Genomic DNA, 57,671 nt, shown 5'->3' with positions numbered 1-57,671 from the left:
ATATTTGTGGTGCTGGCCTTATTGTTCACACAGACTTCTCTTAAGGTTTCCGAGGATTATCACAACGAGATCACCCAGGGACTTAACCGGAATGTCGCAAAGTATATTGTGGAAGAGGTTCAGGGACTTTATAATGGAGATTCGGTAGTTGCTGCGAAAATGGGGGACCTCATGCATCATATCATGGCTACCAATCCCGCCACAGAAGTCTACCTGCTGGATCTGGAAGGCAATATCTTAAAGCACGTGGCGATGGACAAGGAGGTGAAAGCTTCTAAAATAGATCTTGAGCCAATTCAGCAATTCATTGCGGCAGATGGGGAAACCTATATAAAGGGTGATGACCCAAAGTTACCCGGTGAGAAGAAAATATTTTCGGCAGCGCCCTATACTTATGAAGGAGAGAAAGTAGGATATATCTATACCATCGTTGGCGGCAACGATTATGATAGCCTGCTGGATAAACACCAGGGGAGTTACATAAGGAAATTAAGCGTTCGTAATATGTTGTATGGTTTGCTGGCGGCTCTAATTATTTCACTGCTGGCAATTTATTTCCTTACCCGTAATTTTAATAAGATCACCACGGCCTTTAAATCTTTCCAGAACGGAAATCATGATGCGAGGATAAAGGGTGTGAAAAGCGGCGAGATGGGGATGCTTGCACGGACGTTTAATGAAATGGCCGGCACTATTCAGAATAATATCATCAAACTGCAAAGCGTGGATCAGCTTCGTAAAGAGCTGGTGGCAAATATCTCCCATGATCTTCGCACTCCGGTAGCTTCGATAAGAGGTTTCGTAGAAACCCTGATGATCAAAAAGGACGAATTATCTGAAGCAGATAAGGAAAGATATATGCAAATCGTTTTGAAGGATTCAGACCGGTTAAAGAAACTTGTGGATGATCTTTTTGAACTAAGTAAACTGGAAGCCAAACAAAGGGAATTAAATGCCGAACCAATTCAGATGGCCGAGATCATACAGGATACAGCCGATAAATATCGTATCCTCGCCAAGGAAAAAGGAATCAGCATCAATACGATTTACTCTAAAGACCTTCCCCTGGTGTACGGGGACATTGCGCTTATAGATCGGGCTTTGCAGAATATCATCGATAACGCGATCGCGCATTGTGAAAATGGAGATGTAGTTACCCTTGACCTTTCCAGGAATGAAGATGAAGTGAAAATCACCGTGGCAGATACCGGTTCAGGAATCTCTGCGGATGAGCTACCCCATATCTTCGACCGGTATAGAAAAGGTAAATTCCTTACAGATTCTGAAAAAGGCAGCGGCCTGGGTCTTGCCATCGTTAAGAAAATAATGGAGTTGCATAAAGTGAAGATTCATGTGAACAGTGTTATAAATAAAGGAACGCAATTCTTTTTCAGTTTGCCTACCCAAAATAAATACAGTTCAATTTAAGATCAGTATTGAGCGGCCGGTTCCTTTTCCACGGTCTTGCCTTTTTCAAAGTAAAGCCTGATTTCTTCAGAGATCAGATATAAACAAGGCACGATAACCAGAATGATCGAAGTCGCAAATACGATCCCAAATCCAAGTGAAATAGCCATGGGAATCAGGTAATAAGCCTGGCTGGAAGTTTCCAGAATTATAGGGGTTAATCCACCAAAAGTAGTTAAGGTAGTAAGCATAATTGGCCTGAAACGTCTGATACCTGCCTCGTGTATGGAATCGTAGATCGAATTGGATTCACGTTTTTTATTCGCATAATCTATCATGATAAGGGAATCGTTTACCACCACCCCTGAAAGTGCGATCACTCCCATCAAACTCACCAGGGAAAGATCATAACCCAGTAAAATATGACCAATCACGGCACCCACGATACCAAAAGGAATAGCCATAAGCACTATTAGCGGTTGAGTATAGCTGTTAAAGGCAATGGCCAGTAAGGCGTAAATTAAGAGCAAAGCAATACTGAAACCGCTCCAGAGCGAAGAAGTAGATTCCCTCATGTCTGCCTGGCTACCTTCAAAGCTCCAGGTAATCCCTGGAAAATCTGCGCGTAATTGCGGTAACACTTCCTCTTCTATAGATGCCAGTACCTGGGAAACCGTGTTCGCCGGCTCTACATCCATTCCCACGGTAACTACCCGGCTACCGTCTCTGCGGTTAATATTAGTGAAAGCTTCCCGCTGTTCAACATCAACCACATCAAGCAAGGGAACTTCTACTCCCGCCGGGGTACGCACCAGAAAGTTTTCCAGGTTTTGAATATCCCGGCGTTCTTCCAAAGGTAATTTCACCCTGACTTCGATTTCGTTGGTTCCCCTGAGCTGCCTCATGGCCAGGGCCCCGTAGAAAGCATCTCTAACCTGCCGGCCAACTTCAGAAGAAGTAAGTCCCAGGTTACGACCTTCTGGCTTTAATTTGAAATCATACTGCATCTTGCCCTTGTTGTAATTATCATTTACATCACGGGTATTACTAAATGATTTCACTCTTTGCAGAAAAGCCTGGCTGGCTCTTTCCAGGACATCAATATTGGGATGGCTTAGGTCTACACTAATTGCCTGCTGGTAACCACCGGGACCTCTTTCAGCCTCAAAGGTGATCTGGTCTACACCTTCTATATCCCCAATATTATCGCGCCATAAGGCGATCACTTCTCGAGCGGTCATCTCTCTTTGGTCTGGCGGGCGCATCACGATCTCGACATCGATGAAATTCTGTCCCCGTACATTGGTTTTTATTCCTTCAGCAACTTCATATAAATTATGCTTTTCGAACATCTGCCGGGTAGACTCAGTAATCTCTTCGGCAACCTTGGCAGCCTGCAGGGGAGTAGTGCCCACGGGCAGGGAAACCCCGGCTTCGATCTCATCTGCAGCGACCTCTGGCATCAGGATCATTCCCATATGATCGCTGTAGCCATAGGCTCCTACCATCAATAAAAGAGCAATGGCAGCAGTTAAGGTGATATATCTGAATTCAAGACATTTATCCAGCAACGGCCGGTAATATTTATCTATAAGCCGATCGAAACCACGGGCAAATTTTTCCTGCCAGTCTTCAAATTTCCTTATAAAGCCCTTCTTTTTTTTAATTGAAAGATGGGCCAGGTGAGAGGGTAAAATGAATAAAGCTTCAAGCAGTGAAATTGCTAGGATCACGATTACCACCACTGGTAGTGGCCACCAGAATTTACCGGTCTCTCCCGGCATAAATAGTAAGGGCACAAAGGCAATGATCGTGGTAATTATACTGAAGATAACCGGCCTTGAAACATCTTTGGTTCCTTTGATCGCGGCATTTATGGCGCTCATCCCTTTCTGGCGATATTCGTAAACATTCTCACCAACCACGATGGCATCGTCCACCACGATCCCCAATACGATTAGAAATCCGAACATAGAGATCATATTGATGCTTACACCCACAAGCGGTAAAAACAGCATTCCGCCAATAAAGGAAATCGCCATACCCATCATCACCCAGAAGGCAAGCCTGTATTCGAGGAAAAGGGTAAGAATCACCATGACGATGATGATGGCAAGCACCCCATTTTCTGTAAGCAGTGATAATCTTTCACGATAATCTTCGGCTCGATTGCTATCAATTCTATATTCAATTCCTGGTGGAAGTTGAAAATCGTCCAGGATCTCGTTAGTAATCTCTGAAATTTCTAAGGGAGACTGGTCACCAACCCTATAGATACTAAGGCTTACCGCAGGCTGCTGATTGAACTGCCCATGAAAACCGGTTTCTTCAAAGCCATCTGTAATTTTTGCGATGTCTGCGAGAGTCACTTTTGCGCCGGAAGGGGAGGAGACAATGGTTATACTTCCGAATTCTTCCGCCCACTGCTTGCGCTCTTTCATTCTAAGAAGGATCTCGCCAGATTCGGTTTCCACAGCACCTGCGGGGACATCCTGGCTAGATGTTTCAATAATATCGGCGACCTGGCCTAAAGTGAGATTGTATTCACGGAGCTTATTCCGGGGGATTTCGATATGGGTCATGTAATCTGGAACATTACCCAGTTCTACCTGAGTGATATTTGGATTGCTAAGAAGCCTATTCCTGAGTCTTTCTGCCAGCTGTCTTAGGGTCCAGATATCGGTATTTCCAAAGAGGCTTATCTCCAGTACATCCCTTTGCCTGGTTTGCAGATTTACCTGGGGTTCTTCAATATCGTCGGGAAAGGTTCTAATTCGGCTAACAGCCTGGTCAATTTCCTGAAAGCTTTTCATCCGGTTGGCCCCGGCAATAAGTTCTATGGTAACATTTCCCGAACCTTCATTGGCCGTGGAAACGATCTCTTTGATTCCCTGTATGCCGCGCACCGCTTCTTCCACGGGAAGGATGATACCCTGTTCCACTTCGGCAGGAGCTGCCCCGGGATAAGTGACATTAACTTCAACATAATCCAGCTGAAATTCCGGAAAGACCTCTTTCTGGATCTTGAACATGGTATAGATTCCTCCGCCCAGTAAAACCAGCATTAATAGGTTTGCGGCAATAGAATTCCTTGCCATATATCCTATGACTCCCTCACGCCTCGCTTTTTTTTCTCCTTTCCCGCTCATAAACCTAATTCATCATTTCATTATTTTCACCTGAAGTGCTATCCTTTGCAGTTCTTAGCTTAATACCGTTCGAGACCGTACTAAGATTTGTAACCACTATTGAATCTCCATCTTCAAGCCCGCTGCTGATATAAGCATATTTAGAATCGGTAAGCAGGATCTCTACTTCTCTGATCTGTAATTCTCCATCCTGCATAACCCAAACCGTATTGTTACTTCTAATTAGGTCACGGTTGAGCCTTACGAAACCCTTAATTTCTTCTGCCTGCATATGAGCTTCAACAAAGGAACCTATCATAAGTTCAGGTTTATCTTTTTCTGAATTCCTACCCAGAGGATCTGGAACTCTAACCAACACCCTGGCCAGCCTTGTTTGATCATCCAGCGCACCAACCTGTTTATATAAATAACCTTCACGGAATTCATCTTTATTCCAGGCTGAAGTGCTCATGATCTTCACTGGTGATCCCTTTTCTGAATCGGAACTGGGAAAATGCAGCCATTTGATCTTATTTACCGGAACCGTAAGATCGATCCAGTAAAAATCTGTGCCTACCAGCCGGCCAAGATCATCTCCCGGGCTAACTTGCGAGCCTATGGTCACGTTCTGGCTAAGGATATGCGCATCGAATGGAGCTTTGATTGTGGTCCTGGAAAGATTCAATTGCGCCTGCTGCACTGATGCCCTGGCCGATTTTAGATTTGCTTCTACAGAATTAAGCTGAGGTTTTCTTAGTACCAGTGACTTTTGACTTTTTGAAAGCGAGTCTATACCTAAGAGCTCCAAGTCCTGTTCTGCCACTTCCTGTCGTCCCATTTCCACATCCAGATCGGTTTCGGCCTGCTGAAGCTCGCTTTTTCTTAATTCCAGGGTATTCCGGTAGTCTGAAGGGTCTATCTGCAGCAGCACTTCTCCTTTTTTTACAAAACCGCCGGGAGTGAAAGAGTCATCGCGCCGTATTACCTGCCCGCCTACCAAGGGGCTCAGCATGACATCTTCTACCGGTCTTACCGTTCCCGTTGCAACAATGATCGGGTTAAAATCACCTTTTTCTGCAGGTTCTACTTTAACGAGCATAGCCATTTGCTTGGTCGCTCCTTCACTTTGTGCCGTAGGTTCGGTGAGAAAGATAAATGCCGTGATCACTACCGCTATCAGCAATATGACTCCGCAAATGATCAATATTCTTTTTTTACTCATATTATTCTTCCAGGTATTTTACTTCTTCCATTTCAACTTCCCTTTCTGTTTCAAAACTTCCAGCGAGGGCGCGGTAAAGACCGATTCTTATTTCTAGCAATTGTTGTTCGGCATTGATGAGGTCCCTTTGTAATTGCTGTTCCTGTCCCAAGGCTAGGAGTACATCCAGATAATCGGTTAAACCGTTTAGAAAAGACAGTTTTAGTTGTTTGTTCGTTTTGGCAGAAAGGTCCAGTTGTTTTTCCAGGTTGGTAATTCTTTCTTTTTGCTTCAGTTCTCTTATGATTGCGTCTTCAACCTCCCTGAAAGCAATTAACACGGTTTGCCCGTATTCATATAATCGTTGATTTTTTAGAGCCTCCGTTCGATCTACTTCGGCATTAAGTCTGCCGCCATAAATTAGGGGAGCCACAATATTCCCCGCCAGGGTATAGGCCCAATCTTTAAATAAAGCATTGAAATCGTTGGAACGTGCCTGTGCGCTAAGGTCAAGAGAAATACTTGGGTATTTATTCCTGATAGCGACAGCCATATCCCGGTCTGCAGCCAGGACCAGGCTATAGGCTCTTTTAAGATCTGGTCTCCGCCTCGTCAACTCAAGTGGCAGGCCGGTTTCAGGCAATTTCGGAAGTTCCGGGAATCCTGCGACAGGTATTTCAGCAAGATTTTGGGGCGGAGTTCCTAATAAAACTGCCAGCTGATTCTCAATTAGCTGAACCTGTGTTTCAAAAGTGATCTGTTGATTTCGGGTAGATTCCAGCAGGTTTTCCTGTCTTAGAATATCTACAGCCCTGATCTGTCCGCTGGCGTACCGCGCCCTTATCAGTTTTAAAATATTCTCATTGGTTTGAACCTGTTCTTCAATAAGAGCCAGTTCCTTTTGGGCAGAAACAAGCCGATACCAGTTAATAGCCGTTTCTGCGGAAATTGTCATTGCGGCTGCCTGGTAATCGAAATAATTGGCCTGGGCCCGGAATTCTTCGGCTTCGATACCAGAACGTATTCTTCCCCAAAGATCTATTTCGTAGGCTGCCGAAACTCCTACTCTCGAATTTTCACCACCGGCGAAATCAGGTTCAGGACGACTTATCCCTGTTCTGGCTTCAGCCTGGATATCGGGAAATAAAAAAGAACGCTGACTCTTAACGCTGGCGATAGATGCCTGGAATTGCTCCCAGGAACCTGCCAGCTCAAGATTTGAAGTTAGTGCCGTGTCTATAAGTCGGTTCAATATCGGGTCCTCGAACGAGGTCCACCATTTTTCTTGGATTCCTACACTTCCTTCAGCAGCAAAACTTTTTGGATCTTGAATAGGCGCCTCAACCTCCTGCATTTTTGGAGCGCAGGAAATAATTATCATAAGCATGGCCAAAAAGGCAATCTTCGTAAAACTCCGAAGAAAAGGAATTGGCATATTTGATATAGAATTCAGTATGGTCTGGTTGTTTTAAATTCAATAATTCCTGGGAATCCCTGGATAAGCACTTAATTCAAAGTAGCTTATACCATGCGCAAAAGGCTTAATTCTAAAGTTACAGATTTTTTTTAAAGACAGGTTTCAGGACAGGATTAGCCACAAGCTTTTATTAATTAATTAACAAAGGTTGAGGTGCTTATACTTGATTTTCGCGGATTAAAGGTAATTCTGGAAGCAAAATGTACGAAAGACTTTTTACTCTGTTCGCGTTTTTTCTTTATTTGGGGTATGCGCATGCACAGGATGAAAAATACCAACAGCTTATGGAACAGGACTGGGCGAACCTAAAAAAGTACCGCAAGGCCAACGAGAAGATCATCGCAAAAGGCGATTTTCCAGGAGTCATTTTCATGGGAAATTCCATTACCGAGGGCTGGAGTAGCTTACGATCGGAGTTTTTCAGCAAGCATGATTTCCTGGGACGGGGGATCGGCGGGCAAACCACACCTCAAATGTTACTTAGATTTATAGCAGATGTAATAGACCTGAAACCCCAGGCGGTGGTGATCCTTGCCGGAACCAATGATATTGCTGGAAATACTGGATATTCTTCTGAAAAAATGATCACAGATAATATTACGGCTATGGCCCAGCTAGCTGAACAGAACAGGATCAGGGTGATCCTGGCCTCTGTTTTACCCGTCCACGAATATCCCTGGAATCCCGGCATCGATCCTGTAAAAAAGATCGCGGCTTTGAACAAGTGGATAAAAGATCACACTGAAGCCAATGAATATATCTATCAGGATTTCTATTCCGTAATGGCTGACTCCAGGAAAGGCCTGCCGAAAAAATATGCCGAAGATGGAGTGCATCCAACCACACTGGGTTATCAGGTGATGGAGCCTTTGGCCCTGAAGGCAATTTCGAAAGTCCTGGATAAATAAAACCTGGCCAATCGAAAAATTGACCAGGAATTTTTACTTAAATAATTGTGGGGTCAAGCATGAGGACGTACCTCGAAAACTATTGGTAAGGTATAGATCACACCTACAGGCCTGTTGCGTTGATAACCCGGCGTCATTTGCGGAAGGGATCTCACCACTCTAATGGCTTCTGCCTCAAAATCCTTGTGCGGAGCACGGGCCTTTATATCTGAAATATAGCCGTTAGGGTCTATCCTGAAAACTACCACGATCCTGTGAATTCCTTCCAGACCAAGCTCTGCACCCAGGTTATTATTGAACTCTTTTTTAACGAAATCCTGTATCCTGTCTGACATACATCTCTTTCTGGATGCATTATCATTCTGGTTTTCGCAACCGGGGTAAATGGGCACCCTTTCAATAAGTACGAAGGGAACATCCTCGATGGTCTCTTCAATTTCCTGTTCGATAACTTCAGCTACTTCAACCACTTTTTCCATTTTTTCATTGATGCTGGTTTCTGTAGACTGAATCTCATCCTCCTCGATCTCCAGATCGTCCTCAACCAATTCTATTACTTCCGGAACTGCTGGTGGGGGTGGAGGAGGTGGTAAATTCATTTTAATTTCGGTGATAGGGATATCTTCAGTCATTTCCATATTTATCTGTACTGTTTGATCTGCATAATCCTTAGCAGGTTTAAAGGACCATTCAATACCAGTATATGTTATGCCCAAAGTGATAATCAAACCTATCTGGAAGAAGATCATTTTGTATCTGTTCAGATCTGCTCCGGGATTTTTCTTGCTGGTCATGATTGAAAAATTTTAGAAATACTAATCCTTTATGCTTACTTAAAGTTAGACAGATACATATCTAAAATCCATGATGAAAGTCATATATACCAGTATTTAATTAAAAGTGCAGACTAATAGCTAAGCCCTTGGTATCTTTGATGAATTGAAGGAACACCCGAAAAAATAAAAGCCGGAAGATCGGTTCCGGCTTTTACTATTGGTTAGGTGGAATATAGGCCAAAATCAGGAAATATCTATTTGCTTCCTTTGGGATTTCAAAGCTTTTTCATCTTTCATAAGCTTCAATTTTAATACCCCATTTTTATACTTGGCCTGTACATCTTTAGAGATGTCTACACTTTTTGGTAATTGCAGGGTTCGGTTAAAGCTGGAATAGCTGAATTCCCTCCTGGTGTAATCATCCTCATCTTCCATATCTTCCATGCTTTTCTCAGCAGAAACATATAGTATATCGTCCTCGATGCTCACTTCAAAGTCTTCCTTAGAGAAACCGGGAACAGCGAATTCGATCTCAAAATCGTCTTCATGTTCTTTAACGTTCATCGCCGGTAATTTCGCTTTGGAAGTAAAGAATTCATCATCAAAAAGATCATCCAAGCCGAATGATTTAGTAAGACCGCCATCCATCCATGGAAATCTTTGTTTTGGAGATTTAACTAATAGTGACATGACTTTAAAATTTTAAGGTTATACTCAAATTTGTCCTTGAAATTAACTCATAAAAAGCTTAAAAAACATGATCAAAATCAGGTTTTAAATCATTTGTAGTGAGTATTTTGTAGGGTGTTTTTCCGGGGTAGAGGGCGAATTTTTATTGTCCCTAATTTCCCAAGACGAGGCGTTAAAAATTAAAGCTATGAGCTATTATTTTCATAAAACAATTCCCGGTGATTTCGCGGCAGTGGTGCAAAAGTTGAAGAAGGAACTGGAAAAAGAAGGTTTTGGAGTACTTACTGAGATCAATATTGATGAGACCTTCAAAAAGAAACTGGATATAGATTTCAGGCGATATCAGATCCTTGGGGCCTGCAATCCGCCATTTGCCTATAAGGCTTTAAGTGCCGAAGATAAAATAGGCACGATGTTACCCTGTAATGTCATCGTCCAGGAAACGCGCGAAGGAGAAGTGGAGGTGGCGGCAGTTAATCCTGTGGCTTCCATGCAGGCCGTAGAAAACGAAAAGTTGAACGACATCGCTATGGAAGTTTCCAAAAGGCTACTAAGGGTGGTGGAAAAGGTTTGAAAATTTTCATTCAAACTTCTTTTAAATCTCCAATTTTAAGAGCTTATCGATTTTAATTGAAATAAGAACGGAATCAGTTTCTATACTCTTAATTAAAAAATTTATTAAGAATGCAAACTTTTATGTTTTTTTATATGAATAATTGCTTAAAAATATTAATTTGTGTTTAAAATTTTCAGAAATAAGAAAATAAAAGTCGAATTATGCCGAAAACCTCTATTCTCTTCAACCTAAAGGATTTCCCTTCCTTTACTAAATCAGTTAGCTCAGTAGTTTATTTACTTAATATTAGAAAAAATAATTTTCGCCCTGAAAAAGTCTATGTGAAAAACTCTTCCCGTTTAACCTTTAAATAGTTCATCCATGTCCTTTCAAATTATAGAACAAGCAACAAAATATGACGTCTGTATAGTTGGTTCAGGAGCGGGGGGTGGAATGGCCGCAAAGATTTTATCCGAAAAAGGTTTTAAAATAGCTTTAGTGGAGGCGGGTCCCGATTTTGATCCGGCTAACCCTGAGCAACGTACTCAGTTAAGATGGCCTTACGAATCGCCTAGAAGGGGAGCAGGTACTCAAAGGCCTTTTGGAGATTTCGATATGGCTTACGGTGGCTGGAATATAGACGGAGAACCCTATACCAGGGAAAGTGGGACAAATTTTGACTGGTTTCGTTCCAGAATGGTAGGTGGGAGAACCAATCACTGGGGAAGGATCTCCCTTAGGTTCGGACCACTCGACTTTAAAAGGAAAGACTATGACGGCAAGGGAGATAACTGGCCCATTGGCTATGAGGATGTAAGACCCTATTATGATAAAGTAGATAAATTAATAGGTGTTTTTGGTACAAAAGAAAATATACCTAATGAGCCAGACGGCTATTTTCTGCCTCCTCCCAAACCAAGGTTGCATGAAATGTACTTTAAGAAAGGAGCCGAAAAAGCAGGAATTCCGATGATCCCTTCAAGGCTATCTATTTTAACTAAACGAGTGAATAAAAAACGGCAGGCATGTTTCTACTGTAATCAATGTGCGAGATCCTGTACGGTCTATGGAGATTTCTCCTCTTCCTCTGTCCTGGTAAAACCCGCCAAAGATTCCGGGAATGTCGACCTGTTCGTAAATGCCATGGTGAGAGAGGTGACCACAGATAAAAATGGTAATGCCACGGGCGTACATTATATAGACAAAACAAATCTGAAGGATTACAAGATCAAGGCCAGGGTAGTTATCCTGGCAGCCAGTGCCTGCAGCTCTGCCCGAATCCTGCTGAATTCCAAATCTTCAGTCCATCCCAACGGGCTGGCTAATTCAAGTGATGTGGTTGGCCGGTATTTACATGATTCAACAGGTTCATCCAGAATGGCCTTTCTTCCTTCCTTAATGGATAGGAAGCGTTACAATGAAGATGGTGTAGGAGGAATGCACCTTTATACACCCTGGTGGTTAAATGACCAAAAGAATCTTGGATTTACCCGTGGGTACCACATTGAGTACTGGGGAGGAATGGGTATGCCTTCCTATGGATTTGGTTTTAATATGGAAGCTCTTAATGGATCTGTGCCCGGAAGAAACCGAGAAAAGAAGAAAGCCGGAGGTTACGGCCTGAGTTTTATGGATGATGTTAAAAGATTTTATGGTTCTACCTTAGGCATGTCTGGGAGAGGTGAAAGCATTCCCAGAAGAGATAACCGCTGTAGCATTGATGATAATACCCTCGATAAATATGGAATCCCAGTTTTAAAGTTCAATTATGAGTGGAGTGACGAGGAAGTAAAACAAGCTGCACATATGCAGGATACTTTTGAAGAGATCATAGATTCCATGGGAGGGGTAGCCCTGGGTGAAAAACCGGGAAAAGATTCCAATTACGGTCTGGAAAACCCGGGACGAATCATACATGAGGTTGGAACCACCAGGATGGGGAACGATGCTAAAAGTTCGGTTTTAAATAAATACAATCAGGCTCACGATGTTCCAAATCTTTTCGTGATGGATGGAGGGGCATTTGTTTCACAGGCTGATAAAAACCCTACCTGGACGATCCTTGCCCTTGCCTGGAGGGCTTCAGATTACCTGGCTGATGAATTAAAAAAAGGCAGAATATAAAATTTTACTGAAAATGAATAGAAGAGATTCTCTTAAAAGCTTATTTGTAGGTGGCCTGGGCTCGAGCCTATTACTATCCTGCAAACTGGATGAGGCCTCTGAAGTTGCAGAATTAACCGAAATTCGGGAAAAAGAATTTGATTATGGCCGTACTCCCGAAGAAAAGGAGCATGATGAAGAGCTCATGTCTAAAGACTTTTATACCGAAGAGGAAATGGCCGCCATTCTAGTTTTGAGTGATATAATTATTCCCGGAGAGGGGGATTACCCTCCTGTATCGAAGACCGAGGGTTACCCAGAATTTATTGAGTTTATAACCAAGGATATTCCAAGCCACAAGATCCCTATGCGTGGAGGGCTAAGATGGCTGGAGAACGAATCTTATAAAAGAAATGATAAGAAATTCGTTGATCTTAGTGATGAGCAAAGGTTAGCGATCATAGAAGATATAGCCTATCCAGAGGAGGTTAAACCGGAATTTTCACAAGGAGCCGTTTTCTTCAGCAGGATGAGAAATCTCGCTGCTACCGGTTATTTTACGAGCAAGCAGGGTATAGATTATCTAGGCTACATGGGGAACCGCCCTAATGCCTGGGATGGCGTACCTCAGGATGTTCTAAAGAAACATGGCCTTGAATATGATGAAAAGATTCTAACCCAATCTTTAAAACCTGAAGAAAGGAACGATATCCAGGACTGGTCTAATTACGTGCTTTAGATCTAATTGTTCACCGGGCTAATCATGATATGTGCCCTGTGGGTACCAGGATCCATAAGCCAGGGCATTCCCGGATGGTCCGGTTTTAAAGGTAAGCCGGTAGACTCTGCCGTGGCATAGGGAATATAGACCACATACCTGAATTTCCCTTCTTTTAGTTCCCCGGTTTGGCGGTTATAGTTTTCTTCAGAACCCGAAAAAACATAGAGGGTAGAAGGAGTATCAGGCATTTCTAATTTACCAGATTCCACTTCCTGTTTTCTTATTTCCCTTTTTTCCATTTCAGACTTTCCCTGGGCTTTAAGTTCTCTTCCGCGGGCCATAAAGGGTTCCAGTTTTTTTGCATAACAGGCCACCTGGATACCTTCAAATTCAGGATCGTCGGCAATACAGATCAAATTATTGCTGCCCTCTCTTAGCACGGTGATTTTCCCTTTCTCATCGTAGCCATAAACCATGGCCCCGGCCCTTTGTTCTTCTGGAGCGGCCAATAAGGCGGTCTGTATCTGTACATCGGGTGAAACCTTCTGAGCCTGACCACTAACAGATATTACCAGTAATCCTATTATTAGAAAAATTGAAGATCGCATGATGCTAGATTTTTATGGTTGATGTTTAAAGATAATAAACTTAGAGGTCTAAATGAATTTCATCGTTAATGGCGGGGATATTTATATTCCATTGAAATTCAGATTCGAGCTTTACCCGGAAAGCATCGGTCACATGTTTTTCACCGTGAATTAGAAAAACCTGCTCAGGCACGTTCTTGATATGACGGCACCAGTCCAGCAGTTCTGCCTGGTCTGCATGAGCCGACAGGCTTTCTAGCTTCGCTATATTCGCTTTTACGGGAAAATACTTTCCTTCTATTTTGATCTCGTAAGCTCCCTCTTCTAATTGTCGACCACGGGTACCTTCGGCCTGGTAACCGGTAAGCAACAGATTGGTGGAGGGTTCATCTATAAATTGTTTCAAATAAGTGAGGATACGGCCACCGGTAAGCATTCCGCTACCTGCGATCACGATCCTCGGGATATTCTTGTCTATGATCTCCCAGGTTCTGCGATAGGAGGAAACCAGTTCAAACTGATTCTTTATAGCCTCGAATTCATAGGCAGGGACCTTATGGTAGCCAGGATATCTTGAAAACAGGTTAGTGGCATCGATGCCCATAGGGCTGTCAATGAAGACCGGGAGGTGAGGAACTTTATTCTTCTTGAAAAGATTCCACAACAGATAGATCAGTAACTGTAACCTTTCCACCGCAAAAGAGGCGATCAACAAAATACCATTTTGTTCTATGCTCTTCTTTATTAGACCGGTCAGGATAGTTTCTACATCCTCTTCAGGATGTAACCTATCCCCGTAGGTGCTTTCCAGGAATAGATAATCGGCCCACCTGGGTTCTTCGGGTTTATCCAGTAAAAGATCTTCAGACCTGCCAAGGTCACCAGAGAACAGCAATATCTTTTCTTCTATCTCCAGTTCTATGAAGCAGGCACCAAGGATATGCCCGGCCTTATGGTGCCGGCAGCGCACATTTTCAGCCAGCTCTATCCACTCCCCAGGTTCTATATGCCTGAAAAGCCCAAGAGTTTCTTCGACCTCTTCCAGGCTGTAATTGGGTTCTGCGGGGTGATGCTTACTGTATTTTTCTTCATTCGCCCTTTCCGCTTCCTCTTCCTGGATCTTGGCGGTATCTTTCAGGATGATCTCGGCAATAGCCAGGCTTGGCGAGGTTCCCAGGATCTCTCCTGCAAATCCCTGTTGTCGTAATTTAGGAAGATAACCCGTGTGATCAAGATGCCCGTGAGTAAGGAGCACGTAATCAAGTTCGGCTACCGGAATGGGAAGATCCTCCCAATTAAGCAGCCTTAGTTCCTTTAAGCCCTGGAACATTCCGCAGTCTACAAGTAGTTTTACAGATTGGTATTCGATATAGAACTTAGAACCTGTTGCCGTCCCGGCAGCTCCGAGGAATTTTATTTTTACTTTATTTCTCATGATCCATCTTATTAGTGCACAGGATCTCGAACTCGGCCAGGATCCTTTGTTTCCTGTTTTCTGAAATTCCCTGGTGGTCCAGGTAAAAGGAACTTTTAACCAATTCCTTTCCCGTAATTATTTCACGTTCCAGTAAGAACTGCTTTTCTGATTCTGAAAGCAGGGTAGAAACGGTAATAGGGTAGATACCCGCTTCATCTATCAGTTTTTTAAGGCAGTTGTTTTCTGGGTAATCCCAACTAAGCAACTTGAGTCCGGCGCATTTCCCGTAAGTTATAGCATCTCCGGTAAACTTGGTATTGGTGACCACCCAGCCTTGTCCAGACACTTTCTTTTTTTCGAAGGCATAAATATCCCGGAACCTGGAATCTATATATAGCGGGATCTTGACGTCACAATTGCGGCCTTCCTCGTTGTGGAATTTACATTCAATTAAATGCCTTTCAGAATCTTTATAGGCGATTAGATCGACTTCGTGGGTCACACATTTGCCCTGCATGACCTCATTTAGCTGGGTTCTATATCCTAATTCTTTTAGTAGCCGGGAAATGAATTTTTCAAATATAAAGCCTGAAGGCCCGAGCTCATATAGCGCCTTCTTCAGTTTATAACGAGAGGCATAAGCACCCTTAAAGTTCTTGAGCAAGGCAAAGGCCCGGTTATAGATCTCCCTGGTAGAAATCCCCTGGTAAAGCTCATCCCTTATTTCGTTGATGACAGATGCGACCATTTTATCTGTAGCCCCGCTTTTTTTCAAGGATCTCCTTAGCTTAGAAATGGAAAACTTAGTTCTGTTTCCTGAAGATTTTACGATATCTGGTTGCATCTATAATAAGATTAAGTTTTCACTTAGGCAGGTTTGCCAAAGAGCCTTTTGACTTCTGGTTTGTTTAGTTCGATAATCGTGAAAATACCAAGGATGATTCCCAGAATGCCGGTTAGGCAATTCAGGATCGCCATCACAAACACGAAATCGTAGTTCTTTTTTTCTCCCAGGTATTTAGCGGTCAAGAGGGTAAGTATGCCCAGCGCCAGGAGAAAAAGGAATACCATGATTCCTATTAAGATTATAAATATGCCGGCAACATGAGATCCATTTCCATTAAAATCTTCCTTTTGGGAAATGAAAACCCCCAGGAAAATATATATTATTGGCAATATTGAAAATGCCAGGGTGATCACTCCTTTGATGATATAGAGGATCCTGAAAATTCCCAGGTTATGATCTTCTGTTGAATTCATTAGCTATGATTTAAGTTTCAGTATTTTCGTCAAAGCTTACCATCCAGTTGATCCCGAATTGGTCGGTGAGCATTCCAAAGTAAGAACCCCAGAAGGTCTTTTCCATAGGCATGCTAACCCTTCCGTCCATGGATAATTGCCTGAAAATCCTTTCCGCTTCGGCCATTGTTCCTGTTTGAACCGAAATGGAGAAATTGTTTCCCTGCTTGAAGTCTTTTGTCCATTCACCACCGGTATCGCTTCCCATAAGCACCGTTTCTTTACTTATAGGAAGGGAAATATGCATGATCCTTTCTTTTTCTTCCTCCTTGATCGGCGGCATCCCTTCCTGCGGCGGCATTTCTTCGAAGGTACTGGCCTGGGAGAACTCACCTCCGAATACCGACCTGTAGAAATCGAAGGCCTCTCGGCAATTGCCGTTGAAGGTGAGATACACATTTATACTTGTATCCCTTTTAAACGTATTGATTTTTTACTTGATTTTATTGAATTCACCACGAGATTAAGCTGATCAAAGGGACATGGTGCATTGGGGAAGACTTAATAAATTTAAGCAATTATTCCCAAAATACTGCTTTAAATGAAGTACTGAGCCAACGATTCCAGAATTTAATAGGTTTTTAAAAAACTGAAAATCAAATATTTGTCCTGAATTTAATATCTTTATGTATAAGTGTAAAAAACCAGGAAATTATGAGACGTGTACTTTGTTTGATTTTAATGTCATTGCTATGCAGCGTAGGTTTTTCTCAGGAAACCTACTTAATTTTTGAATTTATGAAAGTGGACAATAGTCAGGAAGCTTTCTATACTGAGACCGAAGATTTTTGGGAAAAGATCCATGAGCAGCGCGTTGCCAGCGGAGATATAGTGGGTTGGGACCTTTGGCAGTTGCTTCCAGGGGGAGAAGACCAGGGCTACCAATATTTAACGGTGACCATTTTCAACGACCCGGTCAAGATGATGAATGCCGGTGCGGGGATCATGGAAAGCGCCAGGATGGCCTATCCAGACCTGAGCGATGAGGAGCTGACGAACCGGGTCAATCTTGCCGGTGGGTCTCGTGATCTTGCGGTGAGGCTTTACCTGAAAGTGGTAGACCAGGCCAATGAAGATTATGAGATGAAACCAGGTATGATAGCCTCCTTTGACCTTATGAAAGCCAAAGAAGGGAGGTACGAGGACTATGAATATGCCGAATCTGAAACCTTTAAGCCATACCACCAAAGTATCGTAGAATCTGGTGAAAAAGGAGACTGGCAGTTGATCAGGGTGCTTATGCCACAGGGAAGTGAAGTTTACGCAACCCATATCACCGTTAATATGTTCGATAACTGGGCCCAATATCTCAATTCCATGGAGTTTGATGGTGGAATGACCCCAGATTTGCAGCAGAAAATGAATGACGGGATCAACACAAGAGATCTAAAGTGGATCTATATGGGTACATTATTAAAAGCCGTTAGGAAATAAAATTAATATAAAATAAGAACCGGCCTTAAGTTTTACTTAAGGCCGGTTTTTTTTTGGATTAGATCAGGCGATCCTTTTTTGCTTTTGATGCCTGATGGCATCTTTCACCGTACGGAAGATCTCCTTTTTAATAGCCTGGTACTTACTGTCAAATTCGTGCATTTTGATCAAGAGCTTTCTATGCTCATGCTTATAATTCCACTCGTTCTCGTAAGGCGCCTGCTTTATGAACAAAGCTTTCACCCCATTCTTGTGAATTTCGATTTTATCGAGAAGGGCCGAAACTTCTGTTTTAAGTTCAGAAAGTTTTTCCAGGTATTTTTCTGCCTGCATGCTAAGATGCGACTCTACAATGGGGAAAATATTCTTGTTTAAAAGATCTTTCAGGAAATCGAGTTCTTTAAGAATGAAGTTCAACCTCGAATACCAGATCGTAGAATACTTATTCATTATCTCAGGACCTTCCCATCCATAGGCACTAGAAACTTTAGTTTTCATGATGTTTGTTTATGGTTAAGGATAAATATTATTGAATTTGCCTAGAAGACATTTTCCTGATGAATCCAGCCAGATTAACCGGCAGGTAGGCTCCCTCTATTTAAGAAATAGAATCTTTATAAGAACGTATAAGTTATGAATTTATTAAGAGAAATATCCTGATAATCGTCAGTTAAGATGAAGAAATTGAGAGAATTACGAGGTTTTTAATTTTTAGATTTAAAATTGATTTTTTTTCAGTTAAAATTCTGGAAATTAGGAATTTTAAAAATCTACCCTGAAAATGAGGATGAAAATAATTGCCTCTATTTACTCCGTCTTATAATTTTAACCTGAACCCATACACTTGTAGCTGCTGTTGCATGAAATCCAGCGGTTGGGACCTTTTAAAACCAAGTTTTTCATACATTTTCCAGGCGAGCTTCATGAATTCTGTAGAATGAATGATAAGCTCCTTGTTGCCATCTGTTCTGGCTTTTTTGATGCAGGCCAGGCTAAGAGCCTTGCCAACGCCATTACCCCTGTAAATAGGATCTACGGCAAGCAAGCGAAAACCTGAAGCATTCTTTTGTTCCGTGGCGATCCCTCCGGAACCATAATATGCCATATCACTGAAGTAGACAACGGCTCCCATGATTGAATTTTCCGGGTTAAGGGCTACCAGTAGCTGGGTATGCGGTTTTTTAGTGACCTCGCCTATATTGAGCAGCAATTCATAATAATCTGGTTGCTCTTCCTTGGATGGAAAACCTTCCAAATTTGAATATACCTTAACCAGTAATTCCCCCACTTCTCTAAATTCATCTGTCTGAGCCTGCCTGATCTTTATTTCCTTATTTGGTTGCGAGTCCCTGGTCATTGCTTATTTTTATTAAGTATCAGTTACTTAGTTGAAGAATCGATTAAGGCCCTTAGTTAGAAGAGCAAAAGTTATAAGATTTCAGATTTAAAATAAAAATATCTCTAATTAAAAAATATGTGAACTTTTCATCTAAAAATCTGGTTCTTCAAAACTAAATTTTTTTGAAAATGTCGTAAATTACTGGTTATCAATTGTGTGACTATGCCGGCAATTAGACATCCCGTAATCACCTATTCTGGAATTGGCCAGAAAGTGGAATATGATGACCCGGATTCTACATTACTGGATTGCTCCATAGCCAACCAGATCCCTCATCTGCATGAATGTGGAGGTAACGGCCGATGTTCCACCTGCAGGATCAGGGTGCTTGAGGGAGCTTCCAATCTTTCCCACCGAACCCAGAAAGAACAGCAAATGGCCGAATTCAGGCGCTGGGACCCGTCAGTCAGACTGGCCTGCCAGTGTTTCGCCAAGGGAGATGTCACCATTGAAAGGCTGGTCTGGACCAGTTCAGAGATCAATAAATTGCAATTGGAAACAGTACCAGATGGTGTAGCCGAAGAGAGGGCCATTGCTATTTTGTTTTGTGACATCAGGAATTTTACCAAAATGGCCGTGGAGAACAATACCTTCGATATGGCTCATGTTCTTAACCGTTTCTATACGATCATTGGTGATCCCATTTTGTTGAATAATGGAGTTATCTACCAGTATATTGGCGATGAGATCGTAGGCCTCTTCGGAATTTCCGGCGGAACCCGAGAAAAGAATTGTCGCGATGCCGCCAGGGCAGCATTGGGGATGTACTACGCTATTGAACAGTTAAACCATATGGAGCTGGTAGATTTTGACCTGGAGATAAAGACAGGGATAGGGATCAATTTTGGGCGTGCATTTATTGGTCACCTGGGCCATCCCAAGCATAAACAACTTGCAGTGGTGGGCGATCCCATCAATACGGCCAGCCGTATTCAAAACTTTAATAAAGAGGTAAATTCAAGAATTTTGATTTCTCAATCGGTTTATAAAAGCGTACCGGAAGGAACTTTTAAGATAGGCAACGAATACAAAACTCGTTTTGCCGGGCATGAGCATGAAAGCCAGCTATATGAGCTTAAGGGATTTCAGGAAATGGATATACAGCTTGAGTTACAGCATTCTCTAGACTATATATTTTCTAATAAAGAAAGGTTCGCCGATAAATTCTACCAACGAGTTTTTGAAAAAGCTCCGGAGGTGAGGGCCCTATTCAAAAAAAATATGAAAGACCAGGGCAGGTTGCTAACCCATATGCTTGGCGGAATCGTATATTCCATGAGCCGGCCTGAACACCTGGAAAGCGGCCTTGCTTTCCTGGGAAAGAGTCATGCCCGTTATGGAGTGACCAGGGAGCACTATCCCGTTGTACTTAGTTCTATGATGGAAACGATCGAAGAGGAGCTCGGGGACCATAGCAGGCCATACCTGCTCAAGGCCTGGAACCAGGTGCTGATCTACGTGACCGATGAAATGAAGAAATATGCCAGCTGATCTTTAATCAGAATTCTTACCAAAGGTAATGATGAAGCCGTCCGGATCTTCAATGTCAAAATCCTTCATTTTATAATCCCTGGATTCTATATCGTTCACAATATGAACATTCTGCGCCTTAAATTCCTTATAAACCTTATCTACATCGTTCACAAAAACATACAATGCCCGGTGATATTTTGAAGCCCGGCCACCATCTGACCTTTTAGTTAGATGAATTCCCACACCACCTCGTTTTACCACCGCATAGTAACGGGGCTCACCCCATTCAAAGGTGTTTTCAAAACCTAGTTTGTTGGTATAAAAATCTATGGAATCGTCCAGGTTGCTTACCGGGAAGATTACGGCGGAGTGAGAAAAGTTACTGGTATCTGGCATAGTTTAAAATTTTTTATCAGGGCCTTCATGGTGTTGCATGAATGTCCCAATCGTTTTAATATTTACGATAAAATGAATCCTGGTTTAGTCCTGAGTATCCAAAGGTTGTATTAGGAAAGAATCGGCTTCAATTAAATAGATACTTCAAAGATCTGCTGTCCTGGCGTTGCAATTTTCAACAATTGTAAATATATGTAAAAAACTGAAAATCAAATGTTTCTGAATAGTTTAAATCAAGGTTAAAATTTAAATAAGAAGGCATTTTGTAGTATTTACATGAGGTTATAATACTTAGGTAAGGTTCTATGGATGGATTTCTGAAGGCATACGGAATCTAATTACCATGGAAGAAAGGATGGTGATTAGGCCAATGCTTAAGATCGCATATTCAATTCCAAAAAGATCGGCGATGATTCCAGATAGAATTGCCCCGATAGCGTAACCAAGGTCCCGCCATAACCTGAAAACTCCAATGCTTTCAGCACGTTGGGTAGGATTGGTCGCCTCGGCGATCGCTGAAAGAAAGGTAGGGTATACCAGGGCCGTACCCAGGCCGAGAATGGCTGCAATAACGATAAGTTCAAAATAGCCGGTCAAGTATGGAATAAGTAAGATGGCTACCCCCTGTAATAACATTCCAAAGAAGAGCATTTTTTTTTTCGAATATATATCGGCCATTTTTCCTGTAAACAACTGGCCGATTCCCCAAACTGCAGGATAGATTGCCGCAATGATGCCGATTTCCTTTGAGTTATAATTCAGGGAAACCAGGAGAATTGGCAGCAAGCCCCATATCATCCCGTCGTTAAGATTATTTACCAGGCCTGCCTGGGTCACCGAACTTAAAGTTTTGTCCTTTAAAGTAGTTTCTGTAAATACATTATTCAGTTGCCCGCTGGTAGAATCTCCCTGTTCCTTATTTACAAAGGCACGGGTGTCTTTCACAAATAAAATTGATAGCAGAAGACCCAAGGTTGAAATGCCTATTCCCAGGTAAAAAGGGTAGGGGCTTATTCCATAGTTCTGGGCGATCACGCCAGAGAAATATGCTACTATCCCTACAGAGAGATAACCTGCAAATTCATTTATCCCCATGGCGAAGCCACGATCCTTTTCACCTACCAGGTCTATCTTCATAACCACTGTACTGCTCCAGGCCAACCCCTGATTGATTCCCAGTAGAACGTTGGCAAAAACCACCCAGTTCCATGAGCTAGCGTTCATAAGGATGAAGGGGATAGGAATGGCAAATAACCAGCCAATTGTAAGCAGGTTCTTCCTGCCAAAGTTGTTGGCGAGCCTGCCCGCGAAATAATTGGAAACCGCCTTGGTTACCCCGAAGGCAACGATAAAGGAAAGAACAGCTGTTTTAGAAGCGATGCCAAATTCTAGCTCGGCAAATTTCGGAAATATGGTCCTTTCTAATCCTACCATCCCGCCCACAAAGGCATTTACGATCACGAGAATCGTGAACTGTAACCAGTTTTCTTTAAGGCCCAGCCTTATTTTTTCAGACATGCTAAACTTTTACCCGGCAATACCGATATTAACAAATTGTTCAAACGCAAGCAAAGTTAGGGATATTCAGCAGCAGGAAAAGATTTTTAATAAAAAGGAAATTGCTTATCACATTTATATAAACAAATCTTGCGGAAGCTTCTTTGTATTTTGAGAATTAGATTTTTGATAGAGATCTTCAGTAATACTTTTTCGAACTGAAGTTTTGGGGTTTGCTAAGGATAAAATGGAAGAAAATCAGTTCAGGCTTACCGCTTTTCGAAAGAGGTGATCGGCATCTATCCTCAAGCCAAGCGTGAGGACATCTGTGGTTTCTATGCCAATTGAATTCTCTCCATTTCCTAAACGATATTCCGCATAGACCAGTGAAAATCTATTAGGACGATATTCCATACCCAGGATATAATCGCGGGTGGAGAAATCTTCATTCACCGGTAACTCGTTATTTACCCTTTCCAGCTCATCCAGGTCTGGGATATAATGATTGTAACCCGCCAGGACAGCGAAACTGTCCCATTTATAACGCCCGAAAAATTCGAAACCGTAAGCATCAAAAATAACTGTAGGAGGAATTCCTTCAATAACCGAGAACAGGTCTAGGCCATTGGTCAGGTCTCCATTTGTGTGCTTGCTGTACACAGCGCTCAATAATACTTTCTGATTATCATACATCATCCCGGCATTAAAATAGTTGGGATCATCATCCAGGCCAAGTATTCCTGCATCATCGATCAGGAAATCATCGATATAACTGAAATTAACAGCCGCACCAGCTTTGAGCACTTCATTTATCTGCCATTGAAGGCTTCCACCGAAACCATCTATAAAATTATCGTTATTGGCATTTTTTGCCTGTAACTGGAGACCAATGATCAGCGGGCCAATTTCATTCCTGTAAATTAAGGATTGATCGGCTCGACCTGTACCAATACTACCACCATCGGTTCCCGCAACAAAAGTAGAGGAAGCCTGGGCACCAAAGACATTGAAATTATCGGTATAGGAAGAGACATCGTAGTATACACTCCACTGTTTACCAATACTTATCCTGCCATATTTACCAAAGCTGAACCCCAGATACCCCAGCCTGGAATTAAAGACCTGGGAGGCCTGCTCATTCAGGGTAATAATAAATCCGCTGGCAGTATTTCCATCAGCATTGAACTGGGAATTACTTTTAAAGAGGCTCATCCCAAGTTCCACACCAATAAAAAACTCGTAATCCTTTTTCTTGATACCCATTTGGAAGCCTATCCTCGAAGCGTTTTCCTGGAATTCAATCTCACTATCATAGATGGCATAATGACCGCGGAAACTTCCGTAAGGTTTCACACTTATTTCAAGACTGTCTTTTCCAAAATTTTCCTGAGCAGAAATATTCAGAGAGATCAGAAGAACTGAAAGCAAGAGGAGAACACTTAAGTATTGCTTCATATTTTTTTAGTCTAATGGAAAAAAAGGAGTTGTAAACATCTTAAAATTAGATGATTAAAAATTCAGGACCAAGGAAAAAAATGAATTTCAGCCTATCTTTTGAAATCAGAATGAATTGAAGGAGGATGATAGCAATTTTTTAAAACCGGAGCTTAGCTAAGAGAACAATAACAAAGAATTGTCGTCCGGTTGAAAAAAACCAGGTATGGAAATCCCGAAAAAAGATCCAGTTCGATTATCTAAGATCCAGATCTAAGATGCTTCCGGTTAAAGTATAAGATGGTACCCAGCACTAAAAGAAGAATGATCTTACCAGTAAGGAATCCATAGCCATATTGGGTTAGGTCCTGAATGCCAGTGAAGAGTATAGCGATAATCTGGATGACTAAAAATAATGATATTGCCAGGCCGATATATAATAGAATTCTTTTCATGAAGATTAAATTAAGAAAGAAACCAACATAATGCTGGTTTCTTTCTAATTTTTAGTTCAGTTATTTTGTAACCGTCGTCTTAGTAGGAGTGTAAATACCACCGGTTATCGCAGCGATTAGACCATTAAGGAAGGAATGCCTGGTATGAACAGTATAATTTGCTGCCCCTCCGGCCATACTTTTAGCGTCTGATACACCTACAGGTACTAACCCGGCAATAACATAGTGATTCCATTTACTGGTTTCATCATTTCCCTGAGCTCCGCTACCTACTACGGTGGTGTAAGAATAACAGGAGGTCAACAGCATTGATGAAGCGAATAAAACGAACAATAATTTCATCGATTTTTTAATCATCACCTTTAATTTTTTGGTTAAACATAATTTAAGAATACATAAATATAAGTTTTTCTTTTATATACAACCCACTGGTTTAAAGTAAGTTGTAGGAATATTTTTGGTTTTTTATAATATCAATTCTGTTTTCAGAATAACCAAGTCAATACTCAAACATGTATTATAGCTTGTGTCTATACTGTTATTATCAGGGTAAAATCAGTTTTACCTGGTTTAATGATTGCAAAAAATAACGGTCCTAATTGTCAAAATTTCTTTTCCTTTTGCTTGCTACTATCGATTGAAACATGGATCTGCCTCCAGGAAAATAGTCAACAGTCTTCTACTTAGGTCTGTTAGTTTCATCTATGATCGCGTCTGCTTCGATCTCGATCAGCCATTCCGAATTCACGAAACTGCTAACCTGCATGATGGTATCCACAGGCTTTATTTTCTGAAAATATTCGGCTCTTACTTCGGCGGCAGCTTTCCAGTCATCGATATTGGTAAGAAGCATCCGCGTTCTTACCACGTGCTCCAAGCCAGAACCTGCTTGTTCCAGGGCTTCTTTAATGATCTCTATACATTTTCTTGTTTGAAGCCTTATATCACCGATACCCGAGGTTTTACCATTTCTGTCTACCGGAGCGGTTCCCCCAATGCTTATATACTGGCCTACCTTTACGGCCCGGCTAAAACCGATGATATCTTCTAGTGGATTTCCGTTTGAAATTAACTCTCTTTTCATGATTCTGTGGATAAGGATGAATAAAAAAACTTTTGCGTTAGAGTGGCGACAGTCATGAATTTAGGATATCTCGTTTTCCAGAGCTTCACCTTTTTCAAAACTTCTAATGTTATTAAGAGTGGTCTGGGTAATTTCTTTCATGGCTTCTTTTGTGAAATAGGCCTGGTGGGCGGTAATAAGAACATTTGGAAAGCTGTTTAGCCTAAGGATAAGATCGTCGGGGATGATACTTTCAGACAGGTCCTTATAAAACAGGTTCTCTTCCTGTTCATAAACATCAATGCCTAAATAGCCAACTTTCTCCTCTTTTAGTGCATCCAGTATATCCCTGGTATTGATAAGGGCACCCCTGCTGGTATTAATGATCATCACTCCTTTTTTCATTGTGGCCAGGGCCGCGGCATCGATGATATGTTTGGTCTCGGGGGTGAGGGGGCAGTGTAAGGAAAGTATATCAGACAGTTCCAAAACTTCCTGAAGTGACCTGTATTCTACTCCTAAATTTTTTAGATCTTCTGAAGAATATTTATCATAGGCGATGACCTTACTCCCAAATCCAAGAGCTATCCTGCAAAATGCAGCCCCGATTTTCCCGGTTCCAATTATCCCGATGGATTTTTCATAGAGATTAAATCCAATAAGCCTGTTAAGTGAAAAATTTCCTTCTCGTACCCTGTTGTAAGCTTTATGAGTTTTCCTATTCAACGTCAATATGAGGGCCATGGCATGTTCTGCCACAGCCTGGGGCGAATAGGCAGGAACTCTAACCACTTTAATATTATTCTTTTTTGCTGTTTCCAGGTCTACATTATTAAAACCTGCGCACCGCAGAGCGATCAACTTAACTCCCATTGATGCTAATCCTTCTATGGTATCTTTATCCAGCCTGTCGTTTACGAATACGCAAACTGCATCGAAGCCCTTGCTGAGGTTCACCGTGGCGGTACCGAGGCTGGTTTCGAAAAAGCTAAAATCAAATGTTTTATCCTTGCCATATTTTTCAAAATATTCCCGGTCATAGATTTTGGTGCTGAATACTGCGATTTTCATTGGTTTTCAGAATTTTTAGCGTTTTTGTGCAGGTGGATTCAGGATAGGGGCGGGGATATTATTATTGATAGCCTGAATTTAATCAATATAGTTGTAAAAAACACTAAAAAACTGTTTGCCAGTTTATAATAATTTGATTGATGAATAATTTTTCAGGACTCTGAAAATTATTTTTTGGAACCTTTGTATCGGGATCTTGTTGTTTTCTCCGATCACAAGGACTTTCTACCAAACCTTATTTTAAGCCGTTCTATTCTTTCTATCTTTACCTTTTTCCCAGTAGAAACAAAGCCAGATATGCGTATAATCAATGCCCACCAGAACAATCTCAAGAATATCGATCTAAGTATTCCTAAAAATCGATTGATCGTGGTGACCGGCCTTTCCGGTTCGGGAAAGTCTTCCCTGGCCATGGATGTTATCGCAAATGAGGGCTATCGGTATTTCCTGGAAAGCCTGCCGGCCTATAACCAGCAGAATGCGCAGTCTATTCCTACGGCAGAGGTAGATGATATAGAAGCCCTGCCGCCGGTGATAAAGGTTGGGCAGTCCAAACGCTTCAGGTCTGTAAATGCAACTTTTGGGACACTTTCAGAACTTGCCGCATATTTTAGAATCCTGTTTGCCAGATATTCTGGGGAGGAAAGCATGAGTAAATCCCTTTTTTCCTTTAATCACCCCAGGGGAGCCTGTGAGCGTTGCCATGGAATCGGAGAAGCGGAATATATCGACATTGATAAGCTTCTGGGAGATGAGAACAAGACTTTAAGGGAGGGAGCCATCACCACTACTTTGCCAAATGGATATATTGTCTATTCGCAGGTGACCGTAGATGAACTGAATAAAGTATGTAAAGCTCATGGCTTTAGTGTGGATATCCCGTGGAAGGAGCTTACCGCCGAGCAGAAAGATGTCATTCTGAATGGAAGTGATCGTATCAAGGTATTTTACGGAAAGCATAGTATAGAATCCCGCTTAAGATGGCAGGGACTAAAGGCCAAGCCTCGCGAAGAAGGTTATTATAAGGGAATCCTTCCCATCATGACCGATATTTTAAAACGTGACCGGAACAAGAACATTTTAAAATTTGTGAGTTCCAGTGTTTGTCCTGAATGTAAGGGAGCAAGAATAAAGGACGAGCATCTTAAGTATAAGTGGAAAGGATCGAACTTCCATGAATGGATGCAGCTACCTCTGAACATTTTATATGATAGGCTTCAATCTCAGGAATTAATGAGTGGTGAAAAGACTCTGGTAGAAAAGATCAATACGCAATTGAACGACTTGATTCGTCTGGGAATGGATGAATACAGTTTGGGTACTTCCAGTAACGAAATTTCTTCCGGAGATGCCCAACGTATAAGGCTGATCAAACAGGTAAATAGTAATCTGCAGGGCATTCTGTATGTTTTTGACGAACCTTCCATTGGTTTGGCTGAAGATTATCAAACCCATTTGAGACATATCTTTGACCGGCTTATAAAAAGAGGAAATACGGTGATGGTGGTAGAACATGACCTGAACTTTATAAGAACTGCAGATTGGATAGTAGAATTAGGGCCTGGAGCTGGGATACATGGAGGAGAGGTCATTTTTAACGGGTCTTTGCAGGATTTCCTGGATTCGAAAGGTTTAGAAAGCCCCACCCTGGAGGAATTAAATAAGGAGAAGACTACAGTGGATAGTGAAGCGACTCAACTAACCCAGGAGAGCTTTGAACCGCAACCCGGCAAATTGAATGTGGTAAGCAGAAAAACAAAAAAAAATGTTGATCAGCTGAAGGAATATTGCGCCAGGGAAGAACTCAACCTGATTTCAGTTTCAGATCAGCCTATAGGGAAAACACCAAGGAGTAATCCTGCGACCTATACCGGTTTAGCCGATAAGATACGCGATTTACTGGCAAAAACTTCGGAAGCCAAAGAGCTCAATTTGTCTAAAGCAGCCTTTTCTTTCAATAATAAAAAAGGACGATGCGAGAACTGTGAAGGTGCCGGGGTCATCACCCTGGCCATGAACGTGATGGGTACTATCAACCAGGTTTGTCCTACCTGTAATGGCAAACGTTTCAAGGACGAGGTACTGCGGGTGCATTGGAATGGCAGGAATATAGCCGATATCTATAATCTAAGCATCGAAGAGGCTGCCGATTTTTTCAGCAATGAAAAGCAGATCAACAGGATAATTTCTTTGATGCTCCAGCTAGGGCTGAGATATATAAAAATGGGCCAGCCCTCGAACACACTTTCGGGAGGTGAGGCTCAACGTATTAAGCTCACCAAACAATTCGCTAAACAATCTAAAACTACGCTCTTAATTCTGGAAGAGCCCAGTATTGGTCTGCATCAAAAGAATGTAAGGCAGTTGCTAGAAGCTTTACACCAGTTGAAAAAACAGACTGCTGGTATCGTTTGCTTTGAGAATCATCCCTTATTTAAAACTTCATGCGATAGCTTTTTCGATAATTCCTTAAAGCTGCAGTCACAGGAATTCAAAACCTATTCAGAAGAAGAAAGGAATAAGATCTCTGTAAAAGGAGCCAGGACGCATTACCTGAAAGACCTGGACCTGGAGCTCCCTAAGCACCAGTTAAGTGTATTCACCGGGATTTCGGGCTCGGGAAAATCCTCTCTTTTGATAGATACCTTGCATGGTTACGGTTTACAGGAAATGACCAAACAATTTACTTCTTACCAGCAGTCGAGGGCCGGAGTGAATTTTCAGCTCGAGGTAGAGAATATATCGGGGCTTAGCCCAACTATCTGTATAACGCGCAAGGAAAGAAGTTTTAGCGAACGCTCTGATATCGCTAAACAAACCGGTATAGATAAGATCTTTCGTTTTGCATTCTCCCGGAAAGCCCAGTTTGAAGGAAAAGATCTTTCTGCCAGCCATTTTTCCAATAACCATGAACTTGGGAAATGTGCGGTTTGCGATGGTTACGGAGAAGAATTATTACCTGATGTTTCTAAGATCGTTCTAGACCCTAAAAAAAGCATCACTGAGGGATTATTTGAGCATAATAAATCCCTGGCCTATTACGGCCAGCCAGGAAGCCAGTATATGGCCATCCTAAAAGAGGTGGGAAAGGAAAACGGGTTTAGCCTGGACACCTCTTTTAATGAACTGGGCGAAAATCAAAAGGAAATCTTATTCCATGGGGCCGGGGATAAGGTCTGGGAGACAGAGTGGGCCTTTAAAACCAAAACAAGGGAAGGAGTACAGCCGGTCAAGATGAAATGGGAGGGACTTTTCGCATACCTTAAAGAAGAATATTATAAGACCAGGAAAAATAAGAACATCGCCAAACTTAAGGCATTATTTTCAGCATCTGAATGCAGCCATTGCCAGGGAAGTGGTTTAAAGCCGAAACGCCTGAAATACAGAATAGGGGAAAGGTCTATCCTTGAATTGAAAAGCATGGATCTCAATGAACTGGGAAATTGGCTTTCTTCCTATAAGGAGTTTAGTAAGATAGATCAGGAATTAGTTGCCCGGATAGAACCTCATTTGCTAAATACCATAAAAAGGGCGAGGCAATTGCATATTGATCACCTGCAACTCAATAGAAAATCGACTACACTTTCGGGTGGAGAGAATCAACGGGTGGCCCTGATCAAACAACTGAACTCCCCGCTAAAGGGGATCACTTACCTGCTGGATGAACCTTCGGCAGGATTGTCTAATGATAATATTCCAGACCTAATTAACATCCTGAAAGAGCTTATAGCAAAAGACAATACGGTGATGGTGATCGAGCATAATAAAGAGATCATACTTTCTGCCGATCACCTGGTGCAGATGGGACCACAGGCCGGTAAACTTGGAGGTTATGTAACTTTCCAGGGAACTCCGCAGGAATATTTGAAATTACCAGGATGCCATCCATACCTAAAGGCAACTTCCAAAAAAATAGAATTCGGGCAAGGGAAGCAACAAATAATTATCAGCGAACTATCCAAACATACTTTAAAGAAAGAAATGCTTAAGCTGCCTATAGGCGGTATTACGGCAATTAGCGGAAGATCTGGAATAGGGAAAACCACCCTGGTAAAGGAAATCCTTCTGCCCAGTATTCAGAAGGGAACTCCTGTAAATTGCCGGAGTATAGACTTTCCTAAAAAATATGACGGAGCACAATATTTCGAAATCAAAAAATTACGCTCACATTCTAAAACGCTATTGGTTTCTTACCTGGACCTGCTTAAACATATAAGCAGGATCTTCGCTGCGGGATCTGATCTGAAGGCTCGGGATTTCTCCTATAAGACCAAATCGAGCCAGTGCCCCAACTGTAAAGGATTGGGGTATATAGAAACCAGCCTGGACGTTGCCGCCAATGCGGTGGAAGAATGTGAGCTATGTAACGGACAGCGCTATAAGGCCGAAATATTGAAACATAGAGTAAATTCCAGGAATATAGCTGAGGTACTTTCTTTAAATATCTCAGAATTCCAGGAATGGCTGGTCGGAATCAAAGACTTAAATAATGATTTCCAATTCCTTGGTCAGTTAAAAGAGGTGGGATTGGAGCATCTTAGGTTAGACCAGCCTGTACAATCTCTTTCTTCGGGAGAAAAGCAACGCCTGCTGTTATTAAACTGGTTAGAGAAAAATGCTTCCGGAGAACTTTATATCCTGGATGAACCCAGTACGGGATTACATTACGCCGATATTGACCTGTTATTTACCATCCTTGAAAAACTTAGCAAAACCAATGATATCCTGGTGATAGACCATAATCCTTATTTACTGGAGAAAATAGGAATAGGGGTGGTTTTAAATTGATACATAGCAGAGATACTCAAAACGGAAGGCAAGACTTATTACGGTAAGTGTTATTGTACATTTGACACGGTAGAGCTATAGTGAAAGAAATTTATTATTTCCTTGCTTTCACCTTTTGAAAGGAGTTTTTCCTGAACCGTGGATCTGTATAACCGAAGAAGCTTATACAGGAGTCTTTCTTATGTACCAGTACTATAAATTTTTCACCTTTCTTCAAGTGAGGTTTGATGTTTTCCTCACTTCCTTTTAACGGGGTCTCTTTCTCGAGGAAATATTCATAATAGATTATATTGGTTTTGGGAAAATGATAGCTCAACCTGTTCTCGATAAGCCTCCCGGTTACCTCATAGAAATCCTCCGGGTCATAATCTTCATAATCTGATGAATTCCCTTTGCCAGTATTAAAACAGGCTGTTGCCATTATAAGAATAAGGAGGTAAAAAAGGAGGTATTTATTACTAGTCATTTAAGTTCGGACCTAGATGGTTTTTAATTGGATCATTTACAAGCTATAGCTTCTTTCAGTCTATCTTCAACAACGCTTCTTTGAACGGGTGAGAATTGAGTGTCTTTATAACCCGTCCTCATTATAGAATTTTCCCACTCCCTCCAGTACCGGTAGGAAGGTATCGGGCACCTTCATACCAGCCTCCGGGATTATAGGTTAGTACGTTTAATTTTGGGGTTTCTAAAAAGTAAGATTGCATTTCTTCCAGCGTACAATTGGCAAGGGAATCTACATATTCGTCATCTAAATTCCCAAAGGAATGCCCAAATTCATGGCGGATCAAGTATTTAAATATTTCACCGCTTTTATATTTGGATACTATCATATTTGAAACTTTAGGGTCTTCAATAGTATTATATTCGGTAACACCGGGAAATTCAGAACCCCCAAAATAACCAGTTGTGTTTGCAATAATGATCGTATAGACATAATCCCCGATGGCATAATTTCCAAAGAGCTCCTCAAGGCTATCTCGTTTCTCCCTATCCATTCCCAGAAGACGCTTAAGACCTAACTTGTTGCTGTATACAGCCCAGGGAGTATCAGAAAAACTATCTGTGCCTGTAGTGCCGTTGCAGGTACTTGTATAGGCTTTAGAGCTTATACCCGTGGTTGCCGATATAGAATTGACCCTATAAAAGTTGAGGTTCTCTGAAGCCGATTTAAATGGTTCCATTTCCATGATCGCCTCCATAGCGATCTGGGATAAATTTTCGAATTCCGGAATTTCAGCCTCTGTAAATCCTTCAGCCAGGAAAATAATATTGGCAACACAGCCTTCATTTTTTTCATGCATAATTTCGGGACAGGGAATATCATATTCCAGACATGCCTCAACCTGCGGCTCGATTGGTTTGAGATTTGGAACAATTTCATCTTCGCAGCTACACACAGAAAGTAAAAATACAGCTAACAGGAAAAATCTTTTCATATGGCTTAATTAAATTCAGAAATTCTAAAACCTGGTGAATATCACCCGGTATAGAAAAGGTCTGCCTGGAAGGGATAGGCGGTTTTAAATAAAGCTGTTGGCTTTATATATTTCTTTAAAACATTTTTGGTCTATATGAACAGGGATTTTTATAAGTCCCCGCTGGCCCTGATAAGCTTATCACCCCTTAACGGTCTAAGCTGTTAAATACAGGGGAGTAAGATAATCATTTGTTATTATTCTGAGAATCAAGCCTCCTTTGAGACTCTGAATCTTATCGGAAGCTAGATGTTCCTGGATTTCAAGAAGCTGCTTTTTTCAGGATCTCAGCAATTCCTGCGGGTAAATTGGCTGAAAACTTTAGATCTTCTGCTTCTTTTCCGCTTAGCAGATTATAAAAAATACAGGCGCTTAGAAAAGCACCTTTTTCTGAAGGATGAACCCCGTCCTCAATTAATTCCAATTCGGGATGATCCTTTTTTATTTTCATAAAGATCTTTGCATGACTGGTAAGTTCTATATTATTTGCCCTGGATAATTCTGTATAGCCTGAGAGCAGATTTTCATAATGTTGGGCTTCATTAAGCATTTCTGCGGAACAGACTTCTTCCTCCATACTCCGGGCGGGATCGATAAGTATGGCGGGATAACAATACTTTTTGGGATATTTGGTTTCGGTTACCCAGGTTTGGAATAAATAGAATTGGGATGAACTCAGATCCTGAATTTCTTTGATGGCCCAGTCTACTTCAGAATTCCTGACTTCTGGGATCAAGACCCGCACACCCCCGGTCTGTAGAACGATTATATCCCAGTCTTTTTCCCTGATCTTCTTTTCTGTTTCGGTAACCTCGTCAGCAGATTTTTCTCTTGTATTTACACGATCTTCAAATCTTTCCAGGACTATATTTTTGAGGTGGGAGCTCAGGGAATAACCGGGAAATGTTATTTGTTCAACCTTGATCCCGGGATGGGTCTCATTCAGCATTTGCTGTAAGATCATGGGCATATCATGGTAATAGGTTAAACTATTGCCTATAAATAACACCTTCAGTTTCTCTGAAGCTTTTCTTTCCTGGTTGGAATTGCAACCCAAAGAAATTGTAACAATTAGCAATAAGAGTATTTTTTTCATGGAGATAGTTTTAACCAAGACCTAGGATACGTGATCAACAAGTGATTCAGGATTATAATGATCGAATTTAACTAAGATAAAAGATATTTTATTTCTAAGTACAAGGATTAGCTGAATCTATCTTCAGCCCATTTATTTCAAATATTAATTATACAAATTATTCAAATAATCCTGCTCCATGGATAATCTTTCTATTTCTATCCTAACTGAAATGGAGTCGTTCGCTATTCCCTTTATAATAGAATTATCTTTTTCAATTTTTCCTTTGATCCTTTTTATTTCCTGCAGTGGCGGATTAAAATACATACTGATATTTTCATGCTTGCTAGTATAGGCACCAAAATAAATGCTATCGTTAATGGAGAAAACAGCCTGACGGTTATGTTCGAAAAAAAGCATGGGTTCAGATCCCAATTTTCCCGTGGTCAGTTCGATAGCCGAACCATTTATTTTTAGATTCTCGATGCTGTAACTGCCCGTTAAATTATCATTTACTGTAGCTTTTAAATTATAGGCATACAAGGCATATCCAGTTGTTAAGATGATGACGTACAGGAAGGGTAATATTCGAATAAACCCATTTTTACTTTTTTGAAGGTTATTGCTGAACTTACCGCCATTCGCAATAAAGAACTGATAAATATCTTTCCGGTATTCAGCTAATAACAGAAGCGTCAATAAAAAATCCAGGATTATATGTGGAACGGCAAAAAAGACTTCGAATTCAAGGTTTAATATCAATATGTTCAGGCATACCCCAAGGGAAAGGAGCAATGCCATGAGCCTGGTTCTTCTGAAAACTATTAAAATCCCGATCAGAAGTTCGATGAGACCAATGAAAATGTTATAGTTGTACGACCTTCCGAAGAAAGACCACATATGCTGATATTTTGATATTTCTGCTAGAGGTAAAAATGACTCATAGTGAAGAATTCTAAATTGCATGAACAGCAATTTTGGAATCGCGAAGCAGATCATTTTAACAGACAGGTAATAAACGGCAAGGTACTTAAGGACCAATAGTCCCTTTTTGATGAGGTTAGATTTCAATTGTAAATAGATTTTCGGTAAAATAGTAACGTAGGCTTTGCCAGACTATTGTTTAGAAGTTCAAGATAATCCCATAATTTGATTATTGGATCATGATCCCAAAACACTGGCAAAAGTTAATTTTTTTCTTCCTAACGGTATTGCATAATTATGAAATGTTATTTGCATTCTGAAAACTTATAAAACCGGTATTTGACAATGATTCTCAAGCCTAAATTAGTTGTAAAAACCCTTGTTAGACCGATAGCTTAGGGAAGCAAGAAGGGGCCAACTACGTGAAACCAAATTATATAACCAGAAATGCCGCCAATCAGGCCGGAAACAATAAATGGGATCTGCAGGGCTTTCGGCAGGATCCTGAAGATCACAAAAAGTGTGATCAGCAAGCCTAGGATTCCCAGAATTATTGGCAGGGTTCCCGGATACAAACCATAATATTCGGATATGTACCTTTCATCTCCACCAAAAAAATCAGGCTGCTTATAAAAAATTCCGACCAAAAATGAATGTACCAGGTTAAAAACCTCTCTTAACCAAAAAAGGGAAAGAAAAACAGCGATCCAATCTAATAGGGTCATCCCATTTTCTTCGATGGAAGCTTTCCTGTAACCCAGTATAATTAGTCCTAAAATTCCAGTTAAGAGTGTTTGAACAGGACCACCCATAAGCACTTTGAGATCATCGGCATATAACCTGTCTAACTTTTTGTTGAACAGCCGTTGTTCGGGGAAGGATAAATCATTTTCAATTTGAAATTTGTATTCCGAATAGATTGAATCTATTTCTTCGTTCAACTTTGAATTATCATAATTCATACTGCCATAATGCAAAGTAGAATCATAGCCTAAACTTTCAGCCATCATTATATGGCCAAACTCATGGGTAATAGTCCCAAGAATCGTAAAAAATATGAAACTAAGGCTTAGATATAGTATTTTTTCTTTAATAATGATTTGATTTAAAGTTATATACCTTCGATACATTCAAAGCTTTGATATCGTCGCAATTTGAGAGAATATTTAGGTGGATTGATAATTTTAATCTTAAACAGGTGGTCAATATAACTATTTACTATGAATAACGGTCTTGGCTGATGGAGTAAACTATAATGAAGCTACCTCATTTATTTATAAAACTCATCTTCATCAACAAGAATCGTAGTGAGTTCTACTGTATGCTCATCAGGATCTTTGGTATAAATAGATTTAAAATAGAAGTGATCCTGAATTGAATAATCAAGATTGAGTTCCTGGTACCGCTTTTCAGCTTTTTCAAAATTCTCCTGATCTACATTAAAAGCAAAATGATCGATTTTGACATTTTTTGAATTGATGTCGAACTCGGCATCATTCATATTAGCTGGAAAAAGCGCTACTCCAGATTTATTAGCTAACATAAACACCGGGAATTCACCCCATTCTGGTAGTTTATATTTTTTGAGGCCTAAGACAGACTTATACCAATCTGCAGATTTTTCTATATCTGAAACTCTAATAGCAACATGATCTAAAAACCTAATTTCGATACTTTTATCTTGATCTTCCATCCCTGTTTGATTAATAATTTAAAATCCGTTTGATTTTTTGATTTTGAGAAATTTAAAATAGAGCTTTTCTAGAAGTTTTTTACAAGGATCATTTAATATCCCTAATCAATATAATTCAGGATTGGTTTTACAGCTGGTTTTTGGTCACTATAATTGGTTGGTAAGTGTTTTAATAAACTTTAAATGTTTTATACATTTTTCGATCTATAGCGTTGGGAATCTCAGAGATTAAAACATAGGTGCCTTGCTTTAGCTGAGTTTTAAAAAATCCTTTTTCTCCTGCTTCAAGATCTTCTACACCACCTAAAAATCTTAAGCCTTCCGGAACAGGAGTTCTAAAAGCCTTAATATTAGCTGCATTAATCCATTTGCCTAATGTATCTAATTTTGAAATATTGTCCAGCCTAACTAAGTTCACATCATGGCCTAAAAGTGTTTCGTATTGTTTTTGGTCTTTGAAGTTAATAGCCAGCTGGTAATTTCCTGCCATAATTGAATCTTGAAATGTAATCCCTTCTTCACTTGAAATACTTATCTCATGATCAAAAGAAGGTGCCTCGTTATTGTTTTTCTCTTTGGTCACTTCAATTTCTTTCAGCATTCCATAAAACGCATGAGGCATGCCATTTGGCATTCTAACATAACATTCCATTACATAGGTTCCTGGGTGCATATAAATGGTGGATTCCGCAACAGTTTTTGGAGAAATCAAACCAACACCTCCACCCAATTTTACATCATTCCACCAGGCTGGAATTTTCTCAAATTCCTTCATTGCTTTTTCCACTTCATCGTTTATTAGGTGATTAAAAGCTGCTTTAAAAGGTGGAACTAATTCATTATTATAATTTTCAATTGTTATTCCTTCTGGCATTTTTTCGAAAATGAAAAAATGTGTTTCTGAAGATTTATTGTTGTATTTGAAAGTTGTCCATCCAGACTTGATGAGGGAAGGCATTTGAAAATCCATTTCATTGGTAATCACTTCAACTATATTTCCTGAATCATTTTTTTTAATGATAACTTCTTTTTGAGACTCCCTCTCTTTCTTATCAGTTTTACAGCTCAATAAAGGAATTAGAAATACTATTACTACCAGAAATGACTTTTTTAAATAAGAAACTCTAAACATACAATTAGAATTTTACTGAAAACATATATGATACTGTTTTTCAGGGTTTTATGTAATTCCTAATTTAATTCTTTTTTCTCTTTTTCGACATCGAAAGTCGAAATAAAGCTAGTTTTTCGAATTAAAAATTAAATTCTCTATTCTCTCTTAAAGTTTTTAGGGAAGCGAAAATGCAGGTCTGCAGGGAAAAGAACTACTGGTCACCGTTTTCTTTTGAATTCCAAACCATCGATATCATTTGATAGAAGTCACCCTCTTGAAAGTTGTAATCTTTCTCTGTATTTACTCTGTGAATTAAAACCATATCAGCTGAAGGATAAATTCCCAGCATATGAATACCAACGCCTGTGTGATAAAATGATTTAGCCCCTCTGTTTTCATTAGGCATTAGAACATTCCAAAGCATGCCATATCCAATCCCGTATTTTTCATTTGTTAACGAATAAGGTTCAGTGGAAATTTCGATCCATTTCTCTGGTACGATCTGTTTTCCATTCCATTTACCCTTATTTAAATACAGCTGACCATATAAGGCCATATCTCTAGCAGTTAATCTAAAGTGATAGGCAGGATATTTAGACTTATTAGTTTCATATTGGTAAAACCCATCAACATCGGGAATTTCCCAATCCTCTTCAGGGTTTTTAACTGTGATAATGTTATTGGAAAAATCCATGCCTAATGGCTGAGCAATATGTTGATAAAAAAGGTCATACAGACTTTCACCGGTTATTTTTTCCAGAATAAATCCTAGGGTATTAAAGTCCCAGTTATTATAATAATAGGTTTCATTGGGCTCATGAGAGCCTCTTTCCGGCATTTTTTTCAGCATTGACTCTGCTACCGCAGCAGCATTATGATAGATCCCCGACCTTGATTTTAGTAGATCGGCAATAGTAGCCTTTTTTTCGGCTTCAGTTAATGAATTTATATCATCAATTTTAAGCTCCTTTAAAGTAAGGCTGGTATCGATTGTGCCATTTCCTATATAAATGCCATACAATGAATTTAAAAGGGCTTTTCGAATTGAATGAACCAGTAGCTTTTTGTTAGAGTTTCCCCAGTCATAAATAATTTTACCATCAACTATTATCATAAGTGAGGATGATCCAGCCTGTTCTAAAAAAGATCCCATTGAATCTAATTTATTAATTGAAAAACCTTTCTCTACAGGATCGATCTTTTCAAATTGGAATTGGTTCTGAGAATAACCTATTTTTCCTGAGAAAATAATCAGGAGGAATAATGCAACTGTAAGTTTATTCATTCTTGTATTTATTAATAAGGACGACATTCCAAAAACAATGTGACAAATCATATAACGGTCTGGGTTGTTTAGTGTCCCATGAGCAGAGGCATGATCAAGAAACTTCGGAACCTGCTTAAAGACCTGTTTTGCTGGTGGAAGTTAATTATTTTCTTTTAAGTCTACATTTTCCTTGAAATTAAGTTTTTGGTGCTTTTGTTATTATTTTTCATTCAATTCCTGATCAATTTGGTTTAATAAATCTTTTGATACATTTTTTAATTCTTGAAACTGATCGACGAATATCTCATGTTTGTTTTTATATACCAGAACTATGTCTTCTAAGGCTTGAAATTGAGAATCAGAAGGATTATTAAGAAATTTAAAGTCTTCCAGTCGAAACATGCTGGCATTCAGAATTTTATCCAACTCATCTGGTTTTCGGGTTTGTTTTATAGTTCCCGGATGAGTACTTACATAATTGGCCATAAGCTCTCTGGAATATTCATTAAACTCTTTCATATAATTCTCCTGGACCTCTATTTTTCTATAAAAATCGACCACAGCTACTTTTAAACCTGGATTGGAAATGATGTTTAGTTTTCCTGAACTCACGAGTTCTCGAAAGGTATTGTCCTGTATGGTGAGATATTCAGAATCCCATAATGGTATATTCATCAGGTACTTGCCTTCATCGATCGACCTTTGTTCATCGTATATTTTTTGTAAGAATAAAGTGTTCCGGTCAATTAATAGATTGGCTCTGTCAATACTTGTATTATAATAGATAGTATCTTTCTTTAAATCTAATTTTAGTCTTTTTAAGTAAACTACTTCTTCCTTTTTGAGTTTACTGGTTTCGTTCCAATTATTGATCTGGAGTGCAATTAAAATTCCAATGACCACCAGTACAATTTCTCCAATGGCATACTTCAAATACTGACCGGTTTTTCCTGCCAAAAGTAATTTCCGCCTGATTGTTCTAAAGAATTTTATCATTAGAGGTTGGTTTCTCTAAAGATAAATATTTTCTGAAGTTGCCTGTTAAAATAATGATGCATAGTAATTTACAGGTTAATTTGGTGAGTTATGCATTCATCCTTTATCAAAAACATTGCTCTAAATTCCCGTCTTTTTTCTGCCCTGCATCATTCTAAATTACTAGTAGGGAGTGGATGTATTTTAGCTAAACACTTATTCTTTTATATTTAAATATCTGAAATATAGAGTTTTACGTGTAAATTAATTATATTTAGTATGTTAATATTAACATGAGTTTCTTCCCCAGCTTAGTTCATACTATATGGAATACATGTTAAAAGTTGATTTTATTACATGTAACTTCTTAAATCCACAAAATTATGAAGCTAATTAAACAAATTCTCATAGAAACATTGGGGAAACTAGCGTTTTTACTAATTGTATTGGTGATGGTATCATGCTCGCCGGAAAGCACAGCCGACCCCGCACAGAAAAATTTAACAACCTTTGATTTAACAGGAGGTAAAGATGTTACCAGGCCAATTTCTATAGTACTTGAAGGTATGGATAATCGGGACGGATCTGGAGGCACTACTTCTGGGGAAATGACCCATTTAGGCAAATTTCATGGTACGGTTGCACCTGGATCATTTGAAGATGCTGGAAATGGCAGTTTTATTTTCACATCCCTAAGTGATGACACGACAGTTGCAGCGAACGGAGATGTATTATTCTCCAGGTCTCTGCTTGTTTTCGTTTTTATTTCGCAAACTCAAGCTACCTATAGCGGTACAATTACCTTTGTAGGCGGAACCGGGAGATTTGAGGGAGCTACTGGATCCATGCAAATTGACAATGGTGTTTACAATATCATCGGCATAGATGATCTTGGTGGTCCAATGGGTGAATACTCGCACAAAGGAGCTGGAACTATTACGTACTGATATATTCCTTTTTAAATATTAAACCAGCAGAAAATGCTGGTTTTTGTTTGCTCATTTTCGATTGGGTTAAAATCAATTAATTTAGATAGAATTCAATTATCACATTTTTCTTCTTTTTAAAATTTTTGGTATTAAAGTCGAAGGAGGGTGGTTATTGTTTTTTATAACTTAATAATTAATATGAAAGTTGCTCTTTGTTGAAGTTTTTTGGAGCCTGATTTACCATGGGCTCGGTTATCATTAATTGGCGAAGCACAGATGCGGTCCTGGAAATACGTAATCTGTTTAATAACTATGCGATGATAAAGTAAATTGTTTTCTTTTTAAAGGTGCCGCTTATTATTGATGAAATTTTTGCTATTTCGGCTAGATCCCATCTCAATCTTACTTCCAGGTTTTTTAATTAAAATGTATTTTTGCTACACATGAAATTGATTGTTCTTTTTATATCATTTTTGGTGCTTTCGCTGTCCAGTTTCCCATGTTGTTTCCTAGGGGAAATTGGAGAAAACGCTAATTGTAATGAAGACCATAACAATACCGAAGATGATCACTCCGGGGACGGGGCATGCTCTCCCTTTTTTAACTGTGGAAGCTGTACCGGATTTGCGATCAAAGAAAATTTGGAAATCGCTTTCGTCAAAGATGAATTACCGGGAACCAATTTCACTTCCTACCTCGATTCATTTAAAAGTGTCTGCCAGAATCCTGATTTTAAACCTCCAAAGCGTATGACCATATAAAATAATTTTTTTCACTTCAAGTGAAGCTTAGTCATATAGTCATTTTAAAAAAATCAGTTTGAAAAATATCATTTTTGTATTGCTCTTTTTTGCGAGCAGTACGATCATAGCTCAAAATCAATTCGAGACCACCATATTAAATGCCGAAACCACGGAACCGCTTTACGGGGTGACTATTGGCATTCAACAACTTAATATTGGAACTACCACCAATGAAGAAGGAAAAGCCATTCTTCGGAATATACCAAATGGAGATTTTATGATCGTAATCAGTTATATAGGTTTTGAAACAATAACTTTAAGTAAAACATTTCCTTTATCTGAAGAACAGAATAACCAGGAAATTTTGCTAAATCCTTCTGAAGAGCAGATGGAAACCATCATCATCGAATCGACCCGAAGTTCCCGAACCTTTCAGGATATCCCCACCAGGGTTGAGTTTATAGCCGGCGAAGAGCTTGCAGAAAAAGGAAATATGAAGCCCGGGGACATTCGCATGTTGCTGAATGAAAGTACCGGTATCCAAACGCAGCAAACTTCAGCAACCAGTTATAATTCCAGTATCAGGATTCAGGGACTCGATGGGAAGTACACCCAATTATTAAGGGACGGCCTTCCATTATATTCGGGATACTCCGGCGGGTTAAGTCTTATGCAAATTGCTCCTCTGGATCTCAAACAGGTCGAGGTGATTAAGGGTGCCTCTTCAACATTATATGGTGGTGGAGCGATCGCTGGTCTGGTAAATTTGATTTCCAAGACTCCTGAAGATGAGCAGGAATTAAGTTTTATGGCCAATCTAACCTCTGCCCTGGGACTGGATCTTAGTGGTTTTTATTCCGAAAAATTCGGGAAACTGGGAACCACTGTATTTGCCTCCTATAATTTAGGAACCCCATACGATCCCGCTGACAATGGTTTAACGGCGATCCCGAAATTTGAACGTTTTACGCTGAATCCTAAACTATTTGTAGACCTGGATGAAAATACCGATTTCAACCTGGGCATTAATTTTGTTTCTGAAGATAGATTGGGTGGCGCCATCGACTATGTTGAAAATGAACGCGGACCAGGTTATTTTGAAAGGAATGATACAGAGCGCTTTTCCACTCAATTTCTGGGGAATCATAAATTTTCTGACAAGACCTCCCTGCAGCTAAAAAACAGTATTAGTCTTTTTGAAAGACAGATCGAAATTCCAGACTATGCCTTTACCGGGTACCAGGTTTCTTCTTTTTCTGAAATAAATCTTTCAACTATTCAAGATAAAACTGAATGGATAGCTGGAGTGAACCTATGGACCGAAAACTTTGACCAGGAACAGGGAGATCCAGATCAGGATCTCAGTTTTAATAATTATACCCTGGGTGCTTTTGTTCAGAACATATGGGATTTTAAGGAAAAATGGACTTTGGAAACAGGTTTGAGAGGTGATTATCAAAGCAACTACGGTTTCTACCTGTTACCCAGATTCTCCTTAATGTTCGAACCTTCAGACCGGTTGACTTTCAGAGCCGGCGGAGGGATGGGATATAAAACTCCCAGCATATTTACGGAAGAGGTAGAACGGCTGCAATTTCAAAATGTGCTGCCTATAGATATGGACGATACCAAAGCCGAAAGATCTCTAGGTTTGAACCTGGACGGAAATTATAAATGGTCCATCACGAACGACCTCAATTTGTCTACTAACCTTTTACTATTTTATACGAGGATAAATGATCCACTGGTGTTGAATCAAAGTACAGAAAGCTTTTACGAATTCTCTCAGCCAGAGGGCTATATAGATAGCAAGGGAATCGAAGCCAACATGCGTTGGAGTTATCATGATTTGAAGTTATTTATAGGCTATACTTTGGCTGATGTGAATCAGCATTATAATGGTGATACGCAGCAATATCCACTGGTAGCTCAACACCGGCTAAATAATGTTTTGATGTATGAGAAACATGATAATTTTTGGATTGGCCTCGAAGCTTACTATTATAGTGAACAGCAATTAACCGACGGAACTACAGGTGATCCATACTGGATCCTTGGAGTAATGACCGAGAAAAAGCTTGGAGAACATTTTTCCTTATTTCTGAATTTTGAAAATATCCTCGATACCCGGCAAAGTAGTTTCGACAGTGTTTATACCGGTACTCTTGATGACCCCAATTTCAAGGATATTTATGCTCCTGTAGATGGCTTTGTCATTAATGGAGGCTTTAAATTTAAATTTTAAGATATACCTTTATAAAAGCAAGCCTCGAGTTTAAATACTCGAGGCTTGTTGCTTCTAAAGTTTTGCTTAGAAAAGTGGGAGAACCGTGGCTTAGGTACAGACGCGGTGAGTATCTCATGTATTTAATTCTTTTTAAGGCTTCTGCTTTTTGGTAATGAACCCTTGTTGTACCTTGTTAATTAATCTACATAAGCTTTTTGAACCTGACCCAGATCAGATCCATCTTTTATGAATTGGATCTTCTTCTTAGACTTTGGGATCTGAACAATAATAAAAGGAGCTAGTTTTTGATCATCCTTATTAGGATTCTCGTTTATAAGCCTGTATTCAATCTGAATGTTTTCCTTTCCTTCTAAAATTTTTACTATTTCAATTTTGTCTATCCCGGTTCCTTCCTGATCGGACTGGAATATTTCAACCAGCATTTTCTTTTTGAATAAACTTCTATCGGTTAAACCATACTTTTCGCTGAACTTTTCTGGTAAATAATCCTTATTGAAAAATTTGTTGAAACATACGATTTGGAGGTCTGGAATAGGGGAATCGACTCCTTCGGCGATTTTTTTGAACTCTATTTCCTGATATTCTTCGTTTTGGGCTGATAAGGACTGGAATGATACTATGGATAAAAGGAATAGGAATATTTTGCTTTTCATAATTAGAGTTTTCTTTTTAAAATTTACTATTTGTGAATCCCATTAAATAAGGGTAGAAGTCCATGTAAGAAATAACTGATTCGTTAGATAATACGATCTTGACACTTAGGGCTTGGCTTATTTTTAGTATGTTTAACATGATAATTATTTTCCTTACAAGGCTTCTGTCTGTCAACTATGAACCGGTTCTTGTAAATCGAAGGTTATTTAGAAACTAGTTTTACAGCCTTCCAAACATATTCTGGACCGTATTCTCCAAAATAAGAAACATAATCTCCTTTTGGAGAAATCACAACAAAACTTGAACACGGATAGTGATTATTAAAAAACAACCTTTCTGTAATTCCATCAGGATCTTTATACCAATTTATCAAACCTTCATATTTTTCTAATCCCTCCTTATCTTTATAAAGATATACCGGGTTATTTGCATTTAATTGCTGGATGCCAGATTCTAAAGAAGAATACCAGTTCCGAATAAATTCTTCGGTCTGCAATCCACTGGAATTGCAGGGATCTTTTCCTGGATAATATAAGATTACCAACGGTTTTGAAAAATCTAACTTTTCAGAAGATTTATTTGAAATGAGAGAACGGTAAACTTCTATATTATCTATTTTTCCTGTTTTGGTTCTTTTTATGAGTTTTCTCTGGTTTAAGGAATCAATCTGGATATCTAAATATTTATTTGTAGACCTTTTTTTCCGGAATTTTGATCTTGAAATTTCCTGGTTATCTATGTCATAATAGGTGTAATCCTTTTTGGAGGTAGAACATGAATAGATAATAAGGCCAATTAATGTTATGGTGAACAGTTTTCCTATAAATGGCAAGTAATTATTACTCATTGCAATTCTGCTTTGCATCGTTCTTCTGTTGTGGGAAATTTTATTTTTTAGAATTGATCCTGAGATCCTTTCTTATTTGAGAATACAGGCCGGCACCAATTATCATAGCTACAATAATAATTGTGGTAAAACTATTATGTTCTTTTAATATAAAATAACTTCCAATCATCCATAGGGATATAGCTGTTATGGATATAAGAATTGTTCGGGTGGATATTTTAGTCATGATTAAATTATTCAATAAATATTTTCGCCAGCAACCTCGGTCATCATTGTATGGCCGAGCAGAAAGGGGAGAGGCTCAGTATCGGTTTGATGCTCAAGTTAATTATTTTTCTTTCTAAGGGCGCTTAGTGGCGATAAAATTTAAGGGGCCGATTTAATTTAGGATTTGATTGATCTTATTTTCTAATTCAGGACTCATTAAATTTTTTGCTATGATTGTTCCGTTTTTATCAATTAGGATATAGGATGGTGTGGAGGAAATACCATAGGCTTTAAATACTTCTCCATCCCATCCTTCTAAATTGCTTAACTGAGCCCAGGAAATATTGTCCTCAATTATGGCATTTAACCAATTTTCTTTTGACTTGTCTTTTGAGATACCAATGATGTTTAAGCCCTGTAGATGATATTTAGAATTAATTGCTTTTAATGTTGAATTCATTTTTCTACTTCCTCCACAAGTTGATGACCAAAAATGAATAAGTGTTAATTGCCCGGTAAGATCTGAAATTCGTGTTAGTTGATCCTGACTATTCTGAACTTCAAAATCTATATATTTTTCACCTATTTCAGGCTTATCTTTTTCCAGAGACTTATTGATTTTCTTACCTAAAGCAGATTCGCGAACCTCCATAGATAAAGAGGAATAAAGATCTTTTATTTCCTGCTGTGTCATTCTTCTATTTCCGAATAACAAATAAGCACTAACTAACGAATTGGGGTACTTTTCAATGAAACTAATTTCTCTATTTTTAATAGTATCCTTGGGTAGTTCTACAATATTTGCATGAACCTCACTCTTTATTTTATGGGAAAGATCCTGACTTTTTGATCCCTTAACGAATGCATCATTAAAATTTGTGTTTGAAGAATCGAAAGTCATTTTCTCACCTTCTATCCAGAGCTCCTTGAATTTCTTTTTATCTTTTGTAAATAACATTGCATACACCATTTGGTCTTCTAGAGATGTATCTATTCTAAAACTGTTTTTTTCAACTTTAGCCGAGTCTATAGACTTTCCTGTTACCAGGTCTCTTAGATACAAATAAGTTCCATCTTCGATATTTGAAGTTTTACCATTTAAAGAAAATTCATTTTTCTGTGCATTTAAATTTAAGTTGCAGAAACAAATTATATATAATAGAAATCTTGGCATAAAACCTTTCATTTTTGGTTTAGTTTTTTCGAGAATTTTGAACGCTCCCCATTTTCTGATGTTATGAGCTTAGGGAAGTGTTACTGACTTCCAGGATTAGATTGATTTTGGTTCCTCAAGTTAATTATTTTCTTTCTAACGGTAACGCGTAGTTACGATGAACTTTTATTAGGTACAGTTTTATTGAAAGCAATAAAAATATAATTCTCTAGCAGGGTTTTTATTCGTTGGTCAGAATTTCTTTTAAAATTTCATCTACTTGGTTTTCATTTAGCCCGGAACGCATATTTGGATTATATAGAAGTCTGATCAAATCTTTATCGATACTTGCATATTGAGTGGTATTTGTCCATGAAGATTGAAAAATACTATCCATATACAATGGGGAATCTTTAGCTAGCCCTAATGATTGTGTAAGCTCTTCTCTTAAAAGATGTTTTTGTTCTGTAGCATTGGCTCTGGTTATATCCACATACATGTATCCAGAAGTAAAGTGATCACTTCTATTCCAATTAACATAGAATAACCCCCAATTAGAATCAACAAAATTGGCTTGATTTGGAAAAATTTTAGCGTATTCTTTCCCGGAGCCAAAGAATATATAATAATTTGATTGTAATGAATCATTGACAATTTTAACTTTAAATCCATCTGTTGCTAATTCATTAATTTCGGTTTTAATTTTCTCTAACTCATTTCGTAATTCAATATCTGGCTCTCCACCAATAAATATTCTAAGATCTGAATACCATTTCCGAGTTACATTACTCGCGGTACCGAATTCAAATCCTAAAGCGATATCTTTATAGTAATTTACAACCTCTTTTTGGTATTCACTTAACTCTGATACGGGAGTTATATCTTCATTATCCTTAGAACATGATGAAATGATTAGTGACAAAATAACTAAAAGTGAAAATCTATTATTCATATTATTTTGAGTTTAAATGGTGACTAAGGTTTTAGTTCATAGTCATTTGATCAAGTAGGCGGCCAGACCTTTCGGGATTTGGGTTAATGTTGGTTTGTTGGTCAAGTTAATTATTTTATAACTATGAATATTGCTTATTAGCCATGAACTCTTGTTTTACAAAGTTTTTCTATCTTTAATTAAATTATTGCTCACAAACCCTATTCTCTTAATTCTAAAATTTACATGATTCGCACTTTAACTATTTGTGTTTTCCTTCTACTTTTTTTTATTCCCCCAACTGAAGCTCAGGAAGTCGAAAAATTTATCCTGGCTGGATCAATTTATGATAGTGAGCAAAATGCTTTATTGAAAGAAAGAGTAATTCACATTAAAGGAAATAAAATAATTGAAGTTGGAAATAGAATAGATATACCAAAGGATGCTGAAATAATAAACCTTAGCGCGTATACAGTTCTTCCAGGATTGATTGATTCTCATACTCACGTTTTATTCGATCAGGAACCACAGGATGATTTTGCAGAACATAGCATAAGTACCCTGGTACTGGAAAGCCAGGCCTTAAGAACTTTGAGAGCTGTAAAAAGAGCTCAATCATATCTCGATGTAGGAATTACTTCAATAAAAGACTTGGGAAATTCCGGGGAATTTTTAGATGTGGCCTTGCGGGACGCGATTAATGAAGGTTCTGTTGAGGGGCCCAGAGTTTTTGCTGCCGGGCAAATTATGTCCGGTCCTGGAGGCCAGATTTATGGTGTTCAAAAGGAATATCAGGAAATCATAAATAATGAATATCGAATTATTAAAAGTCCGGAAGATGCTATTAATGCAGTCCGGGAACATATCAATCAGGGCGTTGATTTAATCAAGATTTGTGCAGATAATCTACCGAATAACACCCGTTTAACTGTACCGGAAATGGAAGCAATTGTAAATACTGCGCATATGAACGGCCTAACAGTGACAGCTCATTCCATTACCAATGAATCTTCCTGGGATGCGATAAGAGCCGGGGTGGATGGGATTGAACACGGATTTTTTTTAGCCGATTCCACACTCAATCTGATGGCTGAAAAAAAGGTTTTTTTAGTCCCAACCGAAAACAGCCTGGATTATATGGAAACTTATTACCAACTACAGGGAGAAGATCCAAATGAGCTTTATTGGTTGTCTGGATATATGAACGATATGAAGGCTAGATTAAAAAAAGCCATAGAAAAAGAAGTAATAATAGTTGCAGGATCTGATAATTATACCAATATCCATGTGTCTCGCGGAGTATCCTCTCAGGATATGTTCAAAGCCTATTACGAATCAGGTATGAAACCACTAAATATTCTTCAATCGGCGACCTATATGGCTTCAAAAAGTCTTAAGAAAGAAAATGAAATTGGGATATTAAAGCAAGGTTCTTTTGCCGATATTATTGCTATAAAAGGGGATATTCAGAATGATTTTCTTAATACCATTAAGAATGTTGTTTTTGTTATGAAAGATGGTAAGGTCTATATGGATAGTTCAATATAATACCCTTTGCCGATCAATAATTTTTACCTTAAACCCCGGAAGTTAATTTTGACTAACGGTCTAGGTTTTCACTAGTGGCGAATTAGGGTAGATAGTTTCAACAATTTGGGCAAAATTTAGAATTTGTTTGTTGTTGAAGCTTATAATTTTCTATCTCTTACTACTGTCTAGTGGCAGGGAACCGTGATTACATACCGTATTTTGTTCCAAGATTTCCATCAGCTTTTCCTTACTCGATCTTTCAACTTTACTTAAATCGAATTCATATTTCTTATTTCCGATTTTATATATGGTTAATTGATCATTCTCTAATTGGAATTTTCTTATTTTTCTGAAGCTAAATCCCTTACCTAGAAAATATTTGATCCTAATATTGATTCCTGCTTTATTCCAGGATACATAATATCTGAAAATCAGCATTTTGCACCAGATAAGGATTAAACAAACATGTCCGAGAGATCTTAAAATTCTATCTAAATTTTCAAACTTTTCTGTAAAATATTCAATTCCAGAAATTAAAAAGCAGAGGATTGCAATGCCTAATAATATTCCATTCTGTAGACTTTGTAATTTATCGAAGTAAATTTTTTTCATCTTTTAGACTATATACTTTCAACTCACACAAATTTCGATAAGTTTTTTGATTTAAAAGATTCCTGTTTCAATAATGTTGTTTCAGACTTTCACTTTAACCCCATTAACAGGATAGATTTTATAATTGTAGATACTTATGTGGAGAGCAGGAATTGTTATTAATATTATATAATAAATTCTAAATATCTTCTTCTGATTATTTAAAAAATATCCTTTTAAATCTCTTTCTCGAACTCAAATTATCATACCGGAAATTCAGTATTTTTAAATAAAACTTAGCAAATGAAAATTCTCTTAGAATAACGGAATTCTTTTTTAACTACGTTTATTATAGGTGCTTAAGATTGAATTTAAGATGAAAAATTTATTCAAATTACCAATATCTATATTGTACTTGATAGTATTGGTTTCGTGCACATCAGATGCTCCACATGAACCTAAATCGCCGGTGTTTTCTGGTGGTAATCCAGGCGGAGTTATTGACGATGATGAGACAACTAAGAATGATAGTTTGCTAAACATTTTTTTTGGATTATTAGATGGTGATGGTAGTTCTGATATTTATATAGATATGCCAATAGAAAGTTCTCCTACTAATTTATTTGTTGGTAGATGGAATATTATAAAAGTAGGAATAGATGAGTATAACGACGGAAGAATAAAATATTTTAATTACCAGGATTTTGATCACAAGGATTGCGGATCAAGTTTTTTACAATTTAATAATGGAGTAGTTTTCGAGAATAGCTATTACAAAAATAATGGTACTTGTACGCTATATTCCGAAATTGATGATTGGGAGTTAATTGAAAACAACAGGTTTAAAATTTTTGTTTATGATAATATTTATCTTATCAAAGTAACTGAAGCAGAATTAATACTAAAGTATGATTGGCGTTTTGAAAACTCGCTTTACGCACCATTACAAGTTTACTATTATTATGAACGATTTCGGGATCCTGTTTAAAACAAAATATTCTACATCAAGATACCATGCTCGTTTGTGAATTTTAGTCCTGAACGAAAGTTAGCATTTTAATGATATACCGAAACTCGCTATAGGTCGTTATAAAACAAAGTATTGCTAATGTTATCAATCCTTTTATTATAAAACCCACAAAATATAATTCCATGCTAAAACCTGTTTCCAGGAAGCTTCAGTTAATTATTATTTTCAAATGCTGCCCGCTTATTGGAGGGCGTTTTATTAGGTCTCCTTCAGTATTAAATAAATAGTATAGGTCAAATAAAATATCACCAACACAGCAGCTTCCCATCTATCAAGTTTTTTTCTTTCCCCGGTGAACATTGCTGAAATCAGAAATAAGGTTCCTCCAATTAATATGAATAAATCAAGGTTGAAAATATCATTATAATTAATTGGTTTGATGAAGGAACTAACTGAAAGAATAAGTAGAAAATTAAAAATATTGGAGCCTATTACATTTCCAATTGCGATATCACTGTTTTTTTTAAGTGCGGCTACAATTGATGTTATCAGTTCTGGTAGCGAAGTTCCGGCAGCAATGATAGTTAAACCAATGATCTTTTGACTGACTCCCAAATCTGTTGCAACAGCTATGCTATTTTCAACAACTAATTTACCTCCAATAATAAGGCCTAAGAGACCAAACGAGATCAATTTCCAGATTTGCAAATTTGACTTTGGCTTATAGGCCACCACTTCGCCACCATCGGTTTTCATTTGTTTAAATACGTACAATAAGAAAACCAAAAAGAGGATGAATAAAATAAGACCATCAAACCTTGAGATCTCGGAGTATGTGGTTAAGAAAAAGTCGTTAGCCAGTAGGAGCAATAATATAGTAATGATTAGTGAAATCGGGATTTCCCGCCATGCTGTAGAAGACTGAACTTTTATAGGATATACCAAACCAGCAATTCCCAAGATAACGAATAGATTAAAATTATTACTGCCTATGATATTTCCTAAGACTATATCAGAGAATCCGTCAATAGATGCTACAGAGTTTACTACCAGTTCTGGAGCAGAAGTTCCAAAGGCAACAATAGTTAATCCTATCGCTAGATCAGAAATATTATGTTTTTTGGCTAAAGAGGAAGCTCCGTCAACCATCCAATTAGCTCCGTATATTAAGGCTGCAAAACCAATAATTATTAAAAGTAAGGATAAAACCATTTGTTGTTCTGATTTCTATTTATAGATATCGCATTATAAATATCGCAAGCTTAACTATCGTGCCAGATTCAATACTTGATTTTTTTGCAAGGACTATATAAATATAGCAGAAATAAAATTTGGGAATAACAGTCAAATTAACCAAGAATTTCCTGTTGAAAATAAAATATGAATTAAGATAAAGGAAGTCTTCCTTATACTTAAAGTATTGATGTAAAGTTTTTATTTCATTTTTATGTATCGCAATGCTCTCGGTTATTACCAGGAATTTGATTGGAGAAGTCATCCCTCTTTGGAAGTCCTCTTGGTATTGATTTTTTGATTAGATTAATTAATTTCTTTTCAAGGCAGCCGAATATTTGGGATAAAAATTTGTTGACTTTTTCATGAATGCAATACATACCAATCGTCAAATTCGGAATAATCTTCTTTTACCCTTTTATAGCCATTTTTTGTAAGAAGTTCAAAAATTGAATCACGAATATCTGTGTAATTATGTTCTACAGTAATAATCCTAAATTTAAATTCTTCGAAATCAAAATTCTTTAAAATCTCTAATTCACTCCCTTCAGTATCAATTGATAAATAGTCTATAATTCTTGGTGAATTATATTTCTTAAGTAAATCATTTAAAGATATAGTTTTTACCGAATATTTTTTTCCGATTTTTCTGAGTTCGCTGTGTTTATCATTTTCTCCAAATCCATTAATAGTCGATAATGATGCAATCTCAGGTTCATAAAACTCAATTTCTTGATTTGAAGAAGACCAAACACAATTTTTTTCAATGAAAACATTTCTATTGGATTCTATTTCATTATGCCAAATTTCAGCAGGTTCTGCTATAATTCCATTCCAGTTGAAACCTTTTTCAAGTAAATATGTGTTGCTATGGAGGATTCCGTCACAGCCTCCAAACTCAACGAAATATCCGTTATTCTTATATTCTAATTCATTCAAAACAAAAAGATCTTGCCTAAGTTGTGATTTGGATAATTCTCTTACTTCAAAATATTTATTTAAATTTTTAGGTTGAAAGCTTAATAGAAATTTCAGTTCATTAGCAAATTTCTTATCTATAAAAAGTTTTTGTAATTCATTCTTCCTAATAATATTATATCCAATCAGGGAAAATGCTTTGTTGATAATTTTTCGTAGATTTTTTTTCATAAATAAAAGTCAATTATCTCTTTTACTGTCAATTGGCGTAGAAGGGTGCAGCTTCCTCACATTTTTGGATTGGCTTAGTATTGGTTTGTTGGTCAAGTTAATTATTTTATACCTAACGGTATCGCTTATTGGCAAGAATCATTGTAGTACTTGCTTTATTTTTGTTCAATTCTATTCTTTAACCTATTGAGCAATTCTTGTCTTACTTTTATCTTACCTAATGCATTATATGTTCGTCCCATATCTCCAATAATATAATTTTCAAATGATGGAGTTCGCAAAATTCTTTCGTAATCATAATTAATTGCACGATTATCTTTGATTGAGGCTACTTTATCATAGAATTCTTGTACATTTTCTTCATTTATAACCAGGTCACCTGTATTTTCTGTCATATAACCTTCAGGTAATGTATTCATCAAAGGTTCAAATTGACTTTCCACAAATCTGGTAATTGAGCTAAATGAATTCTCGATCAAAACAAAATCTGCATAGTATTGGGAAAGATCCTTTAATAACTCTTTACCTTTAAAATTGTTAAAGGCACCCATTGTTTTGGCCGATTCGAATGTCCTTGAATAGATAGTTGGATTTACAGAATAATATAAAGGTTCGGCATATTTCCCAAATTTTTCTATGCCCATACTCCTCTTTGGATTTCTAACATAGACTAATAATGTGTCGAGGTATTCTATTCTTTTCGCGTGAAAATGATTGTAATATTTTAGTTTCTCACTGTCCTTCTCCAGGTCCAGTAGAATATTTTTAAAAAATTTTTCTTCTGCTATTTTGGTTTTGCGTTGATCGTTCCAGGTATCAATTTGTAATGCAATTAAAATTCCAACTACTACTAATATGATTTCACCTATTGCATAAAGTAAATATTTTGTGAATTTGTTTTCACTCAATAATTGTATTCTAATTTTCCTAAAGAATTTTATCATTAGAATTGCATTTTTCTAAAGATAGGTTTTTATGTCTTTACCTGGTTGAATTTATGAAGAACAACGGCCTGTTTTATAGTTGGTTATGGAGGGTGAGGGAAGTGGTCCCTACGCTTAGGGAGTTGATTTGTTGGCTTAGATTGTAATTTTAGTTCTGAGACTTACGCCTATGGGGCTGAACCGTTAATGAATGCTGTTATTTCTAATTCTGGATATTATTGATACGTTTATAGTCTTCCAGGGGAATCATTCCAACCATTCTGCGTAAGGAATCAACTTTTGAAGTGTCTTTAATTTTATAGAATTCGAAGATCTTTTTTTCCTTTCCTGTAATTGAATCCTTTTCTGTTTTAATCAGAAATTGGCTACCATAAATTTGTGGTAAACCTCGATGCATCAAATAGCGATCATGATACATGGCTGCTAAATCTTCATCTAGTTGGCCATTTTTAGCAGCTTTAATTATCATAGGTAAATATTTATCTTGAATAGTATTTGGTGCGTGCTGCAAAACAAAAAATGCGGCTTTCCTTGTTGGATATCCGACAATAGAATCGCCAGGATATGTATTTATTTTTTTAATGATCTTTAAAACCTTTATTAGGTTGACAGAGTCTAACTTATTTTGTCTTTTCCATAAATCTTCAATTTGAGGAGAATTCCAACCATACTTATCTACAGTATCTTGAAGCATTCTTCTATATTTTTGATCAGTTTTAAAGACACTATTTAATTCAGTTTTTATTTCTGATTTATCATTTTCAGACAATAATTTTTTCTTTGGATTTTCTTTACAACTAAATATGAATAGGAATATTACAGTGAAGAATATGAATTTTATTTTATGCATTTTCTCTGAAATTCTAGTATACATCAGTTTCGGTAACGCCTGTTAGCTGAATTAAGGATGGCGTCCAGACGTTTCCGGAGTCAGCTTAAGATCTTTTGGTTCGCCAAGTTGATTTTTTCCTGCTTGGAATGCCTTCTATTGGTGATGAACCGTCGTTATAAACAATTAAATCACTTTAAATATTTAAAAGTATTAATCATTTCATATTTAGGACTTCTACTCATAAAGTCCCTGAAAAACGCTGTTTGACTTGCCCCCATAAGAATGAAAACCCGGTCATCTTCATCCAGGGTAATTTGATTCAAATTGGAGTACATTCGTAAATTTCTTTTATAATATTTAGCAGCTTCATCGGCTCCTTCAAAATTTCCTGCTGTACCTACATGAGTTAATATATCAGCATTTGCAACAATCAAAAAATCCAGAAATTTTTGGTTATTCATCAATTTAAGCTTATTAAGAAGTGATAAGGTTTCTAATTCAACATTTAACTCTGGATCGTTTTTAAAAGGGTTCTTTAGAAAGTTGTTGTAAGTGATTGAATCATTAGTATTTATGATTTCCTTTTCTATATAATATTTGTATTCTAATTTATGGTCTATTCCATAGACCCTTTTTGTCCCGGATAATCTTCCTACTTCAAAAGCTATGAGTTCTATTTCGCTTTGATTCCTAAATATGGTGTCAGGATTTTTCAGATAGGCACGGTAATTTTCTTTTAGCTCTTCATTGAAGTAAGGTGTCCTTTCTACGATTATTACAGTAGGTTTAAAATCAGCTAGCGTTTTAGCAATTTGATGTACCGAATCAATATTTTTCTTATTTCTTTCATCAAATTCTGTGGAATTGGCATCGGTGGTAATGCCCATATGAAAAGAGCCAAAATTTAAAACCTTGATTTTATCATTGCTTAACTCAGTTCTTCCAATATTTTCGTTTTTGCTGTTTTGCGAATACATGGAAACATTTAAAGAATAGAAAATATAAAGTGTAAATAAAAGAATTAATGATTTTCTAAATTGCATAGGCAGAATTTTCAAATTTAATTGGTTTCAACGGTCTCGGTTATCGCCAGTTGGCGGAGTAGGGAACGCGGGTTTGTCGGCTTAGTATTGGTTCGTTGGTCAAGTTAATTTATTTCTTTCTAACGGTGCCGCTTATTGGCGATGAACCGTTGTTGTGCATTGTATTTTATTGCTCTCTTTTGATCGGAACATTGAATTCCGTTTTTGTTTCTTTTCCATTTATTTCAAAACGCAATTTTATATTCAGAGTGTCAGATTCCAAATAATTATCTGGAACATTTATCTCAGTTTTTGTTATTCCATTTTCTATTGTTAGAATTTTTATTCCAGCTCCAAAAATTGAAAGAGTATTTGGATCAATATTCTCTAATTTAAAATCTGTTCTAATTGGCTTGTTATAAGTCAAATAATCATTTCCATTTACAATTTTCAATTCTAAGCTACTTTCTCCTTTTTCAAATTTAAAATCTGAGGTACTTTTTTTTGATTCCGAACAAGAGTTCAAATTCAAAAATAGAAGTCCTAATAAAAATAGCTTTTTAATCATCTTTAGTTTCAACTTTTAAATTTCACTTTGAAGCTATATTTTTTATTGTCTCTTTTATTACAGTATTTGAAAATTATCAATAGGACACTAGCAATAGAAGTAGAAATTTTCATTTAAAATATTATGCACAACGGTCTCGGTTATCGCCAGTTGGCGGAGTAAGGGACGCGGGTTTGTCGGCTTAGTATTGGTTCGTTGGTCAAGTTAATTATTTTCTTTCTAACGGTGCCGCTTATTGGCGATGAACCGTTGTTGTGCATAGTGTTTTATTCAAATTTTGGAATTCGATCTAATTTTGGTCTTGGATTCCGATTTAATTGGTCGTTGATTGACAAATATTGAATTGCAATGATTAATTGAATATTGGGATCGTTTAGGTCAAAATCTTTTTTATTCTTAATTATATGATGTTGGGTAAGAAATAATCCGTTAAAATCGCCAGAGCCCGTAATTCTTTCAGCATAATTCTTTATTGCATCATTTTGTAGCCCAACTTCGATTAAAAAATTTTGATAGTTTCCTTTATAGGCAGAACAAATTTCTTTTGTTTTTCTACCAGAATCTGGATAATAACTTTCACAAAGATTCCAGATTTCTTCGAAAGTTGACTTGGAGATTTTATCATAGATAATTTTCTGTTCATTAAAGTCGATGTGGTCAGAAATTGGATAGTGTCCCTCTTGTCTAAATTCCGGTGCCGGTGGAAGATTTTCAAAACATTTTTTAAAATTCGTTTTAGAATTATTCGTGCAAATTTGATTTTTAAAAAATGCAGTTAACAACTCTAAATCCTTTATTTGCCTTTCTGAAAAGTTGTTTTTTAATTCAGTTGTTGAAAATTTTTTAGAACAAGAAAAACATAGAAAAGCAACGATTACTATAATTTTTAATTTTGAATATTTGGTTGTTGACATTAGATAGTTAAGATGATTTTTCAAATTATGATCAGTAATTGAAGCAGAATTTTTCTTATAAAATATTATGCACAACGCAACGGTCTCGGTTATCGCCAGTTGGCGGAGTGCGGGACGCGGATTTGTCGGCTTAGTATTGATTTGTTGGTCAAGTTAATTATTTTCTTTCTAAGGCTGCCGCTCATTGGCGATGAACCGTTGTTGTTGCGCGTTTTTTAGTTCTATATTCATGCTGGAAGATATTTTTTAAATTTTAGTATCAGAAAAAACCTTGAATAATATTTAAACCGATTAATGAAAGGTTAATAATAAAAAGCTTTCTAATAATTTTATTTTGAACTCTAATTGTTGAAATAATTCCAAGGATTAAAATTGTAATAAATATTATTCCCCATATTAG

The 57,671-nt window shown here is 38.2% G+C and carries 53 protein-coding genes (1 of these 53 running past the window's edge); 13 read left to right on the top strand and 40 right to left on the bottom strand.

Features of this window, described 5'->3' with window-relative positions:
* On the top strand, window positions 1–1,428 hold the 3' portion of the coding sequence (locus FLP08_RS13065) for a HAMP domain-containing sensor histidine kinase (protein WP_156277291.1). It extends 51 nt beyond the left edge of the window; only the last 1,428 of its 1,479 coding nucleotides appear in the window; its start codon lies beyond the left edge, outside the window; the stop codon is at window positions 1,426–1,428.
* A 2-nt stretch (window positions 1,429–1,430) separates the two neighbouring features.
* On the opposite strand, the gene FLP08_RS13060 is transcribed toward FLP08_RS13065, so the two are convergent.
* Genes FLP08_RS13060 through FLP08_RS13050 form a run of 3 tightly spaced genes read right to left on the bottom strand, consistent with a single transcriptional unit; the run spans window position 1,431 to window position 7,090 of the window.
* Window positions 1,431–4,556 (bottom strand): efflux RND transporter permease subunit, encoded by a 3,126-nt coding sequence (locus tag FLP08_RS13060; RefSeq protein ID WP_156277289.1) that lies wholly within the window; start codon window positions 4,554–4,556, stop codon window positions 1,431–1,433.
* 4 nt (window positions 4,557–4,560) lie between these two features.
* Window positions 4,561–5,757 (bottom strand): efflux RND transporter periplasmic adaptor subunit, encoded by a 1,197-nt coding sequence (locus FLP08_RS13055; RefSeq protein ID WP_156277288.1) that lies wholly within the window; start codon window positions 5,755–5,757, stop codon window positions 4,561–4,563.
* Window position 5,758: 1 nt separating this feature from the next.
* Entirely contained in the window at window positions 5,759–7,090 is a 1,332-nt protein-coding gene (locus FLP08_RS13050) for a TolC family protein (protein ID WP_238388498.1), read from the bottom strand.
* 323 nt (window positions 7,091–7,413) lie between these two features.
* Between FLP08_RS13050 and FLP08_RS13045 the strand changes: the two genes are divergently transcribed.
* Window positions 7,414–8,121, top strand: coding sequence for an SGNH/GDSL hydrolase family protein (locus FLP08_RS13045; protein WP_156277285.1), 708 nt, complete (start codon window positions 7,414–7,416; stop codon window positions 8,119–8,121).
* A gap of 53 nt (window positions 8,122–8,174) precedes the next feature.
* Here FLP08_RS13045 and FLP08_RS13040 read toward each other — a convergent pair whose 3' ends face one another.
* Both FLP08_RS13040 and FLP08_RS13035 read right to left on the bottom strand, forming a co-directional pair.
* Entirely contained in the window at window positions 8,175–8,915 is a 741-nt protein-coding gene (locus tag FLP08_RS13040) for an energy transducer TonB (RefSeq protein WP_156277283.1), read from the bottom strand.
* A 225-nt stretch (window positions 8,916–9,140) separates the two neighbouring features.
* A complete protein-coding gene (locus FLP08_RS13035; protein ID WP_156277281.1) occupies window positions 9,141–9,587 on the bottom strand; it encodes an Hsp20/alpha crystallin family protein in 447 nt (148 codons plus the stop codon).
* A gap of 187 nt (window positions 9,588–9,774) precedes the next feature.
* On the opposite strand from FLP08_RS13035, the gene FLP08_RS13030 reads away from it, so the two are divergent.
* From FLP08_RS13030 to FLP08_RS13020, 3 genes are all read left to right on the top strand, one after another.
* Window positions 9,775–10,161, top strand: coding sequence for a DUF302 domain-containing protein (locus FLP08_RS13030; RefSeq protein WP_156277279.1), 387 nt, complete (start codon window positions 9,775–9,777; stop codon window positions 10,159–10,161).
* Window positions 10,162–10,524: 363 nt separating this feature from the next.
* The gene (locus FLP08_RS13025) at window positions 10,525–12,267 is read left to right on the top strand and encodes a GMC family oxidoreductase (protein ID WP_156277277.1); all 1,743 of its coding nucleotides are present in this window, start codon (window positions 10,525–10,527) and stop codon (window positions 12,265–12,267) included.
* Window positions 12,268–12,280: 13 nt separating this feature from the next.
* Complete coding sequence (locus FLP08_RS13020; RefSeq protein ID WP_156277275.1) at window positions 12,281–12,985, top strand: gluconate 2-dehydrogenase subunit 3 family protein; 705 nt, start codon at window positions 12,281–12,283, stop codon at window positions 12,983–12,985.
* Window positions 12,986–12,987: 2 nt separating this feature from the next.
* Here FLP08_RS13020 and FLP08_RS13015 read toward each other — a convergent pair whose 3' ends face one another.
* Genes FLP08_RS13015 through FLP08_RS12995 form a run of 5 tightly spaced genes read right to left on the bottom strand, consistent with a single transcriptional unit; the run spans window position 12,988 to window position 16,667 of the window.
* Window positions 12,988–13,575 carry a hypothetical protein gene (locus FLP08_RS13015; protein ID WP_156277273.1) on the bottom strand — a complete coding sequence of 196 codons (588 nt, stop codon included), beginning with the start codon at window positions 13,573–13,575 and terminating at the stop codon, window positions 12,988–12,990.
* A gap of 40 nt (window positions 13,576–13,615) precedes the next feature.
* On the bottom strand, window positions 13,616–14,989 hold the full coding sequence (locus tag FLP08_RS13010; RefSeq protein WP_156277271.1) for an MBL fold metallo-hydrolase RNA specificity domain-containing protein: 1,374 nt from the start codon (window positions 14,987–14,989) through the stop codon (window positions 13,616–13,618).
* Window positions 14,979–15,815 carry a restriction endonuclease gene (locus tag FLP08_RS13005; RefSeq protein WP_156277269.1) on the bottom strand — a complete coding sequence of 279 codons (837 nt, stop codon included), beginning with the start codon at window positions 15,813–15,815 and terminating at the stop codon, window positions 14,979–14,981. The genes FLP08_RS13010 and FLP08_RS13005 overlap by 11 nt, the downstream gene beginning before the upstream one ends.
* 23 nt (window positions 15,816–15,838) lie before the next feature.
* Window positions 15,839–16,231 (bottom strand): hypothetical protein, encoded by a 393-nt coding sequence (locus FLP08_RS13000; protein WP_156277267.1) that lies wholly within the window; start codon window positions 16,229–16,231, stop codon window positions 15,839–15,841.
* A 10-nt stretch (window positions 16,232–16,241) separates the two neighbouring features.
* Complete coding sequence (locus tag FLP08_RS12995) at window positions 16,242–16,667, bottom strand: VOC family protein (RefSeq protein ID WP_341485017.1); 426 nt, start codon at window positions 16,665–16,667, stop codon at window positions 16,242–16,244.
* Window positions 16,668–17,008: 341 nt separating this feature from the next.
* Here FLP08_RS12995 and FLP08_RS12990 point away from each other — a divergent pair, with 341 nt between their 5' ends.
* Entirely contained in the window at window positions 17,009–17,704 is a 696-nt protein-coding gene (locus tag FLP08_RS12990) for a hypothetical protein (RefSeq protein WP_238388497.1), read from the top strand.
* A gap of 63 nt (window positions 17,705–17,767) precedes the next feature.
* Here FLP08_RS12990 and FLP08_RS12985 read toward each other — a convergent pair whose 3' ends face one another.
* Both FLP08_RS12985 and FLP08_RS12980 read right to left on the bottom strand, forming a co-directional pair.
* Window positions 17,768–18,202: a hypothetical protein gene (locus FLP08_RS12985; protein WP_156277265.1), complete on the bottom strand. Its 435-nt coding sequence runs from the start codon at window positions 18,200–18,202 to the stop codon at window positions 17,768–17,770.
* A 319-nt stretch (window positions 18,203–18,521) separates the two neighbouring features.
* A complete protein-coding gene (locus FLP08_RS12980) occupies window positions 18,522–19,061 on the bottom strand; it encodes a GNAT family N-acetyltransferase (RefSeq protein ID WP_156277263.1) in 540 nt (179 codons plus the stop codon).
* 204 nt (window positions 19,062–19,265) lie between these two features.
* Between FLP08_RS12980 and FLP08_RS12975 the strand changes: the two genes are divergently transcribed.
* Window positions 19,266–20,594, top strand: a complete 1,329-nt coding sequence (locus FLP08_RS12975) for an adenylate/guanylate cyclase domain-containing protein (protein ID WP_156277261.1) — start codon at window positions 19,266–19,268, stop codon at window positions 20,592–20,594.
* Window positions 20,595–20,597: 3 nt separating this feature from the next.
* On the opposite strand, the gene FLP08_RS12970 is transcribed toward FLP08_RS12975, so the two are convergent.
* The 7 genes from FLP08_RS12970 to FLP08_RS12940 all read right to left on the bottom strand — a co-directional run bounded on the left by FLP08_RS12970 (window position 20,598) and on the right by FLP08_RS12940 (window position 26,492).
* Window positions 20,598–20,972, bottom strand: coding sequence for a VOC family protein (locus tag FLP08_RS12970; RefSeq protein WP_156277259.1), 375 nt, complete (start codon window positions 20,970–20,972; stop codon window positions 20,598–20,600).
* Window positions 20,973–21,275: 303 nt separating this feature from the next.
* A complete protein-coding gene (locus FLP08_RS12965; RefSeq protein WP_156277257.1) occupies window positions 21,276–22,490 on the bottom strand; it encodes an MFS transporter in 1,215 nt (404 codons plus the stop codon).
* Window positions 22,491–22,727: 237 nt separating this feature from the next.
* A complete protein-coding gene (locus FLP08_RS12960; RefSeq protein ID WP_156277255.1) occupies window positions 22,728–23,924 on the bottom strand; it encodes a porin in 1,197 nt (398 codons plus the stop codon).
* Window positions 23,925–24,163: 239 nt separating this feature from the next.
* A complete protein-coding gene (locus tag FLP08_RS12955; protein WP_156277253.1) occupies window positions 24,164–24,358 on the bottom strand; it encodes a hypothetical protein in 195 nt (64 codons plus the stop codon).
* 60 nt (window positions 24,359–24,418) lie between these two features.
* Window positions 24,419–24,715 carry a Bor family protein gene (locus FLP08_RS12950; protein WP_156277251.1) on the bottom strand — a complete coding sequence of 99 codons (297 nt, stop codon included), beginning with the start codon at window positions 24,713–24,715 and terminating at the stop codon, window positions 24,419–24,421.
* 322 nt (window positions 24,716–25,037) lie between these two features.
* Entirely contained in the window at window positions 25,038–25,442 is a 405-nt protein-coding gene (locus tag FLP08_RS12945) for a RidA family protein (RefSeq protein WP_156277250.1), read from the bottom strand.
* A gap of 60 nt (window positions 25,443–25,502) precedes the next feature.
* On the bottom strand, window positions 25,503–26,492 hold the full coding sequence (locus tag FLP08_RS12940; protein ID WP_156277248.1) for a 2-hydroxyacid dehydrogenase: 990 nt from the start codon (window positions 26,490–26,492) through the stop codon (window positions 25,503–25,505).
* Between the two features lie 297 nt (window positions 26,493–26,789).
* Here FLP08_RS12940 and FLP08_RS12935 point away from each other — a divergent pair, with 297 nt between their 5' ends.
* Window positions 26,790–31,280 carry an ATP-binding cassette domain-containing protein gene (locus FLP08_RS12935; RefSeq protein WP_156277246.1) on the top strand — a complete coding sequence of 1,497 codons (4,491 nt, stop codon included), beginning with the start codon at window positions 26,790–26,792 and terminating at the stop codon, window positions 31,278–31,280.
* 94 nt (window positions 31,281–31,374) lie between these two features.
* Here the strand turns inward: FLP08_RS12935 and FLP08_RS12930 are convergent, their stop codons facing one another.
* The 9 genes from FLP08_RS12930 to FLP08_RS12890 form a co-directional block, all read right to left on the bottom strand.
* Window positions 31,375–31,701 (bottom strand): hypothetical protein, encoded by a 327-nt coding sequence (locus FLP08_RS12930; protein WP_156277244.1) that lies wholly within the window; start codon window positions 31,699–31,701, stop codon window positions 31,375–31,377.
* Window positions 31,702–31,867: 166 nt separating this feature from the next.
* Window positions 31,868–32,719, bottom strand: a complete 852-nt coding sequence (locus FLP08_RS12925) for a M64 family metallopeptidase (protein WP_156277242.1) — start codon at window positions 32,717–32,719, stop codon at window positions 31,868–31,870.
* A 301-nt stretch (window positions 32,720–33,020) separates the two neighbouring features.
* A complete protein-coding gene (locus tag FLP08_RS12920; protein ID WP_156277240.1) occupies window positions 33,021–33,854 on the bottom strand; it encodes an SGNH/GDSL hydrolase family protein in 834 nt (277 codons plus the stop codon).
* A 144-nt stretch (window positions 33,855–33,998) separates the two neighbouring features.
* Window positions 33,999–34,799, bottom strand: a complete 801-nt coding sequence (locus FLP08_RS12915) for a hypothetical protein (RefSeq protein ID WP_238388496.1) — start codon at window positions 34,797–34,799, stop codon at window positions 33,999–34,001.
* Between the two features lie 353 nt (window positions 34,800–35,152).
* Window positions 35,153–35,767, bottom strand: a complete 615-nt coding sequence (locus FLP08_RS12910; RefSeq protein WP_156277236.1) for a hypothetical protein — start codon at window positions 35,765–35,767, stop codon at window positions 35,153–35,155.
* Between the two features lie 260 nt (window positions 35,768–36,027).
* Complete coding sequence (locus FLP08_RS12905; protein ID WP_156277234.1) at window positions 36,028–36,450, bottom strand: VOC family protein; 423 nt, start codon at window positions 36,448–36,450, stop codon at window positions 36,028–36,030.
* A 169-nt stretch (window positions 36,451–36,619) separates the two neighbouring features.
* Complete coding sequence (locus FLP08_RS12900; protein ID WP_156277233.1) at window positions 36,620–37,582, bottom strand: hypothetical protein; 963 nt, start codon at window positions 37,580–37,582, stop codon at window positions 36,620–36,622.
* 193 nt (window positions 37,583–37,775) lie between these two features.
* Complete coding sequence (locus tag FLP08_RS12895; protein WP_156277232.1) at window positions 37,776–38,849, bottom strand: serine hydrolase domain-containing protein; 1,074 nt, start codon at window positions 38,847–38,849, stop codon at window positions 37,776–37,778.
* A gap of 201 nt (window positions 38,850–39,050) precedes the next feature.
* On the bottom strand, window positions 39,051–39,827 hold the full coding sequence (locus FLP08_RS12890; protein ID WP_156277230.1) for a DUF6090 family protein: 777 nt from the start codon (window positions 39,825–39,827) through the stop codon (window positions 39,051–39,053).
* 428 nt (window positions 39,828–40,255) lie between these two features.
* On the opposite strand from FLP08_RS12890, the gene FLP08_RS12885 reads away from it, so the two are divergent.
* The 3 genes from FLP08_RS12885 (at window position 40,256) to FLP08_RS12875 (ending at window position 43,723) form a co-directional block, all read left to right on the top strand.
* Window positions 40,256–40,753: a hypothetical protein gene (locus FLP08_RS12885; RefSeq protein WP_162431070.1), complete on the top strand. Its 498-nt coding sequence runs from the start codon at window positions 40,256–40,258 to the stop codon at window positions 40,751–40,753.
* A gap of 425 nt (window positions 40,754–41,178) precedes the next feature.
* Window positions 41,179–41,496, top strand: coding sequence for a hypothetical protein (locus FLP08_RS12880; protein WP_156277228.1), 318 nt, complete (start codon window positions 41,179–41,181; stop codon window positions 41,494–41,496).
* A gap of 58 nt (window positions 41,497–41,554) precedes the next feature.
* Window positions 41,555–43,723, top strand: coding sequence for a TonB-dependent receptor (locus FLP08_RS12875; RefSeq protein ID WP_202912773.1), 2,169 nt, complete (start codon window positions 41,555–41,557; stop codon window positions 43,721–43,723).
* A gap of 179 nt (window positions 43,724–43,902) precedes the next feature.
* On the opposite strand, the gene FLP08_RS12870 is transcribed toward FLP08_RS12875, so the two are convergent.
* The 4 genes from FLP08_RS12870 to FLP08_RS12855 form a co-directional block, all read right to left on the bottom strand.
* A complete protein-coding gene (locus FLP08_RS12870; protein ID WP_156277226.1) occupies window positions 43,903–44,379 on the bottom strand; it encodes a hypothetical protein in 477 nt (158 codons plus the stop codon).
* A 203-nt stretch (window positions 44,380–44,582) separates the two neighbouring features.
* Complete coding sequence (locus tag FLP08_RS12865) at window positions 44,583–45,245, bottom strand: hypothetical protein (RefSeq protein WP_156277224.1); 663 nt, start codon at window positions 45,243–45,245, stop codon at window positions 44,583–44,585.
* A 361-nt stretch (window positions 45,246–45,606) separates the two neighbouring features.
* The gene (locus FLP08_RS12860) at window positions 45,607–46,608 is read right to left on the bottom strand and encodes a TlpA disulfide reductase family protein (RefSeq protein ID WP_162431068.1); all 1,002 of its coding nucleotides are present in this window, start codon (window positions 46,606–46,608) and stop codon (window positions 45,607–45,609) included.
* A gap of 220 nt (window positions 46,609–46,828) precedes the next feature.
* A complete protein-coding gene (locus FLP08_RS12855; protein ID WP_156277220.1) occupies window positions 46,829–47,539 on the bottom strand; it encodes a DUF2927 domain-containing protein in 711 nt (236 codons plus the stop codon).
* A 225-nt stretch (window positions 47,540–47,764) separates the two neighbouring features.
* On the opposite strand from FLP08_RS12855, the gene FLP08_RS12850 reads away from it, so the two are divergent.
* Entirely contained in the window at window positions 47,765–49,066 is a 1,302-nt protein-coding gene (locus FLP08_RS12850) for an amidohydrolase family protein (RefSeq protein ID WP_156277218.1), read from the top strand.
* Between the two features lie 150 nt (window positions 49,067–49,216).
* Here the strand turns inward: FLP08_RS12850 and FLP08_RS12845 are convergent, their stop codons facing one another.
* Entirely contained in the window at window positions 49,217–49,660 is a 444-nt protein-coding gene (locus FLP08_RS12845) for a hypothetical protein (RefSeq protein ID WP_156277216.1), read from the bottom strand.
* 355 nt (window positions 49,661–50,015) lie between these two features.
* On the opposite strand from FLP08_RS12845, the gene FLP08_RS12840 reads away from it, so the two are divergent.
* Window positions 50,016–50,627: a hypothetical protein gene (locus tag FLP08_RS12840; RefSeq protein ID WP_156277214.1), complete on the top strand. Its 612-nt coding sequence runs from the start codon at window positions 50,016–50,018 to the stop codon at window positions 50,625–50,627.
* A 240-nt stretch (window positions 50,628–50,867) separates the two neighbouring features.
* Here the strand turns inward: FLP08_RS12840 and FLP08_RS12835 are convergent, their stop codons facing one another.
* The 7 genes from FLP08_RS12835 to FLP08_RS12805 form a co-directional block, all read right to left on the bottom strand.
* Window positions 50,868–51,821 carry a calcium/sodium antiporter gene (locus FLP08_RS12835; protein ID WP_156277212.1) on the bottom strand — a complete coding sequence of 318 codons (954 nt, stop codon included), beginning with the start codon at window positions 51,819–51,821 and terminating at the stop codon, window positions 50,868–50,870.
* A 384-nt stretch (window positions 51,822–52,205) separates the two neighbouring features.
* Entirely contained in the window at window positions 52,206–52,991 is a 786-nt protein-coding gene (locus FLP08_RS12830; RefSeq protein ID WP_156277210.1) for an FkbM family methyltransferase, read from the bottom strand.
* A gap of 155 nt (window positions 52,992–53,146) precedes the next feature.
* Window positions 53,147–53,935 (bottom strand): DUF6090 family protein, encoded by a 789-nt coding sequence (locus FLP08_RS12825; RefSeq protein ID WP_156277208.1) that lies wholly within the window; start codon window positions 53,933–53,935, stop codon window positions 53,147–53,149.
* A gap of 202 nt (window positions 53,936–54,137) precedes the next feature.
* The gene (locus tag FLP08_RS12820) at window positions 54,138–54,704 is read right to left on the bottom strand and encodes a DUF6624 domain-containing protein (protein WP_156277206.1); all 567 of its coding nucleotides are present in this window, start codon (window positions 54,702–54,704) and stop codon (window positions 54,138–54,140) included.
* A 251-nt stretch (window positions 54,705–54,955) separates the two neighbouring features.
* Entirely contained in the window at window positions 54,956–55,810 is an 855-nt protein-coding gene (locus FLP08_RS12815; protein WP_238388495.1) for a DUF5694 domain-containing protein, read from the bottom strand.
* A gap of 166 nt (window positions 55,811–55,976) precedes the next feature.
* The gene (locus FLP08_RS12810) at window positions 55,977–56,369 is read right to left on the bottom strand and encodes a hypothetical protein (protein WP_162431066.1); all 393 of its coding nucleotides are present in this window, start codon (window positions 56,367–56,369) and stop codon (window positions 55,977–55,979) included.
* A gap of 254 nt (window positions 56,370–56,623) precedes the next feature.
* The gene (locus FLP08_RS12805) at window positions 56,624–57,271 is read right to left on the bottom strand and encodes a hypothetical protein (RefSeq protein ID WP_156277203.1); all 648 of its coding nucleotides are present in this window, start codon (window positions 57,269–57,271) and stop codon (window positions 56,624–56,626) included.
* Window positions 57,272–57,671: the final 400 nt, after the last annotated feature.

It is taken from the genome of Christiangramia aestuarii, assembly GCF_009735585.1.
GTDB lineage: Bacteria > Bacteroidota > Bacteroidia > Flavobacteriales > Flavobacteriaceae > Christiangramia > Christiangramia aestuarii.
This window is presented reverse-complemented; position numbering and strand designations above follow the sequence as displayed.

Excerpts from the sequence above, each read along its gene's own strand:
- FLP08_RS12985 (WP_156277265.1), bottom strand. The coding sequence starts at position 18,202 with ATGAAAACTAAAGTTTCTAGTGCCTATGGATGGGAAGGTCCTGAGATA.
- FLP08_RS13030 (WP_156277279.1), top strand. The coding sequence starts at position 9,775 with ATGAGCTATTATTTTCATAAAACAATTCCCGGTGATTTCGCGGCAGTG.
- FLP08_RS13040 (WP_156277283.1), bottom strand. The coding sequence starts at position 8,915 with ATGACCAGCAAGAAAAATCCCGGAGCAGATCTGAACAGATACAAAATG.
- FLP08_RS12925 (WP_156277242.1), bottom strand. The coding sequence starts at position 32,719 with ATGAAAAGATTTTTCCTGTTAGCTGTATTTTTACTTTCTGTGTGTAGC.
- FLP08_RS12840 (WP_156277214.1), top strand. The coding sequence starts at position 50,016 with ATGAAAAATTTATTCAAATTACCAATATCTATATTGTACTTGATAGTA.
- FLP08_RS12890 (WP_156277230.1), bottom strand. The coding sequence starts at position 39,827 with ATGATAAAATTCTTTAGAACAATCAGGCGGAAATTACTTTTGGCAGGA.
- FLP08_RS13045 (WP_156277285.1), top strand. The coding sequence starts at position 7,414 with ATGTACGAAAGACTTTTTACTCTGTTCGCGTTTTTTCTTTATTTGGGG.
- FLP08_RS12855 (WP_156277220.1), bottom strand. The coding sequence starts at position 47,539 with ATGAATAATAGATTTTCACTTTTAGTTATTTTGTCACTAATCATTTCA.
- FLP08_RS12935 (WP_156277246.1), top strand. The coding sequence starts at position 26,790 with ATGCGTATAATCAATGCCCACCAGAACAATCTCAAGAATATCGATCTA.
- FLP08_RS12970 (WP_156277259.1), bottom strand. The coding sequence starts at position 20,972 with ATGCCAGATACCAGTAACTTTTCTCACTCCGCCGTAATCTTCCCGGTA.
- FLP08_RS13015 (WP_156277273.1), bottom strand. The coding sequence starts at position 13,575 with ATGCGATCTTCAATTTTTCTAATAATAGGATTACTGGTAATATCTGTT.
- FLP08_RS12955 (WP_156277253.1), bottom strand. The coding sequence starts at position 24,358 with ATGAAAAGAATTCTATTATATATCGGCCTGGCAATATCATTATTTTTA.
- FLP08_RS12905 (WP_156277234.1), bottom strand. The coding sequence starts at position 36,450 with ATGGAAGATCAAGATAAAAGTATCGAAATTAGGTTTTTAGATCATGTT.
- FLP08_RS12835 (WP_156277212.1), bottom strand. The coding sequence starts at position 51,821 with ATGGTTTTATCCTTACTTTTAATAATTATTGGTTTTGCAGCCTTAATA.
- FLP08_RS12960 (WP_156277255.1), bottom strand. The coding sequence starts at position 23,924 with ATGAAGCAATACTTAAGTGTTCTCCTCTTGCTTTCAGTTCTTCTGATC.
- FLP08_RS13060 (WP_156277289.1), bottom strand. The coding sequence starts at position 4,556 with ATGAGCGGGAAAGGAGAAAAAAAAGCGAGGCGTGAGGGAGTCATAGGA.
- FLP08_RS12975 (WP_156277261.1), top strand. The coding sequence starts at position 19,266 with ATGCCGGCAATTAGACATCCCGTAATCACCTATTCTGGAATTGGCCAG.
- FLP08_RS12845 (WP_156277216.1), bottom strand. The coding sequence starts at position 49,660 with ATGAAAAAAATTTACTTCGATAAATTACAAAGTCTACAGAATGGAATA.
- FLP08_RS12865 (WP_156277224.1), bottom strand. The coding sequence starts at position 45,245 with ATGCAAAGCAGAATTGCAATGAGTAATAATTACTTGCCATTTATAGGA.
- FLP08_RS13000 (WP_156277267.1), bottom strand. The coding sequence starts at position 16,231 with ATGAATTCAACAGAAGATCATAACCTGGGAATTTTCAGGATCCTCTAT.
- FLP08_RS12915 (WP_238388496.1), bottom strand. The coding sequence starts at position 34,799 with ATGCAATTTAGAATTCTTCACTATGAGTCATTTTTACCTCTAGCAGAA.
- FLP08_RS12930 (WP_156277244.1), bottom strand. The coding sequence starts at position 31,701 with ATGGCAACAGCCTGTTTTAATACTGGCAAAGGGAATTCATCAGATTAT.
- FLP08_RS12990 (WP_238388497.1), top strand. The coding sequence starts at position 17,009 with ATGAAAGTGGACAATAGTCAGGAAGCTTTCTATACTGAGACCGAAGAT.
- FLP08_RS13010 (WP_156277271.1), bottom strand. The coding sequence starts at position 14,989 with ATGAGAAATAAAGTAAAAATAAAATTCCTCGGAGCTGCCGGGACGGCA.
- FLP08_RS12920 (WP_156277240.1), bottom strand. The coding sequence starts at position 33,854 with ATGAAAAAAATACTCTTATTGCTAATTGTTACAATTTCTTTGGGTTGC.
- FLP08_RS12950 (WP_156277251.1), bottom strand. The coding sequence starts at position 24,715 with ATGATTAAAAAATCGATGAAATTATTGTTCGTTTTATTCGCTTCATCA.
- FLP08_RS12815 (WP_238388495.1), bottom strand. The coding sequence starts at position 55,810 with ATGCAATTTAGAAAATCATTAATTCTTTTATTTACACTTTATATTTTC.
- FLP08_RS13005 (WP_156277269.1), bottom strand. The coding sequence starts at position 15,815 with ATGCAACCAGATATCGTAAAATCTTCAGGAAACAGAACTAAGTTTTCC.
- FLP08_RS12880 (WP_156277228.1), top strand. The coding sequence starts at position 41,179 with ATGAAATTGATTGTTCTTTTTATATCATTTTTGGTGCTTTCGCTGTCC.
- FLP08_RS12870 (WP_156277226.1), bottom strand. The coding sequence starts at position 44,379 with ATGAAAAGCAAAATATTCCTATTCCTTTTATCCATAGTATCATTCCAG.
- FLP08_RS12895 (WP_156277232.1), bottom strand. The coding sequence starts at position 38,849 with ATGAATAAACTTACAGTTGCATTATTCCTCCTGATTATTTTCTCAGGA.
- FLP08_RS12860 (WP_162431068.1), bottom strand. The coding sequence starts at position 46,608 with ATGCCAAGATTTCTATTATATATAATTTGTTTCTGCAACTTAAATTTA.
- FLP08_RS13035 (WP_156277281.1), bottom strand. The coding sequence starts at position 9,587 with ATGTCACTATTAGTTAAATCTCCAAAACAAAGATTTCCATGGATGGAT.
- FLP08_RS12965 (WP_156277257.1), bottom strand. The coding sequence starts at position 22,490 with ATGTCTGAAAAAATAAGGCTGGGCCTTAAAGAAAACTGGTTACAGTTC.
- FLP08_RS12940 (WP_156277248.1), bottom strand. The coding sequence starts at position 26,492 with ATGAAAATCGCAGTATTCAGCACCAAAATCTATGACCGGGAATATTTT.
- FLP08_RS13050 (WP_238388498.1), bottom strand. The coding sequence starts at position 7,090 with ATGCAGGAGGTTGAGGCGCCTATTCAAGATCCAAAAAGTTTTGCTGCT.
- FLP08_RS12910 (WP_156277236.1), bottom strand. The coding sequence starts at position 35,767 with ATGATGGCTGAAAGTTTAGGCTATGATTCTACTTTGCATTATGGCAGT.
- FLP08_RS12900 (WP_156277233.1), bottom strand. The coding sequence starts at position 37,582 with ATGTTTAGAGTTTCTTATTTAAAAAAGTCATTTCTGGTAGTAATAGTA.
- FLP08_RS13055 (WP_156277288.1), bottom strand. The coding sequence starts at position 5,757 with ATGAGTAAAAAAAGAATATTGATCATTTGCGGAGTCATATTGCTGATA.
- FLP08_RS12980 (WP_156277263.1), bottom strand. The coding sequence starts at position 19,061 with ATGACCAGGGACTCGCAACCAAATAAGGAAATAAAGATCAGGCAGGCT.
- FLP08_RS13020 (WP_156277275.1), top strand. The coding sequence starts at position 12,281 with ATGAATAGAAGAGATTCTCTTAAAAGCTTATTTGTAGGTGGCCTGGGC.
- FLP08_RS13025 (WP_156277277.1), top strand. The coding sequence starts at position 10,525 with ATGTCCTTTCAAATTATAGAACAAGCAACAAAATATGACGTCTGTATA.
- FLP08_RS12945 (WP_156277250.1), bottom strand. The coding sequence starts at position 25,442 with ATGAAAAGAGAGTTAATTTCAAACGGAAATCCACTAGAAGATATCATC.
- FLP08_RS12825 (WP_156277208.1), bottom strand. The coding sequence starts at position 53,935 with ATGATAAAATTCTTTAGGAAAATTAGAATACAATTATTGAGTGAAAAC.
- FLP08_RS12805 (WP_156277203.1), bottom strand. The coding sequence starts at position 57,271 with ATGTCAACAACCAAATATTCAAAATTAAAAATTATAGTAATCGTTGCT.
- FLP08_RS12830 (WP_156277210.1), bottom strand. The coding sequence starts at position 52,991 with ATGAAAAAAAATCTACGAAAAATTATCAACAAAGCATTTTCCCTGATT.
- FLP08_RS12850 (WP_156277218.1), top strand. The coding sequence starts at position 47,765 with ATGATTCGCACTTTAACTATTTGTGTTTTCCTTCTACTTTTTTTTATT.